51 protein-coding genes and 1 other annotated feature (1 of these 52 running past the window's edge) are annotated in these 57671 nt (G+C 38.5%); of the genes, 32 read left to right on the top strand and 19 right to left on the bottom strand.

Annotated features, from left to right (window positions below; translation table 11 throughout):
* From bshB1 to D1Z92_RS04165, 4 genes are all read left to right on the top strand, one after another.
* Positions 1 to 412: the 3' portion of a bacillithiol biosynthesis deacetylase BshB1 gene (gene bshB1 / locus D1Z92_RS04180; protein WP_128894413.1), read on the top strand. The gene continues 305 nt to the left of window position 1, outside the view; the window shows 412 of its 717 coding nt (coding positions 306–717); the start codon falls outside the window, past its left edge; the stop codon is at positions 410 to 412.
* 112 nt (positions 413 to 524) lie between these two features.
* Complete coding sequence (gene bshA / locus D1Z92_RS04175; protein ID WP_128894412.1) at positions 525 to 1679, top strand: N-acetyl-alpha-D-glucosaminyl L-malate synthase BshA; 1155 nt, start codon at positions 525 to 527, stop codon at positions 1677 to 1679.
* Between the two features lie 12 nt (positions 1680 to 1691).
* Positions 1692 to 2999, top strand: coding sequence for a CCA tRNA nucleotidyltransferase (locus tag D1Z92_RS04170; protein ID WP_128894411.1), 1308 nt, complete (start codon positions 1692 to 1694; stop codon positions 2997 to 2999).
* Positions 3000 to 3114: 115 nt separating this feature from the next.
* A complete protein-coding gene (locus tag D1Z92_RS04165; protein WP_128894410.1) occupies positions 3115 to 4134 on the top strand; it encodes a biotin--[acetyl-CoA-carboxylase] ligase in 1020 nt (339 codons plus the stop codon).
* A 37-nt stretch (positions 4135 to 4171) separates the two neighbouring features.
* Here the strand turns inward: D1Z92_RS04165 and D1Z92_RS04160 are convergent, their stop codons facing one another.
* The 3 genes from D1Z92_RS04160 to D1Z92_RS04150 all read right to left on the bottom strand — a co-directional run bounded on the left by D1Z92_RS04160 (position 4172) and on the right by D1Z92_RS04150 (position 6696).
* Positions 4172 to 4801: a TetR/AcrR family transcriptional regulator gene (locus D1Z92_RS04160; RefSeq protein ID WP_128894409.1), complete on the bottom strand. Its 630-nt coding sequence runs from the start codon at positions 4799 to 4801 to the stop codon at positions 4172 to 4174.
* A complete protein-coding gene (locus D1Z92_RS04155; RefSeq protein ID WP_128894408.1) occupies positions 4755 to 6065 on the bottom strand; it encodes an MFS transporter in 1311 nt (436 codons plus the stop codon). The genes D1Z92_RS04160 and D1Z92_RS04155 overlap by 47 nt, the downstream gene beginning before the upstream one ends.
* Before the next feature lie 199 nt (positions 6066 to 6264).
* Positions 6265 to 6696, bottom strand: a complete 432-nt coding sequence (locus tag D1Z92_RS04150) for a hypothetical protein (protein ID WP_128894407.1) — start codon at positions 6694 to 6696, stop codon at positions 6265 to 6267.
* Between the two features lie 468 nt (positions 6697 to 7164).
* On the opposite strand from D1Z92_RS04150, the gene panB reads away from it, so the two are divergent.
* From panB to D1Z92_RS04085, 13 genes are all read left to right on the top strand, one after another.
* Entirely contained in the window at positions 7165 to 8040 is an 876-nt protein-coding gene (panB, locus tag D1Z92_RS04145; protein WP_128894406.1) for a 3-methyl-2-oxobutanoate hydroxymethyltransferase, read from the top strand.
* Positions 8041 to 8046: 6 nt separating this feature from the next.
* Positions 8047 to 8922 carry a pantoate--beta-alanine ligase gene (panC, locus tag D1Z92_RS04140; protein WP_128894405.1) on the top strand — a complete coding sequence of 292 codons (876 nt, stop codon included), beginning with the start codon at positions 8047 to 8049 and terminating at the stop codon, positions 8920 to 8922.
* The gene (panD, locus tag D1Z92_RS04135) at positions 8915 to 9298 is read left to right on the top strand and encodes an aspartate 1-decarboxylase (protein WP_128894404.1); all 384 of its coding nucleotides are present in this window, start codon (positions 8915 to 8917) and stop codon (positions 9296 to 9298) included. Before panC ends, panD begins: the two co-directional genes overlap by 8 nt.
* A 370-nt stretch (positions 9299 to 9668) precedes the next feature.
* Positions 9669 to 10280: a tetratricopeptide repeat protein gene (locus D1Z92_RS04130; protein ID WP_128894403.1), complete on the top strand. Its 612-nt coding sequence runs from the start codon at positions 9669 to 9671 to the stop codon at positions 10278 to 10280.
* An 80-nt stretch (positions 10281 to 10360) separates the two neighbouring features.
* On the top strand, positions 10361 to 13222 hold the full coding sequence (gene dinG, locus D1Z92_RS04125) for an ATP-dependent DNA helicase DinG (RefSeq protein ID WP_128894402.1): 2862 nt from the start codon (positions 10361 to 10363) through the stop codon (positions 13220 to 13222).
* Between the two features lie 28 nt (positions 13223 to 13250).
* Positions 13251 to 13880, top strand: coding sequence for a redox-sensing transcriptional repressor Rex (locus tag D1Z92_RS04120; RefSeq protein WP_128894401.1), 630 nt, complete (start codon positions 13251 to 13253; stop codon positions 13878 to 13880).
* Between the two features lie 94 nt (positions 13881 to 13974).
* Complete coding sequence (locus D1Z92_RS04115) at positions 13975 to 15270, top strand: amidohydrolase (protein WP_128894400.1); 1296 nt, start codon at positions 13975 to 13977, stop codon at positions 15268 to 15270.
* Positions 15263 to 15769: a cell wall elongation regulator TseB-like domain-containing protein gene (locus D1Z92_RS04110; RefSeq protein ID WP_128894399.1), complete on the top strand. Its 507-nt coding sequence runs from the start codon at positions 15263 to 15265 to the stop codon at positions 15767 to 15769. The genes D1Z92_RS04115 and D1Z92_RS04110 overlap by 8 nt, the downstream gene beginning before the upstream one ends.
* A gap of 408 nt (positions 15770 to 16177) precedes the next feature.
* Positions 16178 to 16711: a hypothetical protein gene (locus D1Z92_RS04105; protein WP_128894398.1), complete on the top strand. Its 534-nt coding sequence runs from the start codon at positions 16178 to 16180 to the stop codon at positions 16709 to 16711.
* On the top strand, positions 16704 to 18209 hold the full coding sequence (locus tag D1Z92_RS04100; protein WP_128894397.1) for an AAA family ATPase: 1506 nt from the start codon (positions 16704 to 16706) through the stop codon (positions 18207 to 18209). The genes D1Z92_RS04105 and D1Z92_RS04100 overlap by 8 nt, the downstream gene beginning before the upstream one ends.
* 291 nt (positions 18210 to 18500) lie before the next feature.
* Complete coding sequence (locus D1Z92_RS04095) at positions 18501 to 19367, top strand: 3-hydroxyacyl-CoA dehydrogenase family protein (RefSeq protein ID WP_128894396.1); 867 nt, start codon at positions 18501 to 18503, stop codon at positions 19365 to 19367.
* Positions 19367 to 20572 carry an acetate/propionate family kinase gene (locus D1Z92_RS04090; RefSeq protein WP_128894395.1) on the top strand — a complete coding sequence of 402 codons (1206 nt, stop codon included), beginning with the start codon at positions 19367 to 19369 and terminating at the stop codon, positions 20570 to 20572. The genes D1Z92_RS04095 and D1Z92_RS04090 overlap by 1 nt, the downstream gene beginning before the upstream one ends.
* Before the next feature lie 62 nt (positions 20573 to 20634).
* A complete protein-coding gene (locus D1Z92_RS04085) occupies positions 20635 to 21288 on the top strand; it encodes a DnaD domain protein (protein WP_128894394.1) in 654 nt (217 codons plus the stop codon).
* Between the two features lie 31 nt (positions 21289 to 21319).
* On the opposite strand, the gene D1Z92_RS04080 is transcribed toward D1Z92_RS04085, so the two are convergent.
* The 7 genes from D1Z92_RS04080 to proB all read right to left on the bottom strand — a co-directional run bounded on the left by D1Z92_RS04080 (position 21320) and on the right by proB (position 29247).
* Positions 21320 to 21739, bottom strand: a complete 420-nt coding sequence (locus D1Z92_RS04080; RefSeq protein ID WP_128894393.1) for a hypothetical protein — start codon at positions 21737 to 21739, stop codon at positions 21320 to 21322.
* Positions 21740 to 21878: 139 nt separating this feature from the next.
* A complete protein-coding gene (gene prpB, locus D1Z92_RS04075; protein ID WP_128894392.1) occupies positions 21879 to 22793 on the bottom strand; it encodes a methylisocitrate lyase in 915 nt (304 codons plus the stop codon).
* 15 nt (positions 22794 to 22808) lie between these two features.
* A complete protein-coding gene (locus D1Z92_RS04070) occupies positions 22809 to 24254 on the bottom strand; it encodes a bifunctional 2-methylcitrate dehydratase/aconitate hydratase (protein WP_128894391.1) in 1446 nt (481 codons plus the stop codon).
* 171 nt (positions 24255 to 24425) lie between these two features.
* Complete coding sequence (gene mmgD / locus D1Z92_RS04065) at positions 24426 to 25553, bottom strand: citrate synthase (RefSeq protein WP_128894390.1); 1128 nt, start codon at positions 25551 to 25553, stop codon at positions 24426 to 24428.
* Between the two features lie 270 nt (positions 25554 to 25823).
* A complete protein-coding gene (proC, locus tag D1Z92_RS04060) occupies positions 25824 to 26681 on the bottom strand; it encodes a pyrroline-5-carboxylate reductase (RefSeq protein ID WP_128894389.1) in 858 nt (285 codons plus the stop codon).
* A gap of 87 nt (positions 26682 to 26768) precedes the next feature.
* A complete protein-coding gene (locus D1Z92_RS04055) occupies positions 26769 to 28013 on the bottom strand; it encodes a glutamate-5-semialdehyde dehydrogenase (RefSeq protein ID WP_128894388.1) in 1245 nt (414 codons plus the stop codon).
* 121 nt (positions 28014 to 28134) lie between these two features.
* Positions 28135 to 29247, bottom strand: a complete 1113-nt coding sequence (gene proB, locus D1Z92_RS04050) for a glutamate 5-kinase (RefSeq protein ID WP_128894387.1) — start codon at positions 29245 to 29247, stop codon at positions 28135 to 28137.
* 72 nt (positions 29248 to 29319) lie between these two features.
* Positions 29320 to 29538 (bottom strand) — a binding site (T-box leader).
* 237 nt (positions 29539 to 29775) lie between these two features.
* On the opposite strand from proB, the gene fabV reads away from it, so the two are divergent.
* Positions 29776 to 30954: an enoyl-ACP reductase FabV gene (gene fabV, locus D1Z92_RS04045; protein ID WP_128894386.1), complete on the top strand. Its 1179-nt coding sequence runs from the start codon at positions 29776 to 29778 to the stop codon at positions 30952 to 30954.
* A gap of 275 nt (positions 30955 to 31229) precedes the next feature.
* Complete coding sequence (locus D1Z92_RS04040) at positions 31230 to 31976, top strand: SIS domain-containing protein (RefSeq protein ID WP_128894385.1); 747 nt, start codon at positions 31230 to 31232, stop codon at positions 31974 to 31976.
* Between the two features lie 108 nt (positions 31977 to 32084).
* Here the strand turns inward: D1Z92_RS04040 and D1Z92_RS04035 are convergent, their stop codons facing one another.
* Both D1Z92_RS04035 and nagE read right to left on the bottom strand, forming a co-directional pair.
* Positions 32085 to 32810 (bottom strand): GntR family transcriptional regulator, encoded by a 726-nt coding sequence (locus D1Z92_RS04035; protein ID WP_128894384.1) that lies wholly within the window; start codon positions 32808 to 32810, stop codon positions 32085 to 32087.
* A gap of 122 nt (positions 32811 to 32932) precedes the next feature.
* Positions 32933 to 34330, bottom strand: a complete 1398-nt coding sequence (gene nagE / locus D1Z92_RS04030; RefSeq protein ID WP_128894383.1) for an N-acetylglucosamine-specific PTS transporter subunit IIBC — start codon at positions 34328 to 34330, stop codon at positions 32933 to 32935.
* Positions 34331 to 34548: 218 nt separating this feature from the next.
* Here nagE and nagA point away from each other — a divergent pair, with 218 nt between their 5' ends.
* From nagA to D1Z92_RS04010, 4 genes are all read left to right on the top strand, one after another.
* A complete protein-coding gene (nagA, locus tag D1Z92_RS04025; RefSeq protein ID WP_128894560.1) occupies positions 34549 to 35757 on the top strand; it encodes an N-acetylglucosamine-6-phosphate deacetylase in 1209 nt (402 codons plus the stop codon).
* On the top strand, positions 35744 to 36487 hold the full coding sequence (nagB, locus tag D1Z92_RS04020; RefSeq protein WP_128894382.1) for a glucosamine-6-phosphate deaminase: 744 nt from the start codon (positions 35744 to 35746) through the stop codon (positions 36485 to 36487). The genes nagA and nagB overlap by 14 nt, the downstream gene beginning before the upstream one ends.
* A gap of 108 nt (positions 36488 to 36595) precedes the next feature.
* A complete protein-coding gene (locus D1Z92_RS04015; protein WP_128894381.1) occupies positions 36596 to 37372 on the top strand; it encodes a YheC/YheD family protein in 777 nt (258 codons plus the stop codon).
* Positions 37373 to 37698: 326 nt separating this feature from the next.
* Positions 37699 to 39480, top strand: coding sequence for a S8 family serine peptidase (locus tag D1Z92_RS04010; RefSeq protein ID WP_128894380.1), 1782 nt, complete (start codon positions 37699 to 37701; stop codon positions 39478 to 39480).
* Positions 39481 to 39585: 105 nt separating this feature from the next.
* On the opposite strand, the gene D1Z92_RS04005 is transcribed toward D1Z92_RS04010, so the two are convergent.
* The 3 genes from D1Z92_RS04005 to D1Z92_RS03995 form a co-directional block, all read right to left on the bottom strand.
* Positions 39586 to 40230: a pentapeptide repeat-containing protein gene (locus D1Z92_RS04005; RefSeq protein ID WP_128894379.1), complete on the bottom strand. Its 645-nt coding sequence runs from the start codon at positions 40228 to 40230 to the stop codon at positions 39586 to 39588.
* An 84-nt stretch (positions 40231 to 40314) separates the two neighbouring features.
* On the bottom strand, positions 40315 to 41340 hold the full coding sequence (locus tag D1Z92_RS04000; protein WP_128894378.1) for a FecCD family ABC transporter permease: 1026 nt from the start codon (positions 41338 to 41340) through the stop codon (positions 40315 to 40317).
* Positions 41337 to 42347, bottom strand: a complete 1011-nt coding sequence (locus D1Z92_RS03995) for a FecCD family ABC transporter permease (protein WP_128894377.1) — start codon at positions 42345 to 42347, stop codon at positions 41337 to 41339. Before D1Z92_RS03995 ends, D1Z92_RS04000 begins: the two co-directional genes overlap by 4 nt.
* Positions 42348 to 42560: 213 nt before the next feature.
* On the opposite strand from D1Z92_RS03995, the gene D1Z92_RS03990 reads away from it, so the two are divergent.
* The 6 genes from D1Z92_RS03990 to D1Z92_RS03965 all read left to right on the top strand — a co-directional run bounded on the left by D1Z92_RS03990 (position 42561) and on the right by D1Z92_RS03965 (position 50954).
* A complete protein-coding gene (locus D1Z92_RS03990; RefSeq protein WP_370741218.1) occupies positions 42561 to 43601 on the top strand; it encodes an ABC transporter substrate-binding protein in 1041 nt (346 codons plus the stop codon).
* Positions 43602 to 43844: 243 nt separating this feature from the next.
* Complete coding sequence (glcT, locus tag D1Z92_RS03985; protein WP_240666566.1) at positions 43845 to 44702, top strand: glucose PTS transporter transcription antiterminator GlcT; 858 nt, start codon at positions 43845 to 43847, stop codon at positions 44700 to 44702.
* A gap of 172 nt (positions 44703 to 44874) precedes the next feature.
* Positions 44875 to 46953: a glucose-specific PTS transporter subunit IIBC gene (gene ptsG, locus D1Z92_RS03980; protein ID WP_128894375.1), complete on the top strand. Its 2079-nt coding sequence runs from the start codon at positions 44875 to 44877 to the stop codon at positions 46951 to 46953.
* A 242-nt stretch (positions 46954 to 47195) separates the two neighbouring features.
* Entirely contained in the window at positions 47196 to 47462 is a 267-nt protein-coding gene (locus D1Z92_RS03975; RefSeq protein ID WP_128894558.1) for a phosphocarrier protein HPr, read from the top strand.
* The gene (gene ptsP, locus D1Z92_RS03970; RefSeq protein WP_128894374.1) at positions 47459 to 49177 is read left to right on the top strand and encodes a phosphoenolpyruvate--protein phosphotransferase; all 1719 of its coding nucleotides are present in this window, start codon (positions 47459 to 47461) and stop codon (positions 49175 to 49177) included. Before D1Z92_RS03975 ends, ptsP begins: the two co-directional genes overlap by 4 nt.
* A 622-nt stretch (positions 49178 to 49799) precedes the next feature.
* On the top strand, positions 49800 to 50954 hold the full coding sequence (locus D1Z92_RS03965; RefSeq protein ID WP_128894373.1) for a bis-aminopropyl spermidine synthase family protein: 1155 nt from the start codon (positions 49800 to 49802) through the stop codon (positions 50952 to 50954).
* A gap of 153 nt (positions 50955 to 51107) precedes the next feature.
* On the opposite strand, the gene D1Z92_RS03960 is transcribed toward D1Z92_RS03965, so the two are convergent.
* Complete coding sequence (locus D1Z92_RS03960) at positions 51108 to 52220, bottom strand: ABC transporter permease (RefSeq protein ID WP_128894372.1); 1113 nt, start codon at positions 52218 to 52220, stop codon at positions 51108 to 51110.
* A complete protein-coding gene (locus tag D1Z92_RS03955; protein WP_240666565.1) occupies positions 52217 to 53185 on the bottom strand; it encodes an ABC transporter ATP-binding protein in 969 nt (322 codons plus the stop codon). Before D1Z92_RS03955 ends, D1Z92_RS03960 begins: the two co-directional genes overlap by 4 nt.
* Before the next feature lie 391 nt (positions 53186 to 53576).
* On the opposite strand from D1Z92_RS03955, the gene D1Z92_RS03950 reads away from it, so the two are divergent.
* The 3 genes from D1Z92_RS03950 (at position 53577) to D1Z92_RS03940 (ending at position 55953) form a co-directional block, all read left to right on the top strand.
* Positions 53577 to 54434, top strand: coding sequence for a YitT family protein (locus D1Z92_RS03950; RefSeq protein WP_128894556.1), 858 nt, complete (start codon positions 53577 to 53579; stop codon positions 54432 to 54434).
* Positions 54435 to 54554: 120 nt separating this feature from the next.
* Complete coding sequence (locus tag D1Z92_RS03945; protein ID WP_128894371.1) at positions 54555 to 55097, top strand: GNAT family N-acetyltransferase; 543 nt, start codon at positions 54555 to 54557, stop codon at positions 55095 to 55097.
* Positions 55098 to 55158: 61 nt separating this feature from the next.
* Positions 55159 to 55953 (top strand): carbon-nitrogen family hydrolase, encoded by a 795-nt coding sequence (locus tag D1Z92_RS03940; RefSeq protein ID WP_128894370.1) that lies wholly within the window; start codon positions 55159 to 55161, stop codon positions 55951 to 55953.
* Between the two features lie 390 nt (positions 55954 to 56343).
* Here D1Z92_RS03940 and D1Z92_RS03935 read toward each other — a convergent pair whose 3' ends face one another.
* Together D1Z92_RS03935 and D1Z92_RS03930 are read right to left on the bottom strand one after the other, a co-directional pair.
* Positions 56344 to 56793: a hypothetical protein gene (locus D1Z92_RS03935; protein WP_128894369.1), complete on the bottom strand. Its 450-nt coding sequence runs from the start codon at positions 56791 to 56793 to the stop codon at positions 56344 to 56346.
* A 139-nt stretch (positions 56794 to 56932) separates the two neighbouring features.
* Entirely contained in the window at positions 56933 to 57469 is a 537-nt protein-coding gene (locus D1Z92_RS03930) for a hypothetical protein (RefSeq protein WP_128894368.1), read from the bottom strand.
* Positions 57470 to 57671: the final 202 nt, after the last annotated feature.

The following is a 57671-nucleotide window of genomic DNA, read 5'->3' as shown; positions in this document are numbered from 1 at the left end:
TTTCATTCCGTATTGGCAGGATCGTCATCCCGATCACGTTAAGTGCAGCCAAATCGTCGATGATGCTTTATTTACAGCTAAATTACGTCGCTATGAGTCAGATTACGAAGCTTGGACAGTGAATCAAGTGTACTACTACTTTATTAATGATACGGTCCACCCCAACTTTGTCGTGGATGTTACCGATGACTATGATGTAAAGATACAAGCATTACAAGCATATCAATCACAATTTATGTTTATAGAAGGGCAATCCGTAGCAACGCCACTAACGAATCAATACATAGAGCGGGTTCAAGCTAGAGACTTACTAACAGGGCAATCTTGTCAAGTGAAGTATGCAGAAGGGTTTATAAGTCGAAAACCTTTATTAGTGAATATTAATGTATCTCCGATCATCACTACAATGTAAGGTGAATAAGTATATCGTTTATGGAAACTCGTCTATAATACATGACAAAAAGGTTATCGCATACAATCTAAAACAGAAATAAAAAAGTAATAAAAGTAGAGGATGTGAGAAGTTGAAACAATTGAAAATAGGGATTACTTGTTATCCTCGTTTAGGAGGATCTGGCGTCGTAGCAACGGAGTTAGGAAAGTTGTTAGCCGAACAAGGTCATCAAGTACATTTTATTACTTACAGTTTACCGTTTCGTTTAGGTAAATTTCATAAAAACATTTTTTATCATGAAGTGGAAGTGAGAGACTATCACGTGTTCAAACATCCTCCATATGACCTTTCTCTCGCTAATAAATTAGCACAAGTTGCAACGATGCAAAAGCTAGATCTATTGCACGTGCATTATGCACTTCCTCACGCCATTAGCGCTTTTTTAGCAAAGGAAATGGTAGGAGACCAATTGAAAGTGATTACGACGCTACACGGGACAGATATTACGATTTTGGGACAGGAAGAATCATTTAAAGACTTGATTCAACTCGCCATTAACAAAAGTGATGTCGTCACAGCCGTATCACAAGATTTAATTAATGAGACGAAGAGCGTGCTCTCTATTGAGAAAGAAATTGAACTCATCTATAACTTTGTGGATAAGAGAATATATAATCCTCGTCAATGTGAACATCTACGATCGGAATTTGCACAACCAGATGAAAAAATCTTAATGCACATTTCCAACTTTAGGCCTGTGAAGCGGACATTAGATGTCGTTGACATATTTGCAAAAGTAAACAAAAAAATAAAAAGTAAACTTATGCTAGTAGGAGAAGGGCCAGATTTACCAAAAGTACAATGCAAAGTGCAAGAACTAGGCTTATCAGATGACGTGTATTTCATGGGAAAACAAGATGATGTTGCGCAAGTCATTTCCATAGCGGACGTCATGCTGCTTCCATCTGAAAAAGAAAGCTTTGGCTTAGTCGGACTAGAAGCGATGGCGTGTGGTGTGCCTACGATCGGGTCCAATGCTGGGGGCATCCCTGAATTAATTAAGCACGGGGAGACGGGGTACGTAGCACCCATTGGAGAAACGGGACTGATGGCAGAATATTGCTTAGAATTGCTGCAAAATAAAGCACGTTACGATGCATTTCGTCAAGCATGTATTCATCGAGCAACACATGAATTTTGTAACAATAAAATTACGCAGCAATATGAAAATATATATTATAAAGTACTGGAAATGGAACCCAAAATTGAGGTGTATAATAGGTAGGTGAATGGTGAAATGACAGTAACACATATGGAGGCTGAAGGAAAACAAGTGCTTCAACAGTTGCTGGATGCTGGCTATGAAGGGTACTTTGTCGGTGGTTATGTCAGAGATATTGTAGCGGGCAAAGAAGTGAAAGATATTGATATTGCCACATCTGCTACACCAGAACAAGTGATGTCTATTTTCGAACGAACGGTGCCGACAGGTTTACAACATGGCACCGTTACTGTTTTATGTGATACTTTTCAGTTTGAAGTGACGACGTTTCGAACGGAATCTTCCTACATCCATCATCGCAGACCGGAAAAAGTGGAGTTCGTTACCAACTTACACGAAGATTTGAAGCGACGGGACTTTACGATGAATGCGATGGCGATGGATATTGAGGGGAAGATTATCGATCCTTTTCACGGTCATGATGATTTGCAGTGTGGGATCATTCGATGTGTTGGCAATGCCATAGAGCGTCTGGAAGAAGATGCGCTAAGGATGGTAAGGTGTGTTCGTTTTGCTGCTAACTTTGGACTTCATATTGAAGAAGAGACATGGAACGCCATATTGGAAAAGAAATCTTTGTTACAGCATATCGCGATGGAACGTATTCAAATAGAGCTGCAAAAAATGATGACGGGTAGAGATCCTTTTCAGGGGATATGGTTGTTAAAAGAAAGTGGACTGCTCCACTATACCAAACGTCCTATTACCTTATTTGCAGATGCGTTAGAACACATCACAATGGAACATCAACATCATGTAAATGCATTGCCATTACACAATAGTATTTCCAGGTGGTGTAATCTGTTTACTCTTTTAGGAATGAATGCCGAAGAAGCCAGTACGTGTTTACGACATCTTTGCTTTTCTAATCAACATGTGTACGATACGAAGCAAAGTATACAGTGTGTGCATTTTTTGAGTGAATTGAATGACCATTGGAGTGAAGAAGAGGCGTTGTATCAGTGGAGGGAAGCCGTGTTGCTTTATGGAAAAGATGTAGTGCAGCGCGTGTTGGATCTTTTTTCACTGGACAAGCACATAAGGGAAGAAATAGATACGGTGCCTTCGATTTATCCTCTTTCTTCTGATGTGATATATTTTTTTGCGTCACATGGACAACGATGCATGGATGACATGAAAGTGTATACAGTGAAGGATTTACAACTTTCAGGAACAGATTTGCTGCCGTTGCATCCGGAACGTGGCAGCTGGATACGTGAAGTGCTTCATCAATTAATGAAGGAAGTTTCCCACGGTCAATTGGCTAATGAGAGAGACGTATTAATGTCTCGTGCAAAATCGATAATACCTGAACTTACTTAGTTTTTTTAGTAGAGTATGTATTCAAAGTGATTGATTCATGTTTTTTAGAGGAAGCGGCCACATGGAGCTGTATAGCGTAATGACAAAGTAGAATACACATACTAGGAGTATAACGATGAACTTACAACAGCAGTTAATTCAAATATTGCAAGATCATGAGTCTGATTATGTATCGGGTGAACAACTCAGTCAACATTTGCAGTGTAGCCGTACAGCGATATGGAAGCACATACAAAAGTTAAAACAAGGTGGATATGAAATTGAAGCCGTACATCGTTTAGGCTATCGTCTGCTGTCTTCCCCAGCAACATTAGACGAAGATTGGATTGCAAACAACATAAAAACAACATGGATGGGAAAGCGTCTTCTTTATTATAAGGAAGTGGAATCCACGCAAGACATCGCCAAAAACGTATTACAGCAATCAGAAAAGCAGTCATCAGCAGAAAATGGAACGGTAATTATCGCGGAAACACAAACGAAAGGCCGTGGTAGGATGGGGCGCCACTGGCATTCTCCGCTAGGAAAAGGTTTGTGGTTTAGCATCATATTAAAACCGGACCTGCCGCTGCAACAAGTGCCTCAATTAACATTGCTCGTTTCGGTTGCCCTATGTAGAACGTTGAGGAAATTCGGATTAGATGCAGGAATCAAGTGGCCGAACGATATCCACATTGCTGGCAAAAAAGTGAGTGGGATTTTGCTTGAATCTAGTGCAGATGATCAGCGGGTACATTATACGATAGCGGGAATAGGCATCGCCGTTAATTTGGAAAAAGACGACTACCCAACATCCTTACATCCTATTGCTGTATCGATGAAGATGGCAGCTGAGCAAACTTTTGAGCGTGAAGAAGTGTTATGTACGTTTTTGTGTGAGTTAGAAGCGATTTATAGTATTTACATGGAGCAAGGCTTTGCCCCTATTAAAACACTATGGGAGACGCTCACCATTTCTCTACACAAACCGATTACCATTAACACTCCACAAGAAGTGATTCATGGAACGGCAATCGGAATTGATGATTACGGTGCGATGAAAGTAGAGGTAGAGGATGGAGAGGGCAAGAGGAGCATTCGAACGATTTTCTCTGGTGATGTTAATTTTCAGGCAGATGGAAGTGAATGCAGGTGAGTTAGCCAATCTGCTACTTTCCTCTTTCCTGCAAGCATTACGTTTGCTTCACGCCCAATGCAAAAGCTAAATAATGGGTAAAATATTTTATTTGTTCATTCATCTTTACATCTTCGTTTCCTACTATTGTATAATCTAAGAAAACGCCATCTGTGAAAGCGACAATAGAACGAGCGATCATATCGCTTTGTGCTTCCTGTGAAAATTCACCGCTTTCTTTTCCTTTTTCAATGATGTCGATATACATTTGTATAGCAAGCGTATATCTTTTTTTACCGTAGCTTCTTCTTTCCTCATCGTTTCTACCTGTAATAAAAAATTCTAATATAGTAGAAGAAGCGGGACCTATAGCCATGTTTTCATGCTTTTCGTTTCCGTATAAAGTAGTCAATAATGTATGCCAATAAGACGTATTGTTGGTTTCACTCTGCAAGTGTTTCCTCATTTTTTCCTGATAAGATAATATATCTTCTTCTAACAAAGTTTCGAATACATCTTCCTTACTAGAAAAGTATAAGTACAATCCACCTCGACTAACGTTTGCTTCATCCATAATGTGCTTCATCGTCGTTTTTTCATAGCCATGTTCAGCAAAAACTTTTTCAGCAGCTTGTAAAATATCAGCTCGGCGCTGCTCCTTGTGTGCTTCGCTCACTTTTGGAGACATCGATTTTCCTCCGTTCTATGTTGCCTTTCAGTACGAACCCAATGGTAGATATTGCGATCAGCAATATTGACGTTATTGTAAAAGCAGGGATAATGCCGACGATGACTACCAGCATCCCACCTGCAAGTGGTCCGAGAATGGTAGCAGTGTTCATTATACTAGTAAGGACACCAAATACTCTCCCAGTCATGTGAACGGGAGTTTCCATTTGTACACTTGCTTGAAATGGAATGAATACTAGGGCAGAAGCGAATCCCGCAAGTAAACCGATACTAGGCCCCCAAATGATAGCCGATGCAGTATCCAAATAGGTAAGTAGTGTCAGTATAGCAAATGCGACTCCCATTCCGCAAACTCCCACCATCATGAGAAATATGGTGTTATACGTTGTCTTTTTAGAGAGGATGAACCCTGTGATGAACATACCTACGCCTACAGCAGAGACGATATACCCGAATAATTCAGGTGAAGGATTAGACAGTTCCCTAATGAGTACGATAATCTGAGAATCTATTAATTGCAAAATGAACAGGGAAATGCCTAAATACAGCATGCCAAAAAGTAAGTATGTATTGCGCTTCAAAAAAGACAGTCCTTCGAGAAAGTCTTTCTTAAATGAAATTTTATGTTGTGGATTAAGTTGTTGGTTCTCATTATTGTGGGTGTGTTCTTTTTTCAACATGGAGTAGGTTTTTGGAACAAAGCCGATGAATATTGCGGAAACAATAAACGTCATAGAATCTAATAAAAATACAGTAGTGGCACCGAATGTACTGACCAATAATCCACTTAATAGAGGTCCTAGTATTTTCGTGCTGGAATCAATCATCGAAGTGATAGCCATGGCACTTTTCATCTGTTGGTGGGGTACAAGTTCCTTAAGCTTTCCGTTTTTAGCTGGTATAAATACAGCAGAAAGTGTCCCTATTAAGAAAAGACAAACATAAACGATAGCCATGGAGTCCGCAATAATGAGCAATAAAATAAGACCTGCTCTCCCTACGTCAGATGCTATCATGAGCACTTTTCGGTTTAGCCGATCAGCAAAAGTTCCCGCTAAAGGGCCGAAAGATACCATTGGGAATGCTAAACATAAATAAATGAAGGCAATCTCCATTGGTGCTGCATTCCATTTCAATCCTACCATCGAGATAATCGCAATAAGGCTTAGCCAGTCTCCAATGCTCGATATGAGCTGTGCGGTCATCAAAATAATAAATGGTTTGTTCTTCTGTAAACTGACTTGCGCATCATTGGTGTTCATTTTTACATCTCCTTTTTTATATTTTCAAAAAAGTCATCATTGTCTTTTTTATTATATTGCTCATTATAACGACACTAGTGTCTTTTTTCAACTGTAATTTCAAATGAATTTCAAAACAACATAAAAAAAGCCGAAAAACATGAAGAGATTTACCTCACGTTTATCAACTTTACGTTATATCTTGTTTAAAATGCGTGTATTAGTGCATTTTTTTTGCGTTTACTGCTTTGCCTTTTTTATTAAACAATACTTTTAAATTGTGTACCCTTGATGGCTTTCCTCCTATAGATTGAACATATGCCACCCTTCTGTTGCTATTTCTTATATTGCGAAACCTTTGTGTCGTGATGATAAATCTATGATTTCTAGTTTTTCTCACCGTAGTGTATTGGACATTTCTGCTTGGCGTTAAAACAACTGCTCCATTTCTAACAGTGACATTGGCATTTGTAATTTGACTAATATCATTATCGCAAAAAAGTCCATAACAAACGCAAGAGCTACAACCACTTGTGCCAAAGCAAGGCATTAGTCCAAAACATTGACAATCATTTAAACAATCTACTAATGGTTCTGGGTCATTGAGTGTGACTACTCTTCTAGTGACTTTGCCTTTTCCCTTTCTGATCATCTGAGTTCCTCCTTTTTCATGGTATAATGCTATTTTATGTAAGTAGAACAAGCCATGACTGTACGAAACACAAAGAGCAACTTCATCATTTTGAAAATTAAATGGTAAATAAGACTTTTTTATTAACATTTATCGGTGTATCTTGACATTTGACACGGTGTTGATCTTTTCTCTTTTCTAAATCAAATATGTTTGCTATAATAAATTTTGCAAGGCAGTATCTGTAATAGAACTTCACTTGCAGCTTGATGTTATTACATAGCTTATGTAATGATAGATCAAGCTTCTGCTCTGAGCCGAAGGGACCGAGACAGAAGAGATCGGATCATGATCTTAACGTTTAGGGTGCTTTTACGTCTCAGATTGGACGGAGGGCATTTTTTTATGTCTTCTTATTCGCTTTTTGTTGCACACTATGGTGTAGTGATGTAAGAAACTGCGGTCTAATCCATTTGGAGGTGTATAGGTATGACGTATCGAAAAGTTATTAGTATTGTAGATTTAAAAAAAATGAAGGAAGATAAGAAGCCAATTACGATGGTGACGGCATATGATTATCCATCTGCGTTATGTTGTGAAGAAGCTGGCGTAGACATCGTATTCGTAGGGGATACGGTAGGGATGGTTGTACTAGGGTATGATTCGACGATTCCTGTTACATTGGATGAGATATTGCATCATACGAAAGCGGTTACACGCGGGGCGAAAAACAGTTTTGTCCTTGCAGACATGCCGTTTTTGACTTATCATGGCAGTATCGATGTAACGTTGCAAAACGCAGGGCGTTTAATGCAAGAAGGCGGTGCCAAAGCCGTCAAGATGGAAGGCGGTACAGAAATATGTCATTCCGTCAAAGCTTGTGTGCAAGCAGGAATACCTGTAATGGGGCACATCGGTCTTACGCCGCAAGCTGTTAATCAAATTGGTGGATTTAAAATACAAGGTAGAAGTTTAGAGCAAGCACAGAAATTAATTGATGATGCCAAAGCGCTAGAACAGGCAGGAGCATTTGCAATCGTATTGGAAATGGTACCAGAGGAATTAGCGCAGTTAATATCGGAGCAAGTGACAATTCCTACTATCGGCATCGGAGCAGGAAGAGGCTGCGATGGGCAAGTCCTTGTGTACCATGATTTATTGCAGTATGCTTCTCCACTGAAAGCGAAATTTTTGAAAACTTATGCGAATATCGGGGACACTATTGTTGAAGCGATATCCACGTTCAAAAACGAAGTGCAAAACAGGCAGTTTCCTGCAGAAGACAATGTTTTTCATATGAATGAGGAAGTCATAGAACGGCTCACAGTGTCTGATGAACATGTTGATGATGAATGGAAGGAATGAAAGAACATCGATATTATCCGCAGCATTGCTGATTTTAAATATAAATGGAAACAATGGAAGCAAAACGATGTGACGGTTGGCTTTGTTCCTACAATGGGTTACTTGCATCAAGGTCATACCAGCTTGATGGAAAGAGCAAGACAGGAATGCGATATCGTGGTCATTAGCATTTTTGTTAACCCACTGCAATTTGGACCTAACGAAGATTTTGAACAATACCCTCGTGATGAACAAAGAGATGTGACCATCGCTAGAGAAGCTGGTGTAGATGTCGTATTTATTCCAGATGTGAAAGAAATGTATGGGAGTGGAATGAAGACGAACATCGCTGTCTCTGACATTACTTCAGTGATGTGTGGAGCCAATCGCCCAGGCCATTTTGATGGTGTAGCTACGGTGGTGAATAAATTATTCCATATTGTGAGACCAGATAAAGCTTATTTCGGAATGAAAGACGCACAGCAAGTTGCCGTTGTCACCCAAATGGTGCTTGATTTGAGTATGGACGTGGAGATTGTTCCTTGTGACATCATACGAGAAGAAGATGGACTCGCAATGAGCTCCAGGAACAAATATTTAAAGCCAGAAGAGCGCAAACAAGCGCTTATACTCAGTGATTCTTTAATGAAAGTACACAAATGGATAGAAGAAGGGGTAACGGTAGCGCAGCTGAAGCAGCTGATTACAGCGCACGTAGATGTCGTACCATTGTCTGAAATACAATACGTAGCATTGTACACGTACCCTGGTTTAAAGGAATTACCTGCTAAACAAAAAGTAATGGATATCCAAGAAACCATCATCGTCGCATTAGCCGTTATGTTTGGCACGACGAGGTTAATTGATAATGTAGTCATATATGGAGGTGAACATCGTGTTTAGAACGATGATGAAATCAAAAATTCATAGGGCAACCGTTACAGAAGCAAATTTAAACTATGTAGGCAGTATTACGATTGATGAGAACATTATGGAAGAAGCAAATATTTTAGCAAATGAGAAAGTTCAAGTCGTTAACAATAACAACGGTGCAAGATTAGAAACATATGTCATCACAGGTGAGAGAGGTTCTGGTACCATTTGTTTAAATGGTGCAGCTGCAAGATTAGTACAACCCGGGGACAAAGTCATTATTATTACTTATGCCATGATGGAAGAAACACAAGCACAATCGCATGAACCGACCGTTATTGTGTTGGATGAACATAATCATATCGAGCAAAAGTTGTATAAAGAATTGCAATCCACAACGTTGTAAAACATGATACGCATTGTAGTGAACAGGAAGTAAATTTTAGTAAAATAAAGAAAATTTCAGTAAAATATTAGTAAAATATAAGTGGAGGCAATGATAAAATAATAATGATTTTGTCTTTGCTTATATTTTCCAGTTAAGTCGTCGGTATCGTTATCGACGGTTTTCTTATGTCCTTTTTTGTTTGCCAATTTACGTCATGCCATCGATGCCAAAGCTGGAAAGTAGTTTAAGGATGAATAACTGTCATACGCGTATGAAAAGGGTGTCATCAACAAAAAATGAGTACCATATATCATAATCTAATGAATAAGGTAGGGAACTCATCATGATATCACATCTTTTTTCCGTAATGCATGGGTATTTAGATGATATGTCAGTTAATTATGATCAAGCATCACAAGCAGAGAAAGACTGGATCAAACGACAATATGATTGTATTGCTTCATTAGGCGACTCCATTCATACGCAGTGGCAAGATTTGAATCATAAATTATTGTATATGAAGCAGATGTTAGAATCTAATTCGGCCCAAAATGAAACAAGTGAAGTATTGCAGCCTGAACAGAACCAAACACCACCATCTGATTTACTTTATCAACTAGACAGAGGACAAGGTTATTTTAAGTTGAAAATGTTTCATGAAGCCATCCAGCAACTAGAACCTTACGTCAAGGAACATGGACACTTCATTCCTGCTAAGCTAATGCTCGCCATCAGTTATTTTCAGTCTAAAAAATTAGATGAAGCGTACGAGCAATTTAAGCAAATTACAAAACTAAGTGATGATAAACAAATTACGTCATTTTCATACAATGCGATGGGCTGCGTAGAGGCACATAAGCAAAATTTAGATCAAGCATGTGATTTTTTCAAAACAGCACATCACTTGAATCCAGATATGGAAGAACCGCTTATCAACATTGGTGTTTGCATGAACAATGAGGGAGATACAACAGACATTCAACCGAAGATGAATCCATAAATTAAGACCTCCCTTTTTCGTCCAATGTCTGGTATGCTTATTAATGTGAAACTATGAACAGATTGGATGAAAACAGAGCTATGAATTATGTAGTACTGGACTTTGAAACCACAGGAAATCAACACGGCGATGAAATTATAGAAGTTGGTATGGTGATGGTGGATGGCAACGAAATCACCGGACAATATCATGCTTTAGTAAAACCTACCGTACCTATTCCTGAAATGATTACACAACTTACGGGTATTAAGGATGAAGATGTGGAGGATGCTCCACCTATAGACGAAGTGCTAACAGAGATGCTTCCGCTTTTAGAGGGACGTATTTTTGTTGCACATCATGCCGCTTTTGACTTGCAATTTTTACAAAAATCGCTGGAACAAGAAGGGTATGCGCCTTATGATGGGCTCGTTTTAGATACGATTGATTTATTGAAAATGTTTTACCCTAATTTAGCTTCCTATCAGTTATCGATGGTTTGTGAAGCGTTTGATATAGAACATCATCGTGCACACCGTGCGGATAGTGATGCGATGGTGACGGCTGAAATTTTTATCAAGATGTTGCACAAAATAGATAGTATGCCTTTACTCGTGTTAGAAAGGTGTGCCCAAATTGTACATGAACCACAGCAACAATTGATGGACTTACATCATTATTTACTTGAACATATAAAAGTGAAGCAAAATCATCCACATGAGGAAGGCCATTTTCATTATTATCGACAATTTGCCCTTGCAGTGGATGACTGGTTAGATAAAAATGACGAAGATGAGCTGGATAAGCAAGAAGGGTTAATAGATGAAGACTTCAAGCCGTATTATGAACGTATTGAGTCCAATCTTCAGAACCTTTTCCCTTCATATGAACGTAGAGAAGCACAAGAAACGATGATGGAAAAAGTAAAGGAAAGCTTTGAAGAGGAGCGTCATTTATTAATTGAAGCCGGAACAGGTACAGGAAAATCGCTGGGATATCTTATTCCTGCACTGCACCATGCACTGCAACATGAGGAGAAAGTGATCGTCAGCACCCACACGATCAACTTGCAAGAACAATTGTGGAAAAGGGATGTTCCGCTTTTGCAGCATATTTTTCCTGATCCATTTGAAGCGGCTGTGTTGAAAGGGAGAAGTCATTATTTATGCTTACGTAAATTTGAACATAAAATCAATGCAAGCGATTATGAAAAACGCAAAGACGATGTACTTCATGCAGCTGGTATGGTCGTATGGTTAAGCGAAACGATGAGCGGAGATGAGGAAGAGCTCAATAATAGCAAGCAAAGTGTCTCATTTTGGAGAAGTGTAGCTAGTGATGCTCCCTCTTGTATGAATCGAGCATGCCCGTGGTTTTCCAAATGTTTTTACCATCGTGCACGGGATGCAGCGAATAAATCGGACGTTGTCATTACCAATCATTCTTTATTACTAACAGATAGAAAAACAGATCACCGTCTATTGCCGTCTCATGAGCATATTATTATAGATGAAGCACACCAATTTGAGGAAGTAGCATGCAAACAGCTTGGTATTGAAGTGTCTTACTATCGTTTGTTCAATAACCTTACTTCACTCTATATGGATAGTAGTAAAGGGAAGTTGCCAAAGCTAAGGTCTACGCTTCATGATCATGCAGATGAAAATGTGGCGGAATTAGCACATAAACTAGAGCCTTTGTTTCATAAAATTTTAGAAATCAAAGAACATTGGGAACAACTAACTGAAATGCTTTATGGTACAATAGTAAGCAAAGAAAGCGTAATCAATGACAACAATAGTGTTGTGTTACGCCTTCAACCAAAACACCTTCCTTCCTGTTGGGAGGAGGCGTTAATTGCAGAAGACAATATAAAATTAACGGTGACGACATTAGTAAAAGAACTGGATACCATCATCCAAAACATTAAAGAAAATGATGCAGCTGACGATTTACACGGTATAGTGACCGACTTAAATGGCACGGTGAAAGAACTTACGCAATGCCAACAAGACTTACATTCCTTCTTCCAAATGAAAGACAGTAAGGTCGTCTACTGGATAGAATGTAATGGACATCTCAGGCATAAATCCATACAGCTGATGTGTATCCCCATTGATGTAAGCGATAAGTTAAAACAATATTTCTTTGATGTTAAAAAGAGTGTAGTGATGACTTCGGCAACATTGTCTGTTCATCAAAAGTTCGATTATTTTATAGAACAACTTGGTTTAGAAACGGCACAAGCGGAAGGCCGCCTGACATCTGTTAAGTTAGAGTCTCCTTTTGATTATAGAAACAATGCACTGGTTGTCATTCCACGTGATATTCCAAAACTTAAAGGAGCTCAGGGGAGTGAAGAATTTGTAGAGAGGCTCGTTGCTTCATTAAGCGAAGTAGCAGCAACAACAAAAGGTAAAATGCTTGTTCTGTTTACATCTTATCATATGTTGAAACAAGTTCATCCACTTCTGAAAGCACAACTCAAAGACAAAGGTATACAAGTGTTGGGACAAGGAGTAGATAGTTCGAATAGAAGTAAATTGACACATCAATTTACACAAAATGCAAATGCTGTTTTGTTAGGTACAAGTAGCTTTTGGGAAGGTGTGGATATCCCAGGCGATGCATTAACGTGCTTAGTTATCGTACGATTGCCTTTCCAACCGCCCAATCATCCTGTTGTGGAAGCGAAATCAGAATACTTGAAACAACAGAAGAAAAATCCATTTATGGAATACTCGGTACCACAAGCAGTCATTCGCTTTAAACAAGGATTTGGCAGATTAATCCGTACGGTACATGATCGTGGTGTCGTTATTATTTACGATACGAGAGTGATCGATACGTATTATGGAAAGCAATTCCTTTATTCTCTACCTGGTCCAAAAATAGAGACGATGGCGACATCGTACATGAGTGAGCGCATTAAACAATGGATGGAGGAGCCACCCAAAGATTGATGCATGAGGTAAGGGGGAAAGAAAGGATATGAAAGCTTTGCACATTTCAGAAGCGGTTGTGCGAAGAATGCCAATATATTTGAGATATTTAAATGAAATGAAACAAGCTCAAATTGCAACGGTTTCTTCGCAGGAATTAGGGAAAAGATTAAATTTAAATCCTGCTCAAATTAGAAAAGATCTCGCCTATTTTGGCGAGTTCGGTAAAAAAGGAATCGGATACGATATTTCGTATTTGATCCAAAAAATAAGACAAATATTAAAATTGGATCAAATTATACACGTCGCACTCATTGGAGCGGGTAATCTAGGTCAAGCATTAAGCAATTATAACAAGTACTTAAAAGATAATATGCAAATCACGGCTATTTTTGATAATGCTCCTCAAAAGGTAAACACGAAAATACATCATTTAAGTGTGGAGCCTTTGAACGTATTAAAGCAAAGAGTAAAAGAACTGGACATTCGTGTTGGCATTATTACAGTACCACAGCACGAAGCACAGTCTGTGGCTGATTTACTAGTGGAAGCAGGCATTGAAGCGATATTAAATTTTGCTCCAGCGATTATTCATGTTCCAGATCACGTCCGTATTCATCATGCGGATTTTACTGCTGAGCTATACTCCTTGGCCTATTATTTAGAAGATGAAGAGTAAGGAAATGTGATTATATTTTGTCATTATATTTGAGAGAATATTTTTTAAGAAAAGAAATGAAACAGAATTGAACAGAATTACTGAGGTGAACAATTTGCAAAAGTTTGTCATTAAAAATGGTACATTTGTAACGTGTGATGAGAACATGACCGTCATACATGGTTCTATGCTTGTAGAAGGGGATAGAATACTGGAAATTAGTGATAAGGACATCGAAGTAGATCCACATACGACGGTGGTCAATGGGAAAGGAAAATGCTATCTTCCAGGTCTCGTCAACACACATACGCATGCAGCGATGTCTTTATTAAGAGGATTTGCAGATGATGATCCACTTCAAGTGTGGTTAGAGCAAAAAATGTGGCCCAACGAAGCGAAATTTACTGCACACGATGTGAAATATGGTTCATTATTATCGATAGTAGAAATGTTGAAAAGTGGTACGACCGCTTTTGTAGATATGTATGACCACATGGACGAAGTCGCACAAGCAGTAGAGCAAGCTGGTATGAGAGGCTGTTTGGCAAGAGGCATCATTGCTTTTGGTCCAGACGAAGTAGGAGAAGCAAAATTGCAGGAAGCGGCCCAGTTTGTGAAAAACTGGCATAACAAAGCGGACGGCAGAATTACAACGATGATGTCCCCACACAGCCCGTATACTTGTCCACCTGCATTCATTGAAAAAGTGGTAGCAAAATCACTGGAGTTAAATGTTCCAATACATACGCATATGTCTGAAACATTAAAAGAAGTGCTTCAGAATGAGGAACAGTACGGCAAAAGACCTGTTGCTCACTTACAATCGTTAGGTATGTTTGAGAGACCATGTCTTGTCGCACACGCCGTTCATGTGAATGAAGAAGAGATGGATATATTAGCCCAATATGATGTGAGAGTTTCTCACAATCCAATAAGTAATTTAAAGCTTGCAAGTGGTGTGGCTCCTGTCCCTGCCATGTTATCTAAAGATGTAAAAGTGTCTCTGGGAACCGATAGTTCAGCAAGTAATAATAACCTGAATTTATTTGAAGAAATTCGCCAAGTCGCACTATTACATAAAGGTGTAAGCGGAGATCCAACTGTCATTCCTGCTGAGAAGGCATTAAAATTAGGTACGGTAGATGGAGCTAAATCGATATGGCTCAAAGACGTGGGTGCATTGCAAGCTGGCATGAAGGCAGACTTCATCGCAGTAGATATCGATCAACCTCATTTTTATCCGCGGACGGATATTGTTTCGCATCTTGTATACGCTGCTACGGGTCAAGATGTTCGTGATGTGTGGGTAGATGGTAAGCAAATTGTGAAAAACAGAGAGATGTTAACGTTGGATGAGGAAAAAATAATGTATGAAGTGCAACAATGTTATGAGAGATTGATGAATGATTAAATTAAAAAGAAAAGGGATTGTTTATAGCATCGTTTTAGCGATTGCTATTGTTTTTATCCTTTTATATATGTGGTACAGAAGTATCATGACGGATAGATGGAGCTTGGAAGAGCAGGCTGAAAGATTAGTATTACAAGAAACTGATGTCGTGGAAATTTCAGAAGTGACGATGTTCACAGGTGAGCAAGTCATTGCTGCTGTTTTCGGGAATAATGATCAAGCACAAGAAACGGTCGTGTGGGTAAGTAAAGATGCAGGTATTATACATCAAGCACTGCTAAAAGACAGTATAAATGAACAACAAATGAGAGAACAAGTACTCCAAGCAGATAGTGACAAACAAATCATTCGCGTCGTACCAGGGACATTACGAGAACAATATGTGTGGGAAGTGTATTATAGCAAAGAAGAAGAAGGCAATGAACGTTATTATTATGACTTTTACCTTTTTTCTGATGGAACTTGGCTAGAAACATACAGATTGACCACTGATTTTTAATTAGATGAAGATAAGGCATGTTAGACACTGTTTAATATGGATGAGCAATGAATAAACATCGTATCGATGTATGATGGAGCATGTACTTTTGCTAGATCAAAAGTACATGTTTTTTTTGCGTTGTGTATTTCCACACATTACATGCAAGTAATGGCTCTTTTCTATGATATACTTTTTCATGTTGATATATTTTATGATATATAAATAGATATACTTTGATATATACTCTCATGCTTGATATTGAATCTATGTTGTAATAACGTGAGTAAAAAAACTATGCTACATCATAAATGTAATTTGGATATGTAAATTACAAATATAAATTTCATGATGACTAGATGACTAAATGATATATACATTTAATAGTGGTGTCTAAATAATTTCGTTTTGAAAGGGGTTTTGTTAGCGATGAAATTGAAACCAATTCCTATGTTATGTTCTTTACTTATTGTTGCTGTTGCTTTATTTGGTGGATGGTATATATATAACACACAAATCGTTGAAAAATCACTTCTTCAAAACGTTGCCGCCATCCAGGGTGTGGAAGAAGCAGATGTAAACAGTAATAATCAACATGTTGTCATCTCCATCACACTAGCGGATGACGCTAATTACAGAGAAGTAACAAATGAATTAGAGAAAGCTACAGCGCAATTTGAGGATAACAAAGAAGTTCATATTGAAATAGAAAACACGTCCAATGATCAACTCGATGACTGGTGGACATCTATATTGTTTGACATTGCACAAGCAATGGATAACAAGCAGTTGGCTCAAATTCCAGAAATACTAGAAGTGAACGCAGCTCCAATGGAAACATTAGAATATTGGACAGAATTGGACGAAGAGAACGTTTATATTCGTTTGAATCTAGAAGATGGCGAGAAATTTATCATGCTGCCTAGAGAACCAGAAATGTTAAGGGCGTGGTCTGATGCGTAAAAACAAAATGGAAGTCATCATCGGTTCTGTGATTGCTATACTCTTATTTCTTTTATTTTTAGGGATATCCATCGTACCTGTGCTGATTGTACTAAGTTTAGCTGGGTTCGTACTTTTGCTGGTTATGCAGCGACGTGGCGGAGCTGTATTTCCTATGGCACAAGGGGAGCAGAACAGTCATCATAGTGCTATCCCTAAACTAACTTTTGAAGATATCGGTGGACAAGAACATGCTAAACGTGAGTTGATGGAAGCAATGGATTTCATTAAACATGCCGATGATATTGCACGGTTAGGGATTCGTCCATTGAAAGGTATTCTTTTAACAGGACCTCCTGGTACAGGTAAAACATTAATGGCAAAAGCAGCGGCGCATTACACAGATTCCGTATTTGTTACTGCTTCGGGCAGTGAGTTTGTGGAAATGTATGTCGGAGTTGGTTCCAGTCGTATTCGTGATCTATTTAAAAAAGCGAAGCAGCAAGCGAAGAAACAACAAAAACAAAGTGCCGTTATTTTTATAGATGAGATTGATGTCATTGGTGGGAAACGTGAAGGTGGCCAGCAAAAAGAATACGACCAAACATTAAATCAATTGCTGACAGAAATGGACGGTATTCATGGTAATGAACATCCTCGTATTCTCATTATGGCTGCGACAAATCGTAAATCGATGCTAGATCCTGCATTGTTACGACCTGGGCGATTTGACCGACACATTCAAGTCGACTTGCCAGATAAAAAAGGCCGTATGCACATCTTAAAACTGCATGCAAAAAACAAACCTTTAGCTTCTTCTGTACAGTTGGAAAGTATAGCCGAAGATACGTTTCAATTTTCCGGTGCACAATTAGAAAGTGTATTAAACGAAGCTGCTATTTATGCGTTGCGGGAAAAAGTAAATCAAATTGAACAGGCTCATATTTCACGTGCCATAGATAAAGTGTTAATGGGAGAACAAACCGATCGAGAAGTGACGAGTGGAGAAAAAGAGCGAGTAGGTATTCACGAAATGGGACATGCCATTACAGCCGAATGTGTGCAACCCGGTGCAGTGTCACAAATTGTTCTCAGTCCCAGAGGACAAGCGCTAGGATTTGTACGTCATCGTCCACAAAAAGAAAAGTTTTTGTACACTAAAAGTTATGTAAGCAAACAAATTATGATCGCACTAGGCGGAGCAGCTGCCGAAGAAATCTATTATGGTGAGCGAAGTACAGGCTCTAGCAACGATTTTGAGCAAGCGTTGAACATGGTACAAAATATGATTGCATCAGGTTTGACATCGCTAGGTATCGTTTCGATGGAAACGGTGGCAAAAGAAGTTCTCCATGAGCAGCACAAAGTCATATTAGATGAATTATTCGCTGAAACGAAAGCGCTGTTGGAAAAGCAACGACATGTTTTCGAACGTTGTTTGCCTACTTTAATGAAAGAAGAAGTTATATCTGGTGAAAATTTCAGAAACATGTTAGATCATAGCATGTCTATTGCTTGATTTTCTTGAAAAAATAAAAATGATATATTTGCTTAAAAAATGTCAATGAAAGTTAAAACAATTCACGCATATTCCAGTTGCAATCTGGTGGAATATGCGTATTTGTATGAAACTATGTATACTTTGTTTTTTTTTGAAGGTTAGCATTGAATTGTTTTGCTAAGGGAATTATACTTTATGTTGGGTAAGATGGTGAAAAACAAAACATTGTATCACCTTTTGTTCACATTTGACCATACTGTTACTTCATTTGTGAACAAATTGAAAAATAGAGGAACTGGAGTGTAACGGATGAAAAAGATAGGAGTTATAGGTGGAGGAACGATGGGGCAAGGCGTCGCTGAAATGCTTTCCGTCAAAGGACTGGATGTATTTTTGGTTGAGCGCACCCCAGAACAATTAGATTTATCCTATGAGCAAATTGAGATTAACCTCGATAAACAATTAGAAAAGTGGGCAATCACAGTTGCAGAGAAAAAACTGATATTATCAAGGATACATAAAACATTGGAATATAATCAACTATCCCAGTGTGATATGATTATTGAAACGATAACGGAAGATTTAGAGCTGAAAAAAGAAGTGTTCAATAAATTGGACGACTATTGTCCAAAACACATCATTTTAGCTAGTAACACTTCTACATTGAGTTTGACGGAGTTAGCCAACGAGACAAACCATCCTGAAAGGGTAATTGGTATGCACTTTTTGCACCCAGTATCCAAAGTGGACTTGGTTGAAATTATTCGCGGTCTAAAAACGTCAGAGGAAACGTTCGAGCATACAAAGCATTTTGTTGAAGATATGATTACAAAAAAAGGAATCATGGTATATGAGTCACCTGGATTTGTAACGACTCGTCTTATTTGTGTGTTAATCAATGAAGCGTTGCATACGTTGCAAGAAGGCGTAGCTTCAGCAGAAGAAATTGACGTTGCGATGCGTAATGGATATGACTTTAAGCATGGTCCACTTGAAATGTGTGATCGTTTTGGACTAGATGCTGTTTTAGCAGCAATGGAACGTATGTTTAGAGAATTTGGTGACATTAAGTATAGACCTTCCTTTCTACTGAAAAAGATGGTTAGAGCGGGACATCTTGGTGTGAAGAGCGGAGAAGGATTCTTTAGGTATGACAAGGATGGTGACAGACTATAATGAAGATTTTAGTTATTAATGCAGGTAGTTCTTCTTTAAAATATCAATTGTATGAAATGAATGATGAGTCCGTATTAGCAACAGGAAGAGTGGAGAGAATTGGTTTTGAATCTTCCATTTTATCTCATCAATCAACGGGAAAACAAGAAGTGAAAGAAGTTAGTGAGATTTTAGATCATACCGTTGCGATACGTAAAGTGCTAGATATACTCACACACCCCGAGCATGGCATATTGACATCGATTGAAGAAATTGACGCTGTGGGACATCGCGCTGTACATGGTGGAGAAACGTTTGCAGAGTCTGCACTCGTTACAACAGAAGTGTTAAAAGAGATTAGGGAATTAATTGATTTAGCACCTCTTCACAATCCAGCTTCCTTAATGGGGATTCAAGCGGTATCATCTAATATACCTAACGTACCACAATCGGTTGTATTTGATACAGCATTCCATCAAAGCATGCCGGAAAAAGCGTATTTATATCCGATTCCAAAAATCTTATATCGTAGACACAAAATTCGTCGATACGGTTTCCATGGTACATCGCATTTTTACGTTTCTCATAAGGCAGCGGAATACTTAGAGCAACCTATCGAGGAGCTTAAAATTGTCACTTGCCATATCGGAAATGGAGCTAGTTGTACGGCGATACAAGGCGGGAAATCCATAGATACGAGTATGGGTATGACGCCATTAGAAGGCATGATGATGGGAACGAGAAGCGGAGATATGGACCCTGCTATCGTACCATTTACGATGGCAAAAGAAGATTTGACGATTAATGAAGTGACTTCCATGTTGAATAAACATAGTGGTTTACTTGCAATATCTGGTATTAGCAGTGACATGCGTGAGATTGAAGAGGCAATGGAAGATGGGGATGCTAATGCGAAGTTAGCATTTGATATGTACGAATATCGTATTCGTAAGTATATCGGTTCCTACACTGCTGCAATGAACGGTATTGATGTGCTTATTTTTACTGCAGGAGTAGGAGAAAATGCATCTGGATTGCGTAAAAAGATTTGTGAACAACTTTCCTATTTGGGTATTGAATTAAACGAAGAGGTAAACAATATTCGTTCTTCAGAAATCAGAGAAATTTCTGCGAAAAATTCTAAAGTGAAAGTACTAGTTGTGCCGACAAATGAAGAACTAGTTATCGCTAGAGATACGCATAAGTTGATATTGGCCAATAACTAATTAGCCATATCATTCAACTTATATAGTTAATTTATGGAATAGATTAGGCAAGGGTTGATGTCATGAATAAAAAAACAAGACAAAGTTATGTAAATGGTATGGTACAAGGGTTAACGGATGGAACAGTGTCCGTGCCCTATACTTTGCTGAAAACATATCATGCACTGCAATTAAGCGAAATAGATGTCATGCTCATTATTCATCTGATGGCATATCGTGACAATGAACAGCGTGACTTTCCAAGTTTGGAAGAGCTGCAAGCTAGGATGAGTGTGAAAAGCGATAAGATTACAGACTCCTTGCAAAAGCTAATGGAGCGTAAATTGCTACAAATTGAAACAGAAGTGGATCACCGCAGTGGTATTCAATATGAACGTTATGATTTGAGCTTATTGTATGGTCAAATAGCAGCGTTGTTGGCTTCCCAAGCAGAGTCGGATAGTGTGAACAACACACAAGAAACAAGAAATGATATTTTTACGATGATAGAAAATGAATTTGCCAGACCATTGAGTCCAATGGAACTAGAAACGATTTCTTCTTGGCTCGATGAGGACCGCTATTCGGAAGAATTGATTAGAACGGCTTTGAAAGAGGCGGTGTTTGCTGGCAAATTACATTTCCGTTATATTGATCGTATATTACTAGAGTGGAGTCGCAACCGAGTATACAATGCAGAACAAGCAAAATTGTATACGCAGAAATTCAGAGGATAGTGACACTAGCTGAACGGCATTAGAGTAGACATTACTTTAAGCCTTTTACCTTACCGTTTGTATCGAATAGTATCGTTCTGTTTTCTAGCCGCCTTCTTTTCCCACGTCCACTAACTACTTGAGCAAAAGCTCTTCTTTTATTGGTGTTTTTTATAGCATATATAAAAGTTGTAATTTTAAATATGCCTTTTTTGTTAGCAGAAATGACGGAATATTGAACATGTTTACTCGGCTTATAATTCAGACGTTGCTGCCCATTCTTTTTAGTCGTAACGGTTATATCCGCATTAGATACAGATACAGCTTGAGCACATAAATCAAGTATGGGAAACCAACAAAAACAGCTCCCTGTACAACCACTGGAAGTGCAAGCGCATGGACAACCAAGTGGGGATGAAGTGCCGGGGTTTGACCTGAATACTACCCTTCTTACACGATGATGTCTTATCAAGTCAGTCAACTCCTTTCATTTGGTATGCTTTATGATATGAAAGGGAGTTGTCATTGGTTTGTACACATTGTTCGGAATGTTAAAATAGAAAAAACTATCCTACTTATTTATAGAAGGATAGTTTTTTTGTGATGCTCTATTATTTGTCACCGATTTTAGGTAGAATAGTTTTCGCGATTTGTGAATCGAGAGATTCATAATCGTAATAGTCTATCGTTTCATACAATGCTTGACGTGTTTGCATCTGTTCTAGTGATGCTTTTTGCGTTCCTTTTTCGAAAATCTGTGTAAACACTTGCTCGTATGCTTTTGCAGCCACGCGTAAAGATGTTACAGGGTAAATCACCATCGCGTATCCCATTTGCTCAAATTGTTCTGCTGTATAGTAAGGTGTTTTACCGAATTCGGTCATATTCGCTAGTAACGGTGCGTGTATTTCTTGGCTAGCAATTTCAAATTCTGTTTCCGTACTTAATGCTTCTGGGAATATCGCTTCTGCACCAGCGGCAACGTATTCGTTACTTCGTTCTACCATTTCTTCCATGCCTTCTACGGATTTGGCATCTGTACGTGCAACGACGACAAGGGAAGGGGCAACGGCTTTAATCATTTTTATTTTCTGCACCATTTCTTCTGTAGGAACTAATTTCTTTCCGTTTAAATGACCACATTTTTTAGGAAGTTGTTGATCTTCTAACTGTACTGCAGCAACACCTGCTTCTACCATTTCTTTTGCTGTACGTGCTACATTCAGCACTTCTCCATATCCGGTATCGATATCTACAAGCATGGGAAGATCGGTAGCACGAATGATTTCGCGTGCACGCTCCGCAATTTCGGATGAGGTTACGATGCCAAGATCAGGTAGACCACGACTTGCGGTATAGGCAGCACCGGATAAATATAAGCTGGAAAAGCCTACTTTTTTAGCTACGAGTCCAGCCATCGCATCATGAGCACCGGGAATTTTTAATATGCCATCTTGTTGAATTAATTTTAAAAATTGATTGGAAAGTTCTGCTTGACTGCTTTGTTTGTTTGTTAACCAAGTCATTTGTTCACGCTCCAATTAGTTGACGAATAAGTCCATAAAGTCATTTACGTTTAATTGTTCTAGTGTGTGTTGTTGTGCGCAAGCTGCTTCAATTTGTTCTGTTCTTGCAGCTGACATTTGCGTAGCAAGATTCGCACTGAACTTTTGTTTTAATTTCGGAATACCTTCTTCTCTGCGTAGGCGGTGACCGATAGGGTAATGTTGCTCCACTTTATCGGTACTGCTGCCATCTTTAAATGTAATTTGAATAGCGTTTGCTATGGAACGTTTGTCTGGGTCGAGATAATCTACACTGTATTGTTTATCCTCAACTACGTCCATTTTATTTCGCAATGCATCAATGAGCGGATGTTTCGCCGCTGCATCTTCATAGTGATCTGCGGTCAAATTGCCATGGGCAAGACCAATCGCAACGATGTATTGTAAGCAATGGTCGCGATCAGCAGGGTTATGAAGCGGTCCTGTTTTATCGATAATACGAATCGCTGATTCATGCGTCGTCAATGTAATTTTATCAATGTCATCTAATTTATCTTTTACCTCTTCGTGTAATGCAATCGCACATTCTAAAGCGGTTTGTGCATGGAATTCGGCAGGGTAAGAGATTTTGAATAGTACATTTTCCATGACATAACTATCTAGTTCTCTAGCTAACGTTAATGCTTTTCCTCCAAACAATACGTCTTGGAATCCCCATTTTGGCGCAGAGAGTGCTGTAGCATATCCCATTTCACCGTTTACCGCGATAAGTGCTAATCGTACAGCGCGACTTGTAGCATCTCCAGCAGCCCATGATTTACGAGAACCAGTGTTTGGCGCATGGCGATACGTACGTAAGCTAGAGTTATCAATCCAAGCATTAGAAAGTGCGTTGATGATTTGCTGTTTCGTTCCGCCTAACATCGCTGTAACAACAGCAGTAGAAGCTACTTTTACGAACAGTACATGGTCTAATCCTTCTCGATTTAAGCTATTTTCTAACGCAAGTACACCTTGAATTTCGTGTGCTTTAATCGTAGCTTCTAGCACTTCTTTCATCGTTAACGGTGCTTTTCCTTCTGCTATGTTTTTACGACTAATGTAATCTGCAACTGCAAGTATAGCCCCGAGGTTGTCGGAAGGATGTCCCCACTCCGCAGCGAGCCAAGTATCATTGTAATCTAACCAACGAATAATGCATCCGATATTAAATGCAGCGTGGACTGGATCTAGTACGTATGGGGTACCTGGTACTTTAGCGCCGTTCGGTACGATCGTTCCTGGCACGATCGGCCCTAAATGTTTTGTACATTCAGGATAAGAAAGTGCTAATAATCCACAGCCTAGCGAATCCATTAGTACATAACGAGCGGTTTCAAACGCTATTTCACTATCTATTTTTTTATTTAAAGCATATTCTGCAATATCTATTAGCAACTGATCTGTAGGTTGTTGGTTATTTTGATTTATATATTGACTCATTGTTTAGATGTCATCCTTTCTTTTTACAAGAGATGTTCTATGATTTATTGACGCAAACTACTACTCATTTACTCTCTTACTCACGTTAGTTACTAGTCTACACATTGGAGTAAATAATAGTTGGTTCATTTCATATTGTTTTGTCGTAGTATCTTTTTGTCATGTATGTGGTTATGATAATGTGGTAGGGTGTAGCCCTCTTTTACCTAAGTAGTTTACCCTTGGTCTAAAGATGCGATTGTTGCTATGTTGTTCTAATATATGCGCACTCAGTCCAGCAGCGCGAGATGAGAAGAAAACAGGGGTATAAAGCTCTATTGGTACTCCGAGCAAATAGTAGACAGGAGCTGCATAGTAATCAAGGTTTGGATATAACCCTTTCTCATTGCGCATCATGTCTTCTCCTAGTTCACACATCGTTAATAATTGTTCATTGCCCTTTACTTCTACTAAACGCTTTAACGCTTCTTTCATAAGTAGTGCACGAGGGTCCATTTTTTTCATATATACACGGTGCCCAAAACCCATTATTTTTTCTTTATTCGCTAATTTCGCTCTAATCAGTTTTTCGAAATTTTCAGGCGTTTTTGCTTCTAGCAACATGTACATGACAGCTTCATTCGCTCCGCCATGCAATGTTCCTTTGAGTGAAGCTACAGCGCCTGTCAACGCACCGTAAATATCAGATAATGTAGAAGATATGACGCGTGCAGTGAAAGTAGAGTTAGGCATTTCATGCTCTATGTACGCGGTTAACAACTGATCGAAAATTTCTTCTTCCAAATCAGTAGGAACGTTGCCAGTCATCATATATAAAAAGTTGGCGCTATAAGATAATGATGCATCAGGTTTAATCGGTTCATTTCCATTTACAATATGGTAGCTATCCGCAATAATGGTAGGAATTTTAGCGAGTAAATCATATGCTTTTTGCTTGATTGCTGTTTCACTATGATCTTCTAGCGTTTCATCTTCATGCGCCAAAACAGAGATTCCCGTTCGCAATGCATCCATCATATTGGTTTGTTTTGGTAATGAATTGAAAATATGTGAAACGTAAGATGGGAGGTGATATTTCCCTTGCAGTTCTTTTTGAAGCGCTTTCTTTTCTTCGTTAGAAGGAAGATCTCCATGGATAAGTAAATATGCAACGTCTAAATATTGTTTCTTGTTAGCTAGTTCAATTAAATCATAGCCGCGAATGACTATTTCTTCTGCTTCAACATCTAAAAAAGATACGTTCGTTTCTGCTGCAATGACGCCTTCTAGTCCAGGTGCAAACGTTTTTTGAGTTGTCATTATTTTTTCCCCTCTCAAAATAGAATGGCAAACCAGTAATGAAGCACAAAGGAAGACTGAAACATGAAACCATGACCAATCAGCAGAGAATAGAGTCCACCCGATGGAAACCCCACTTGGTCAAAGTGGGGGCATATGATCATCCTTTAAAAGATGAAATTCAATTTCTCTGATAATTCTATAGTATTATAATAGTAGGATTATAGTCAATAGGGGGGAGAAGGGTTCAAATTTAGGATTTTTATGAAACACTGAATAATGTCCCACTTGTTATGGTGTGGAATTTATTTTATTTACCATGTCTTCCACCTCTTCAGACCGTTCGACGCAACGATCAATCGTAGACACGATAGTATAATCAAACTCTCCCTCATCTAGTTTTTCTATTGCAGCCGCTGTAATTCCTTTTGGTGAAGTCACGTTTTTTCGTAGTGTTGCTGGATCTTCTTTTGTTATATTTACCATTTGTCCTGCACCTATGACAGTTTGAACAATCATGTCCAGTGCATCTTGCCTGTCTAAACCATGATCTAGTGCGCCTTTTAACATGGCTTCCATAAAATAATAAACATACGCTGGTGCACTACCAGCAATGGCAGTCAATATATGCATTTGCTCTTCTTCGATTTCTTTGACGATGCCAATGCCTTCAAACATGGCTTTTACTAATTGACGTTGTTCCGTTGTCACTTCGTCAGACCATGCAATACCTGTGACCCCGAGACCAATCGTACTAGATGTGTTGGGCATCGTTCTAATGAAAGGTATACGATCATGTAAGAGCTGTTGAAAGGAAGCGATACTTAGTCCAGCTACAATAGAGATGATAAGTTGTTTTTGTGATAAGTATGGTTCGATTTCTTCTACAACCTCTTTTACGTTATGCGGTTTCATACCCAATATCACGATATCTGCTTTCGATATACTTTGTTTTTTTTCTTCTTTGGTAGTAGCGATATTTACGTTCAATGTATGTTGTAGCTCTTCTAATCGAGTGGTGTTTTGTCTATTTGTAACGGTGATATGGTCATGCATATCATGATGTTGCAGTATACCCCTGATGATAGCTTCTACTATCGGTCCTGCACCGATAAAGCATATGTTCTGAGAAGATAGTACGTGTTGCATGTGATTTCATCCACCTTTATTTTTATTTAATTTTGGCTGTTGTTCTCTTTGTTTGGAAAGTGGACGTACGTTATGACTCCACTTTACTCACTTCGTTTGTCCCGTTCCATATATGGTATATTTCGAAGAGGTTAGCGCATGTAATCCCATCGGACCTCTTGCATGTAATTTTTGTGTACTAATACCTATTTCCGCACCAAACCCAAATTCAAAACCATCTGTAAATCTCGTAGATGCGTTATGATACACCGCTGCGGCATCGACTTGTTGTAAAAATGTTGCTGCGTGCGCTTGGTTATCGGTCACGATACATTCTGAGTGCATCGTCCCATGCTGATGAATATGGGTGATGGCTTCATCCATATGATTGACAATTTTAATGGAAAGAATATAGTCATTGTATTCTGTGTCCCAATCTGTATCGGTTGCTTCTTTTACTGATGGAAGTAATGTTTTCGTACGGTTGCAACCTCTTAATTCTACGCCTGCTTGCCGATAAGCTTCTAATATGGACAATAAATGCTCTTGTGCAAAATCCTCATGAACAAGCAGTGTTTCCATCGCATTGCATACGGATGGGCGTTGTACTTTAGCGTTCATGACGATGTTTGTCGCCATCTCCACATTCGCTTCTCTATCGATGTAAGTGTGGCAAATGCCTGCACCCGTTTCGATGACGGGAACCGTAGCATGTTGTACGACATGGTTAATGAGTCCTGCGCCACCACGTGGAATGATGACATCGATCAGACCATTTAACTTCAACATGTCTTGCACAGATTGACGATCACTATCGGCAACAAGTTGCACACAAGATGCTGGGACATTGGTTTGTTCTAGAGCGTATTTGACGGTATTTACGAGCTGCTCGTTACTGTAAAGGGCAGCTGATCCACCTCTTAGTATGACGGCATTTCCAGTTTTGATGCCTAACGCAATCGCATCGATGGTGACATTGGGTCTTGCTTCATAAATCATGCCAATGACACCGATGGGAACGCGAACTTTTTTGATGTTTAAGCCATTCTCTGGTTGTAATGTTTCGATTTCGTCCCCGATGGGATCTGGTAGGGAAATAATTTGCTCGATTCCTTCTTGCATTCCTGCTACCCGATTCTCATTTAGTGCTAATCGATCGAGTAGAGAATCACTTAGTCCATTTTCTTTCCCGTGCTGTAAATCTTTTTGATTGGCAGCAAATATTTGTGCTGACTGCTCTCCTAATGCATTTGCAATACATTGAAGTGCTTCGTTTTTTTGTTCTGTCGTTAACCTAATTAGCTTTTGTTTCGCAGAAGCAGCTAATTCCGCTTTACGTTTTACATCTGACATCGTATCCACTCCCCTGTCTAATATAGATAAGTTGAATGAACTTGTTCAATCATCTTATTTAGTTTTAATATGAAGCTTTTTCCACCTTGGAAATGTAAAACTTTATGTTGTACGTTAAGCATTAAGCCTCGATATGATCCGTTAATGTCATCCATTCATCACGATGAATCACTTCGATACGGTGTACTTCTAGTCGTTGTTTTACATCACCAGTAGAAAGTCCCGCAGCGGCTTTGAGTTGCCTACTGGAATAATTGCTGACCCCTTTACCCACAATGTGCTCTGTGGCGTTCATGACTTCAACGACATCACCGGGATGAAATTCGCCTTCAATTGATTGAACTCCAGCTGGTAATAAGCTTTTACCTCGGTGAAGAAGGGCTTCTTCAGCTCCTTGATCAATGTAAATGCGGCCACATACTTTAGAGTGAAAACCAATCCATTGCTTTTTCATTGGTAAGTTATGTGATGCTGCGTCAAAGGCAGTGCCAGCAATCTCCCCGTTTACTGCTTTTAGTAAGGCATTTTCCTGTGTTATTTTACCGATAAATACGGGCACTCCCCCACGCGTAGCGATGCGTGCAGCTTCAATTTTAGAGCGCATACCGCCAGTGCCGACTTTACTGGAGCTATCCCCTGCTAATTGCATGAGTTGTGCGTCAATGCTTTTTACGACTTCAATTCGTTCTGCTTTTTCATCTTTGAAAGGATCGGCAGTGTACAACCCATCTGTGTCCGTAAAAATAAGTAGTTTGTCGGCTTTAATCATATTGGCAACGAGTGCGGATAACGTATCGTTATCTCCAAATTTAATTTCATCTACAGCAACGGTGTCATTTTCATTAATAATAGGAATATAGTTACGCCTGATTAATTCTTCGATCGTAGATAGTGCATTACGAATGTGATGACGCTCAGAAAAGTCCGATCTAGTGAGTAAGATTTGTGCCGCCCCTATGCCATAAGGTGCTAATTGTTGCTGATAGGCTTGCATGAGCAATGCTTGGCCTACGGCTGCAGCCGCTTGTTTTTCGTGTAATAATGATGGTTTTTGACTGTAACCAATCGCTTTAAAGCCAGCGGCAATGGCTCCAGATGTAACAAAGATGACTTGTATTCCCTCTTTGACCAGAGAAGCTAGTTCTTTTGCGTAGTACTTAATTTTGACATGATCTAGACCGCCTTCTCTTGAAGTGAGTGAACTACTGCCTATTTTTACGACGACTTTTTTCATGTGATGATGTCCTTTCTTGTTTTTCACCTGAGAAATTGGAATACTGCAGACAAAAAGACATTTCCATCCTATGTTAAGGACGAAAATGTCTTCCGCGGTACCACCTTAGTTGTTGACTCTATGTGAAGTGAAGTCAACCAACTTTTCCTTGATAACAGCAAGGGGACTGTTCAATTTATCATTGACCATTCGGGGATAGGTTTCAAAAGCGCTATAGTGTGGACTCTTTCAGCCAGGAAATCCACTCTCTTGATCTACGCTACTTTCTACTGGTCCCTTCATTACGTTTGTATATTTAAATGTTCATATGGATGTTGATGTGCAGTTGACGTGCCATATATGTGCAACACATCAAAACGTTTTAATAAGGATATCAAATGCTTTCATTTTTGTAAAGCGGTAAAGGGATTACATATAAAGAAAATTCTGAATGGGTTGGCTTTCTTTCCATTTATAACTATGCTAAAATAGAATTAATATTTAGTACCTAGTACTAATACATTATCTTAATTATGGAGAGGGTTTCTTATGATCGTAAAACCAAAAGTGAGAGGGTTTATTTGTACAACTGCACATCCAGAAGGTTGTGAGGCACATGTGCAGGAGCAAATCGCACATGCTAAAAAACATAAAGTGGAAAACGGAGCTAAAAATGTACTCATTATTGGTTCTTCAACGGGATTCGGACTTGCATCTCGTATCGCTGCTACTTTTTCTTGTGGAGCGAATACGATTGGTGTTTTTTATGAAAAACCATCGCAAAACGGACGGACAGCTTCTGCAGGGTGGTACAATACCGTTGCATTTGATAGATTTGCAAGAGAAGCAGGCGTTGTGAGTAAAAGTATCAATGGAGATGCTTTTTCAGATGAGATAAAAGAAGAAACGATTCAAGCGATTAAAGATAGTGTAGGAAAAGTAGATCTCGTGATTTATAGTGTAGCATCCCCAAGACGTACGCATCCAAAAACGGGAGAAACATTTACATCTGTGTTGAAGCCAATAGGAGGTACGTATAGCAGTAAGACGGTTAATACGAAAAGTGATGAAGTGTCGAATGTTTCTATTGAACCAGCTACAGAGCAAGAAGTGCAAGATACCGTTGCAGTAATGGGCGGAGAAGACTGGCAAATGTGGATGGATGCATTGCAAGCGGCAGATGTACTGGAGCAAGGTGTAAAAACGTTATCTTTCTCCTATATTGGACCTGAATTGACGTATCCGATTTATACCAATGGTGCAATTGGAAAAGCGAAGGAAGACTTAGACCGTACTGCCAAAGTATTGAACGAATCCTTATCTCCTGTGGGTGGAAAAGCGTATGTCTCTGTCAATAAAGCATTAGTGACACAGTCTAGTTCCGCTATTCCTGTAGTCCCATTATATATATCAATTTTGTTTAAAGTAATGAAGGAAAAAGGAATTCACGAAGGATGCGGAGAGCAAATGGTTCGTATGTTTGCGGATCGCTTGTATGGTGGAGAATCCGTACAGTGTGCTGAAGATGGACGCATTCGCATGGATGATTGGGAAATGAGAGAAGATGTCCAAGCAGAAGTAGCCCAAATTTGGGAGAAGGTGAATAGTGATAATCTATATGAACTTTCTGACATCGAAGGGTACAAAAAAGATTTTATGAAGTTATTTGGATTTGAATTTGACAAAATTGATTACGAAAAAGACGTCGACGTTGAGTTGTCTTTATAAATAAAGGAGATTTTTAAACTTCTGCTGAAAACAGGGGATAATAGGACGGTAATCTTATATAATAAATAAGTTGAATGAACTTGTTCAACTTATTACCGCTAAGCATAAGATGAAGAAATGACAATATGAACCTTTACGCCTGGCAACTGAGGCGTAAACTTGGTTTTCATTATTTCTTCATCTTTATATAAGTTGAATGAACTTGTTCAACTTATTACCGCTAAGCAAGATGAAGAAATGACAATATGACAACCTACAGCAGAAGGAGAAAATCCATGTTACAGCGTTACATTCAAGAAATAGAAAAACGATTTCACTTTCTTTTAGAACATGAAGCTGACAAATTGAAAAGCATATCCAGTAAAGTTTCTCATGCTATTCAACGTGGAGGCATTATTCAATTATTTGGTTGTGGTCATTCCCACATGATTGGAGAAGAAGTGTTTTATAGAGCGGGTGGTCTCGTTCCGATTAAACCTATATTTGAAGAGTCCCTTATGCTCCATCAAGGGGCTATTCGTTCTTCACAATTAGAAAGGCAACATGATTATGCGCAAACATTTCTTGAAAATCAAGACATTCGAGAAGAAGATGTGGTATTTGTCGTTTCTACTTCAGGGAAAAATCCTGTACCAATAGATGTGGCTTTATACGCAAAGGAAAAAGGAGCGTACGTGGTTGCTATATGTTCTTTTGACTATCCTAAAACTGAACAAGCTAAACATACTAGTGGCTTGTTTCTTCAACAAGTGGTAGATGAGGCGATACATAATTACTCTGTTATTGGTGATGCTGTTTTGACACATCCCAAAGTGAAGGTTCCATTCGCCCCTACTTCGACTGTAATAGGAACGACCATTATTAATGGGATTATAGCAGAGGCTATTGAAATGATGGCGGAAGATGGTTTTACGCCACCTATATTTTTAAGTGGAAATGTACAAGGTGCGGATGAACATAACCGATCACTAATAGATAATTATAGCTCACGCATCCCTTTATTACTTCAGGGAATAGAGTAATAGGTGCAAAAGAAACAGATGAATATACACAAAAAAGAGGACTCCATTATCATATGGAGTCCTTTCATATAGCGCTTTCAAGCTATCTGTACATGTTCTGCTAAGCTGTTATAAACGATCTAAATTGATTTTGAATTTGTATTTATCCGCTCGGTATGTAGAATGAACGTATTCAAAAGGTGTTCCATCTTCTAAAAACGTTTTGCGATAAATAAGCAGCACAGGATCATGCTTTTTTATTTTCAATTGCTCATATTCATCCTTGGATACGATGGCAGCTTCCACTGTTTGATGAGCGTAACCTAAAGTGTAGTTCAATTGTTCTTCTACGTATCGATATAGTGATTTTTGCAGTATTTCTTGGCTTAAATTAGGAATCAATTTGACAGGAATGTAGCCTGTTTCCAGTGCTAACGGTTCATCATCTGCTAATCGAATGCGTTTGACGGTGTAAACTAATTCTCCCTCTTCCAGTGCCAATGGCTCCTTCAAATCATCTGCCACAGGTGAAATCTGAAAATGCAATAGCTTATTTCCTGGCTTAAGTCCTCTGCTTTTCATGTCCTCGCTAAAACTAGTAAGAGATTGAAGGTTTTGCTCAAATTTCCGATGTGACACAAAAGTCCCTCTGCCTTTTTCTCGGTACAAATAATTGTTGTTCACTAAATTACCAATGGCTTGTCTAACGGTCATCCTACTCGTTTGAAACCGTTCCGCGAGTTCTCTTTCAGAGGGAAGGGTATCACCAGCTTTTAACTCTTCCGATAGAATTAACGTTTTAATATGTTCTTCGATCTGATAGTACAGAGGGAGAGGGGAGTTTTTATTGACCATATACAACTCCACCTTTCTTCAAGTTTCCTAGAAAATGATACCGCTAATTTACAAATAAAACAATAGATAAGTTGGTTATACCAACTTATTACCTCAAACAAAGATGAAGTTGAATGAACGACTTACTTTAATTTGCGTAATTCATCTGCTATGAATTCTACATCCGTACCGACAATAACTTGTACACTAGTTTTATTTAATTTTAACACACCTTTGGCACCATGCTCTTTCAGTGCTTTTTCATTAACATTGGATGAATCTTTTACTTCTAATCTTAAGCGAGTAGCACAGTTATCAACCTCTGTTAGGTTGTCTATTCCGCCTAGATCCTGCATGAAGTTTGCAGCCATTCTTTCATATTTGCTTTGGCCACTTCCAGTATCGTTAGTTGCTGTCGTTGTGGAATCCGTCTCCGTTTCTTCGTCTTCACGTCCAGGTGTCTTAATGTCGAACTTTTTGATAACAAACGTAAATACTAAGAAGTAAATCACCGCATATACTAAGCCGACTAATAGAAGCAATAGCGGTTTTTGTCCAATAGAGAAATTTAACAAATAGTCAAATGCTCCTGCCGAGAATCCAAATCCATGGTGTATGTCTAATACGTAAGTTACCATTAATGCACTTGCTGTTAATAAAGCATGAATAACATATAAAATTGGAGCAATGAACATGAAAGTAAATTCAATTGGTTCTGTAATACCTGTTAAAAACGAAGTTAAAGCTAAACCCACTAACATGCCCGTTACTTTTGCTCTTAAATGTTTTTTCGCCGTTACAATCATTGCGAAACATGCTGCTGGTAATCCAAACATCATGATAGGGAAAAAGCCTGTTTGGAATATTCCCGCATCAGGATCACCCGCAAAAAATCTTGGAATATCACCTTTTAACACTTCTCCTGCTGCATTTGTAAACTCACCAAATTCAAACCACATAAATGTGTTCAAGACGTGGTGAAGACCAACAGGAATGAGTAGACGATTTAGCAATCCAAAAAGACCTACCCCTGCAGCACCTGCTCCAATAATCCAATCTCCAATTGCATTAATACCGTCTTGAATTGGTGGCCATACATAACCGAAGATTCCAGCTAATATAACCATGGTTGCAGCTGTTACGATAGGTACAAATCTTCTTCCTGCAAAAAAGCCTAACCAGTCAGGTAATTTAATATCATGGAAGCGGTTGTATAACAAACCAGCAACGATACCAGAGATGATTCCTCCTAATACTGCCATATTAATATTGGGATCAATTGCTGTTAGTCCTCCATCGAGCACTAAATAACCGATAGCACCCGCTAGTGCAGCGGTACCGTTGTTGTCTTTTGAAAATCCGATGGCTACCCCAATAGCGAAAATTAAAGGTAATTTATCAAATATTGCTCCACCTGCTTGTGCCATAAAAGCAATACCTAATAAATCATCTTGTCCTAAACGAAGCAACAAAGCTGCTGCTGGAAGAACCGCAATCGGTAACATTAAAGATTTACCGATCTTTTGTAAGAAACTTAACATATTGCATCTCTCCTTTGTTAATAATACTGAAAGCGTTTGCGATAGATCTATACTAACATCAAAATTGAATAGATGTCTATACCAATTTTATGAACAATTACTTTCAATTCAATAATAAAATTAATAAAAGATGAACTGTATACAAGTGGTATAGACAACTAGAATGAATAATGATAGTCTAAATGATATAAACAACCTCAGGGAAAGGAAGACCGATGATGAGTCCCAACGCAAAGAAGCTGTTAATCTCAAATATTAAAATATTTGCACAGTCTGGTGTCATTGCTGACGGTTATATAAAAATAGAAAACAAATATATCAAAGAAGTTGGCAGCATGGAATCTTTATCTTCTACAGATGAATATGAAGTCATTCCTGTTCCACAGAATAGCATGGTTATACCAGGCATGATTGACGTTCACATCCATGGAGTCAATGGAGCAGATGTCATGGACGCCACGTACGAGTCGTTAGACATCATGGTGAACACATTGCCTAAAGAAGGAACAACAAGTTTTTTAGCTACGACGATGACGGAAAGCAAGCCTGCGATAGAAAAGGCGCTGCAAGTTACTGCTGATTATATGGCTAACCAACAGTCAGCTAGCCAAGCTGAAATTTTAGGCATCCATTTAGAAGGGCCTTTTATTAATGAGAACAAAGCAGGCGCACAGCCGTCCGATCATATATTGACTCCAAATAAGCATACGTTTCTTCAATTTCATGAGCTTTCTAAGCAGAATATCAAATTAGTCACCTTGGCACCTGAATTGGATCAAGATTTTGAACTACTTCAGTGTTTAAACGAAAACGACATTGTTGCTTCCATTGGACATAGTGATGCGACGTACGATGAAGCATGTCAAGCTATAGCATATGGTGCGCGTCATGTTACACATTTATTCAATCAAATGACAGGGTTGCATCATCGAAATCCAGGTGTGGTAGGTGCTGCTTTTCATAAGGAAGAGTTGATGGTGGAACTCATTGCAGACGGTATACATGTTGCTCCAGAAGTCGTTGACATTGCTTATCGTCAGTTGACAGAAGATAGAATGATACTCATCACAGACTCCATGAGAGCAAAATGTTTGAAAAATGGGCAGTATGATTTAGGTGGACAGATGATTACCGTGAAAGATGGGAAGGCTTTATTAGACGAGAATACACTCGCAGGAAGTGTACTGAAAATGAACGACGCATTTAAAAATATACAACTATTTACTGATGCCAAAATAGAACAAGCGATGAAGATGACAGCAGAAAACCCAGCAAAGCAGTTGAATGTGTTTGATCGCAAAGGTAGCATTGCTCCTGACAAGGATGCTGATCTGGTGTTGTTGGATGCAGAAATGAACGTATGCATGACCATTTGTCGTGGTCACATTGCTTTTAAAAGAGAGGATGAACAACATGAAAATCATTAAAGTGAAAGATTATCAAACATTAAGTGAACATGCTGCACAATATGTCATCAATAAAGTGAAGGCAGTTCCGAATATTACACTTGGACTAGCAACAGGAGGAACTCCTAAAGGGATGTATGATGTTTTAATCCGAGATCATGCGAAGAACGGTACGTCATACAAAGATGTCACTTCATTCAATTTAGATGAATATATTGGTATTGGGAAAGAAGATCCGCAAAGTTATTACCATTACATGTACGACTCATTATTTGACCATATCGATATGAAAGACGAACATATTCATATTCCTTCCGGTACGGAAAAAGATACACAACTTGAATGTGAAACGTATGAAAACAAGATGGAGGCAGCGGGTGGTATTGACTTGCAAATTTTAGGTATCGGGAATAACGGTCATATTGGTTTTAACGAACCTGGTACTTCATTTGACATCAAAACGCACGTCGTTGAATTGGACGTATCTACGAGAGAGGCCAATGCTCGATATTTCGATTCTATAGACAAAGTACCTACCCATGCCATAACGATGGGCATTTCCTCCATTATGAAGAGTAAAGAGATCTTATTGCTTATCTCTGGTAAAGAAAAGAGTGATGCTTGGAAAGGATTGCTTAAGGGGGATATTTCCACTGCTTTCCCTGCATCGATTTTAAATACACACGACAACGTCACGGTTATCGTAGATGAAGATGCGATGGTAAATGTGGAACTTGAACCAGCTAAATAAATATTGCTGATACTCCTGCATTATTTTTACATCGAGCTGGACATACGAACTGTCAAAGTATGACGCCATAACATACAGTATATTATCTCAATAAAAGAGGTGTATACAATGAGACCTAGTAAAGTGATACAAGCTAGGAGATTAACAATGAATCCCAAATTTGCATCCTATATACCTGGTACAAGGGTAATGAGTCGAAGAAATTTGAAACAATATCTTCGTAAATATCGTATGGTCTATGTCAAGCCAGATGTTGGGGTTGCGGGTAAAGGCGTAATGAAAGTATGGAAACAGAAAAAAGGGTCCAAAAAATTTCGCTACAAAGTAGGATATCGATCTAGAAAATTTTCTTCCTTCCCCAGAATGTATCGCTCTATTTTATATAATAGAAGAAGGACAAAAAGGACAAGAAAATACATTGTACAACGAGGAATAAGATTATTAAAATATAGAAAAAGATGGACAGACATCCGAGTGTGGGTCCAAAAAAACAAAAAAAATGATTGGGTCGTAACAGGCATGGTCGTTCGTGTGTCCAAACGCGGAAAAATTATTACCAACAATCATGGTGGAGGTAGTGTCACATCCGTCAGCAAATTGTTGCGTCACTTACCGAAAAGTAGAAGAAAAAGGGTCATTAGAGAAATAACGAGGTTAAGTAGAGCAATTGCAGAGGACATGGATGGACGATTTACTTTAAAACGGGGTGTCGGAGTAGATATCGGGTTGGATCGAAAATATCGTCCGTGGATAATAGAGGTTAATACCCATTCTCCTGGCTTGGATGTCTTTCGAAAATTGGGCAACAGAGCGGCAATAAAAAGAATACGTAGTTTATTAAAATATCGTGGCGGTTATCTAGGGTGGAAAGATCGGATGCGCTAAAATCATGTATCTATAACGAACAAGCTTTCACTGCAAATCGCCATGATTTGCTTTTATTTTTAATGAGTATAAAATAAATATTTGAAAATTTAACTTTTCGAGATAATGATATGGATTACTATAGTATAGTAATCTAGCTAATGGATACAGATTTATCTTTTACATATAATAATCTAAAAAAATTAATATTTTAATATTTTTACATATTTATTTACAATTAACTAATAATTATGTAAAATAAACATAAGGGATTGAATCATCAGCTCATGATTACTTTGCAGGTTACGATGAAACTTTATCTATTAAAATTTAGGAGGGATAGGTTTATGTTTAAACGTTGCTTGTCGATAATTTCCGCTTTAGCTCTTATTTTTTCATTGCAAGGTATGCCTGCTCAAGCTGATGATTTGATGGATTTTGAAGGATCTTCGATTCTATCAGAAAATCAAATTATAGTAAAATTTAAGGAGAGTACATCACAACTCCTCAAGATGGAAGCATTGGATGAAATTAAGTCACAAGTCATTATGACGAACGAGCAACTAGGTATTGACGTCATTGAATTAGAGGATCAAACGTTGCAAGAAGGATTAGCTTCGTTTCAGAACATGGAAAATGTAGAGTATGCAGAGCCTATCGTAGAGTATAAGGCACTGTTTACACCAAATGATCCGTTGTACAGCAGCAATCAATATGGCCCTCAAATGATGAACGCAGAACAAGCATGGGATATTACGCAAAGTGATAGTTCAGTGCTCGTTGCAGTCATTGATACAGGGGTGCAAGACGATCATCCAGATTTAATAGGAAAAGTAGTACCTGGCTACGATTTTATTGACAACGATAATGATCCATACGATGAGCAAGGTCATGGAACGCATGTTTCAGGTACCGTTGCTGCATTAACGAATAATGGCATTGGGGTAGCAGGTACGGCTCCAAATGCTAAAATTTTATCCGTTCGCGTGTTGAATAGCAGCGGTAGTGGAAGTAACTTAGGTGTTTCTCAAGGTATCGTATATGCTGCCGATAATGGAGCAGATATTATTAACCTAAGTCTTGGTGGTTCCTCTCCTTCCAGTGCAGTGGAAGATGCTGTGAACTATGCTTGGAATAAAGGCGTTGTCGTCGTTGCTGCTGCAGGTAATACGCCAAGCACTCGTCCTTCTTATCCTGCTTACTATGAAAAGTCCATTGCGGTTGCTGCAACAGATGCAAATGATCAGATTGCCTATTTCTCTACCTATGGTGACTGGGTAGATGTAGCAGCTCCTGGTGTCAATGTCATTTCTACACAACTAGGTGGAGGATATGTTTCCTATAGTGGTACTTCCATGGCTACTCCACACACTGCAGGTGTTGCTGCTCTATTAGCTGGACAAGGATTAACGCATGAGGAAATACGTGCAAAATTAGAAGGGACAGCAGATAAAATTGCTGGAACTGGTCAGTATTGGACACATGGAAGAATTAACGCATATGAAGCAGTAAAAGATGATGATGGGGGCGGAGGCCCAGGTCCTGATCCAACAATTGTATTTGAAGATGACTTCGAATCCGAAAATGGTTGGGGTATGGATGCAGATGGAACAGATACAGCCACTACAGGTATGTTTGAAAGAGCTATTCCAAGTGCAAATGATTACTTTGGTCCAAAGCAATTAGGTGTAACAACGAGTGGTAGCTATGATCTTGTTACAGGAGCAACAAGGGGGAGTTCCGCAGGTGTAAATGACATTGATAGTGGAGTTACTTCTGCTAAGTCTCCTGCGATTACTTTACCTAGTGATGGATCATTGAGCGTATCTTTCAACTACTATTTTGGACATTATTCTAATAGTGGATCAGATGACTTCTTCCGCTTTAGCTTAGTGCAATCTGATGGTACGAAAGTAAAATTGTTTGAAGAGCTTGGTGCAGGATCTGATCAGGATGCTGCGTGGAGTACGCAAACGATAGACCTTTCCAGTTATAAAGGGGAAACTATTTATTTGCTATTTGAAGCGGCGGATAATGGTACACCAAGTTTAGTAGAAGCTGGTGTAGACGATGTGAAAATTGAGAAGGTAGATAGCTCATCTATTACGACAGAGGAAGTGATTGACTAATACAGAGTGTTAACATTGTAAAGTAATATTGATATTCAATCCCTTATGTTAACTAGAAGCAAATCACTTATAAGCGGTTATATGTTATCGCTTATAAGTGATTTTTTATGTATCCTCATGGATGACAAGTCCTAACGTTTTGGCAAAAGCGATAGCTTGTGTAGGAGAAATGATGCATCCTTGCAGTTTCTCCAATGAAACAGTGATATGTTCGAAGGAACAAGTACTTAAATCTATCGCATCCAACGTGACTTTAGCTAGGTTAGTATGATGGATGTTGCAGGTGTCGAACTGTACTTGCTTGAACTTCGCTTCATAGAAATCCGAATGAGTAAGTGAACATTGGTGGAAACTATTTTGTTTCATCCGAGACATGCCGAATGCAGCGTAGTCAGCTAAACAATGAGCAAACGTAGTATTTGCTATCGTCGACATTGCTAAATTTAATCCGACTAACTTACAATGATTCCACTGTACTCTATGCAACATACTATGGCTAAGATCGATGTTAGATAGATCACAATGATCAAAGATGACATCGGTAAATTCTACGTTGGACAAACGAACTTCTTCAAATGTGACATTTCTAAATATACATTGTTCAAACACCATGTTTTCCAATTCCAGATGTGAAATAGTCTCTTCTTCGATGATACTACATTCTACGTAAGCTTCATGTTGCAGCGTATCATCTTGCAAAGAACAGGGTGTCAGCGTGGATGGGATTTTAGGTGGCTGCAACTTCTTCATTTTATTCGTTTTCGTCTTAGTGTTATGTATACTCTCTCACTCCTCTTTGTATTGCATATTACTGTGTAATCACAAAATTGGATGTTAAGATTTGTTTTTTAACAATAAGTAAATAAAAAAAGGTGCGCCAATTGCTGCTGTAAACACGCCTACAGGAATGCTTAGTGGTTGAAAGGCAGTTCTTCCGATAAGATCTGCTATCATGACGATGATAGCTCCCAATAAAGCAGAGATAGGAAACACACCACCAAACGAAGGTCCTACTAATTTTCTAGCAATATGCGGGGCCATCAGACCGACGAACGTAATTGCACCACCGATGGCTACGGCGGAACCTGCTAATGCAACGGCAATTATTAAAAAGATAACACGTTGTTTTGCTAACGGACTACCTACCCCAATGGCGATATCATCGTTGATTTGTGCTACATTTAAGCTGCGTAATAAAATAAAGCTGGCTGGTAAAAAAATAACAATCCAAGGGAGGTACACCGTAATTTGTGCCCAGCTTGCCCCGTATATACTTCCTGTCAACCAGATCATGGCTTTATTTGCAACATAGGTCGGTCCTAGCACAATCATCATAGATGTGAGTGCGGTGGTAAAGGCGGCCATGCCGATACCGATGATCACTAAGCGAAGGGGAGACATACCATTTTTCCATGCTAACAAATAAATGATAGTAGCGTTGAGCATCGCCCCCGCAAAGGCTGCGAAAGGCAAGTATTGAATGCTTAATGCAGGAAACACCGTAATCCAAGTAATGGCTGCTGCGGAAGCTCCACCTGTAATGCCGACGACATTAGGAGAAGCAAGTGGATTTTTAATCATGCCTTGTAAAATCGCACCAGAAACAGCGAGTGCAGCGCCAATCATGACGGCAATAATGACACGGGGCATACGATATTGCACAATTAAAAGGTACTCTGTCTTGCTGCCTTGTCCAAAAATAACACGTAATACTGCCCATGGATCAAACGTTTTCCCTAACGATAGACTGAGAAAAAATACAACCATGCCTAGTATCGTTAAAAACATCGTTAAACATATCGTCCGCTTTTCAAATTGAAATGACATGTTGGTAGTTCGTACTGTAATATTTTTTTTCATGAAGTATATTTTCCTTTACGTGCAATATAGACAAACACAGGGACACCGATTAAAGCGGTGGTGGCACCAATAGGCAGTTCTCTTGGCATTGCAATGAGACGGGAGAACAAGTCGGAAATAAGTAATAGACAACCTCCTAGTACACCGCTGTAGAGGATAATCCAGCGCGAATGTAATCCTACCATGTATTTAGCGATATGTGGAATGACTAAACCTACAAATGCAACAGGTCCTGCGATAGCCACAGCACTTCCTGCTAGTAAAATCACGAGTACTCCCATTGTAGCTTTGACCCAAATCGTATTTTGACCAAGACTTTTCGCTATATTCTCCCCTAACATTAAAGCATCCATCTTCGTTGCAATCAAAATAGAACCAACCCATCCAATGACCATATAAGGTAAAATATTCAGCAGCATGTCCATCTCTCTACCTGCAATCGAACCAGACACCCATAGTAGCACTTCCTGCAAACCACTTTCATCAATGACAAGAAAAGCATTCGTTAACGACATCGTAAATGCAGCAATAGCTGCACCTGCTAAAGTGAGTCGAATAGGGGAATGTTCCGACTTTGTCGTTTGACCAAGCACATAAACGATACTGCCAAACACAGCGGCACCAAGAAATGCGATCCATGTATATTGTGTTAAAGAGCTTACAGAAAATAATGTTGTAGCCATCACGACGAACAGGGAAGCCCCGCCGTTAATGCCCAGTATACCCGTATCCGCAAGGGGATTGCGAGTCAGTACTTGCAGTAGCGCACCTGCTATTCCTAAACTTGCTCCTACAGCAATGGCGATCAAAGAACGTGGAAATCGTACATCGCGAATAATAATATGTTCATTCGAGTTGTTGAACTGTGTAAACGTGGAAATGATGTTTTTCCACGTTGTGTGATGTACACCGAGCTTCATGCTCATGATAAATAGTAAACTTAAAAATACCAATAACATAACCAAACCAAAACTTCTTTTTGTTGCGGTATTGAACAGAACTTTCATAGATGAATGTAATTCCTTCCTCAGATATACCATAGTAATGTATTGAAAAAATAACACTATTCATTAAAAAAGGTGTAATATAAACATTTTTACATAAAACGATAGAAAAATGCTTGACAATCTTGAGACATTCACATTATGATGGTTATCGTGAATGATAATCATTTTCAATTAATTATACTACATAAAAAGGGGTTTGAGAATATGAATTTATTGAAGCGTAATAAGGCAGTATTGCTTTTTACATTGCTTATGAGTGTCATGCTTGTTCTTTCTGCTTGCGGACAAGGGGAAGATAATAAAGAAGAGGACAAAGCAGCAGCTACAGAAAGTGAAGAAGCGGCATCTACAGAAAATGAAGAAACAGCAGTGGAAGAGGAAACTGAAATGACAGAATCCGAAGCCGAATCTTATAGTATCACGCATGCGATGGGTACAACAGATATCCAAGGGCAACCACAGCGTATTGTCATATTAACAAACGAAGGAACAGAAGCGTTGCTAGCGATGGGAATAAAACCTGTTGGTGCAGTTCGATCTTGGTTAGGAGATCCTTGGTATGCACATATTGAAGAGGAAATGGACGGGGTTGTTAACGTTGGTTTAGAATCAGAACCTTCTATAGAAGATATTATTGCATTACAGCCTGATCTTATTATCGGAAATAAACAAAGACAAGAAAAAATTTACGATCAATTAAGTGAGATTGCACCGACTGTTTTTTCTGAAAAGCTAAAAGGAGATTGGCAAGATAACTTAGCACTTTATGCTGAAGCAGTAGGTCAAAAAGAAATGGGAGAAGAAGTCATTGCAGCTTATTTTGAGCGTATAGAGGACTTCAAGAGTAAAGCGGGAGACCAATTAGACAAAGAAGTGTCTATTGTTCGATTTTTACCTGGCACAGCTCGTATGTATCAAAAACAATCTTTTTCTGGTGTGATATTAGAACAAATCGGTTTTGCGCGTCCAGCTTCACAAGATGTCGATGACTTTATGGTAGAAGTATCGAAAGAAAGTATCCCAAATATGGATGCTGAAATGTTGTTTTACTTTACGTATGATGCTGGAGACGGAACAGGAAATCAGACAGAAGCAGAGTGGCTTGCAGATCCTTTATGGAACAACTTAGAAGTAGTAAAAGCAGGCAATGCTTATAAAGTGAGTGATGCGATTTGGAACACTGCTGGTGGCGTTCTTGCTGCGAATGAAATGTTAGATGAATTGTATACATTTTACGACATTGAACTAAATTAATGATCTATAATGTGAATATTTAAGGAAACATAGCAATCATATGAGAGTTTGTAATCAGGTGAGGCACTGTCTTCATCTGATTTTTTGCATGTTTATAGATGACGCTTTACTGACAAAATATAGCTGAGTATTGAGACATTGTATAGAATGGTTTCATTCATGAAAACTTTTCCATTTACCTAAGTAATAAATACGTGTATGCTTGTGATGAACATTTTTTGTTTATAAAGGAGCTCGGACCTTGTGACAACTCATAAACAAGTGAAAGTGAAAAAAATACTCAACAATAACGTAATCATTGCAGAACACGAAAAATTTTCTGAAGTTGTCCTTATAGGCAACGGTATTGGCTTTGCAAAGAAAAAAGGAGACCCAATACCCCAGTCTACAGTGGAAAAAATGTTTGCGTTAACGAATGCTAAGCAACAAGAGCAATACAAAAAACTTTTGCCTTTTATCGATGAAAAAATGATAGAAGTGATGAATGACATCATAGATCTTATTTCTAGTAAGATGTCGGTGTCATTAAGTGAACATATTCATATATCACTAACCGATCACATTTCATTTGCTATAAAGCGGTTACAACAAGGGATGGGCATTAAAAATCCATTTTTACAAGAAACGAAATTATTATATCCAAAAGAATACGAAGTAGCATCCGATGTGATCACTTTATTGAACAATACATTAGAAATTACATTTCCTGAAGGGGAGATCGGCTTTATTGCTTTACATATTCACAGTGCTGTAACGAATAAGCCGTTATCAGAAATTAATCAGCACTCCGAACTCATCTCTAGGTTGATTCAAATTGTGGAGAAAGAATTTAAATTTAAAGTGGATCGCAACAGCATTCACTATGTTCGACTCATTCGCCATTTGTACTATACTGTGGATCGTGCTAAAAATGCGGAACAAGTAAATGAACCAGACAAGTTAAAGATCTTGTTGAAAAATGAGTATCCGCTATGTTATAATACTGCTTGGAAGATGGTTAAAGTAATGGAACAGTTTTTGAAAAAACCTGTTTTTGAAGCAGAAGTGGTATATTTAACAATGCATTTATTGCGATTATCCAATAAAACATCATCACTATAACTACGTGTTACTGATACGATCAGGCATGAGTAGATAAGGGTGCGAAAGCACACTTATTTTGCTCGTGCCTTTTTTGTTTCATGTAAGCGTTACCCATTATTTTAACTATGGACTGATCTTTTTTTGGGTTTTTGGGAAAAGTAAAACAAAATGAATCAAGGAGGAAATGATTATGTTAAAACAGTCATTCGGTGTTTTGCAAAAAGTGGGTCGTTCTCTGATGTTACCCGTAGCAATTCTACCAGCAGCAGGTATTTTGCTCGCATTAGGTAATGCGTTACAAAATCCACAGTTGACAGACAATCTTACTTTTTTAACTAGCGATGTATTTGTACTTATTGCAAGTGTCATGGAACAAGCTGGAGGCATCGTGTTTGGTAACTTACCACTACTCTTTGCAGTAGGGGTTGCCATTGGCTTAGCAAAAGGGGATGGGGTAGCAGGTTTAGCGGCTATCGTTGGATATTTAATTATGAATGTCACGATGAGCCAAATTTTAATTTCATTAGATAAAATTCCTGCAGACTCGGTAGAACGGGCACAATTCTTTGCCGAAGGGCATCCGGAATTTGCGAATATACTAGGAATACCCACCTTGCAGACAGGGGTTTTCGGTGGTATTATCGTCGGGATTATAGCTGCATACTTGTTCAATAAATTTTACAATATTGAGCTTCCGCAGTACTTAGGATTTTTTGCGGGAAAAAGGTTTGTACCTATTGTTACCGCAGGTTCTGCTGTGCTATTAGGTGTGTTGATGTACTTCATTTGGCCACCAATCCAATCTGGGTTAAACGCTTTCTCAGAGGGACTATTACAACAAAACTTGACGCTATCAGCATTTATTTTTGGTGTTATTGAACGTGCGTTGATTCCTTTTGGGTTGCATCATATTTTCTATAACCCATTCTGGTTTGAGTTTGGTTCCTATACGAATGCAGCAGGAGAAATCGTACGTGGTGACCAAGCTATCTTCTTTGCACAAATGAAAGATGGAGTAGAATTCACAGCTGGTACGTTCATGACAGGTAAATTCCCGTTCATGATGTTCGGTCTTCCTGCGGCGGCATTAGCGATTTATCATGAGGCGAAACCGCAGCATAAAAAGATAGTTGCAGGTATTATGGGATCAGCAGCATTAACGTCCTTTTTAACAGGGATTACAGAACCAATTGAATTCAGCTTTTTATTCGTAGCTCCTATATTATTTGTTATCCATACTATTTTTGCAGGTTTATCCTTTATGGTGATGCACATACTTAATGTAAAAATTGGTATGACATTCTCTGGAGGAATTATTGACTACATTTTCTTCGGGGTTATGCCTAACCGTACGGATTGGTGGCTCGTTATTCCAGTTGGTTTAGTGTTCGCTGTCATTTACTACTTTGGTTTCCGTTTTGCGATTCGCAAATTCAATCTTAAAACGCCAGGTAGGGAAGATAAAGAAGCGGAGAACAATGCTAACGTTACAGCGACTTCAGCAGATGAACTTCCTGCAAATATTTTAAAAGCACTTGGAGATAAAGAAAACATCGACAACCTTGATGCATGTATTACTCGTTTACGTGTAAACGTAAAAGATGCAAAACTTGTAGATAAAGCATACCTAAAACAACTTGGTGCGTCTGGTGTGTTAGAAGTTGGAGAAAGCATCCAAGCTATTTTCGGTCCACGTTCTGAAAACTTGAAAACACAAATGCAAGAAATTATGGCAGGAAGAGCAGTTTCTAAACCGAAAAAAGAAAATGCAGCAAAAGAGCAAGCTGTACCAAAAGCAAATGAAAAAACAAGTAACAAGTCATTGACTATTTTCGCACCTATCAACGGGGAAGTACTTCCGATCAGTGAAGTACCTGATGAAGTATTTGCACAAAAAATGATGGGTGATGGATTTGCGATCATGCCTCATGAAGGTCATGTAGCAGCACCAACGGATGCAGAAATCGTAAATGTATTCCCTACGAAACATGCGATTGGTCTTCGCTCAACTTGCGGTAAAGAAATGATCATCCACTTTGGTATTAATACGGTTAACCTCAAAGGGGAAGGTTTTGAAACGTTAGTATCAGAAGGTGACAAAGTAAAACAAGGACAAACCTTGATGAAAGTCAACCTAGAACAAATCAAAGATAAAGTACCTTCTATCATTACACCTGTTGTGTTCACAAATTTGAGTGATGAAGAAAAAGTACAAATTGAAGCAAGTGGTAAGGTAAAAATTGGAGATAAAATAGGAACAATTCGTTAAGGCATATATTGTCAAAGCCAATGTGCTTTACTTCATAGGGCTTAACATTTTATGATATGTAGATGAAGTCAGGGGAGATGTGTTTTGTTTTCTTTTTCGTGATAGGAGGGAAAAGACCATCTCCACTAAACTTCATTTTAAGATCTCTTTATATAGGGGAATAGCGAATGAATTCTACCTATATAGCAAAAGATAACAAAAATACAAAACAACATCGTATAGGAGAGAAAGGGGAAATACCCATGCTACAAAAAACAATCAACATTACAAGTGAATCTGGAATCCATGCACGTCCTGCTACGTTGCTCGTCAACAAGGCGTCTTCTTTTACATCCAACATTGACTTAGAATTTAACGGTAAAAAAGTAAACTTAAAATCCATTATGGGTGTGATGTCTTTAGGCATTGGCCAAGGTGCAAGTGTTACGTTTCATGTTGATGGAGATGACGAACAAGAAGCGTTAGATGCTATCGTGGAATTAATGAGCAAAGAAGGACTCGGAGCATGATTGAGCTTAATGGAATTGGAGCTTCCGATGGTATTGCTATAGCTAAAGCATATAGCCTAAAGGAACCAGAATTTATCATTGAGAATAAAACCGTGTCTGACAAGCAACAAGAATTAAAAAAATTGGACGATGCTTTAAACCAAGCAAAAAGTGAATTAGAGCAAATTAGGGATACAGCGAGAGTTCGTTTAGGTGAAGAAAAAGCAGCTATTTTTTCAGCACATTTACTCGTACTTCAAGACCCTGAATTCATTGAGCCGGTGAAAGCAGACATCGAAAACAATAGCATTTGCGCAGAATATGCGTTGAAAGAAAAAGCAGATATGTTTATCGCCATGTTTGAAGCGATGGATAATGAATACATGAAAGAAAGAGCAGCGGATATTAAAGATGTATCCAAACGTGTCATTTCACATTTATTATCTGTACCGTTACCAAACTTAAGCTTAATTTCTGAGGAAGTTATTGTCGTTGCTGAGGATTTAACACCTTCGGATACTGCCCAATTAAACGGGCAGTATGTGAAAGGTTTTACTACGAATATTGGTGGTAGAACTTCTCACTCTGCGATTATGGCGCGCTCCATGGAAATACCAGCGGTGGTAGGAACGAAGCAAGCAACGAGTGAAATACAAAATGGCATGATACTCATCGTAGATGGTTTCACTGGAAAGCTAATCATTGATCCTACAGAAAAGCAGCTAATTGAATACAAGCAAAAACATGAGCAATACGTGTTACAACGTGAAGAATGGAGTAAGCTTGTAAATGAAGCGACGGTAACCGAAGATGGTCACCATGTGGAATTAGCTGCAAACATTGGTAAACCGGAAGATGTGGAAAAAGTGTTGGAAAACGGTGCAGAAGGTATCGGACTGTATCGTACTGAGTTTCTATACATGGAAAGAGATAAGCTTCCAACAGAAGAAGAGCAATTTGACGCTTACAAGACGGTATTAGAGAAAATGGAAGGGAAACCAGTCGTTGTTCGTACGCTAGACATTGGTGGAGATAAAGAACTTCCTTACTTAAAATTACCGCATGAATTAAATCCATTTTTAGGATTTAGAGCCATTCGACTTTGCTTGGAACAACAAGATATTTTCCGCACGCAATTAAGAGCATTATTACGTGCAAGTACGTTTGGAAACTTAAAAATTATGTTCCCGATGATTGCAACGGTAGATGAGTTTAATGAAGCAAAAAGTATATTAATGGAAGAAAAACAAAAGTTAATCCAAGAAAACATCGAAGTAGCGGAAGATATCGAAATAGGAATGATGGTAGAAATTCCTTCCGCTGCGGTACTAGCAGACCAATTTGCAAAAGTAGTAGACTTCTTTAGTATTGGTACGAACGATCTTATCCAATACACGATGGCAGCAGATCGCATGAACGAACGTGTTTCATACTTATATCAGCCTTATAATCCTGCAATTTTACGTCTCGTTTCTATGGTCATTGATGCTGCACATCAACAAGGAAGATGGGTTGGCATGTGTGGTGAGATGGCAGGCGACAAAGTTGCGATCCCACTACTACTTGGACTAGGATTAGACGAGTTCTCCATGAGCGCTTCTTCTATTCTACCTGCTCGTACGCAATTGAAGCATTTATCCAAAGCGCATGCAGCTTCTCACAAAGCGGAATTGCTAGCAATGGATACAGCGGAAAAAGTAATTGACTTCGCAAAAGAAACGTATGCAGTGAACTAATACTGCATGAAAGATGAAGCTGTTCTATGCCTACTGTGGCTTATAAGCCTACAGTGGCTGGAACAGCTTCTTTTTATTTCAGATGATACATGCGTACGTATACGTTGACTTTATTTGCGATGCTTGCTACACTATACTTAACTCTATTAATAAGGAGAGATTTTGATGTTTGAGGTCGTTCTTAACTAACCCAATTTTATATTTGAAGCTTTCACGCTAGATGGTTTGTAGACGTTTTGTTTTGACAGTATCTATTCATTAGAATGCGTCTATTATCGTGAACAATGGCCTTTTTACCATTGTTTATTTTAGTGTGCCGTTTCGTAAGCTTCAGATTTAGTTAAGAACAACGGATATCATCAAAACTTTACGGGATTCTAATATTTTTGTACCTATATCCGTGCTGTAAGTTCAGCGCGGTTTTTTTTATGTACTGGGTATTTAGGATGATCTATAAAGGGCAGGGATGACACGTTCATTCCTGTCTTTTTTTGTTTTTTTAATTTTATTAAGGATGTGATGGTGATGATTGGGATGATTGAATGTCATACATTAAATGTTGCTTGTAAAAAAGGAAAAGAATGCATATTTCAGGATAAATATAATAATGGGGGTTTTAGGATTGAAATCTTATGTTGAACAAGCAAGAAAAAATATTGAGTTAGAAGAAGGAAAAGGTGTCATTGAGCAGTTACTTCTTGAATGTTATTTAAGTCCAGGTATTTCGACGAAAGCATTAGCAAGGAGGACGCTTTTGCCAACGCCAATTACTGCGGCAATGAAAAGGGAATTAATTAAAGTGGGAGCACTGGTACAAGATAGGGGAGTTCGTTGCACACAAGATGGTGCAGCTTGGATTGAACAAGAGTGGGGATATGAAGGTATGAATCGTTCTTTGTTTAAGCAATTACTGCATGAGACAGCTTGGAAGGAAGCAACGAAACATGTTTTAGCTACGTTGGAATCGCTGTTTTCACAACGTCCCGAGGTAAATGTTCAAATCGATCAATCCAAGTGTACGGCAGAAACAAGCTTGCGCCGCGCTATACTTTGTTTGAAACACCACGCATTGATTGGAAAAAAGATAGTATGTGTGGGGGATGATGATTTAGTAAGTGTTTCCATTGGTCTTTTATTACAGCAGTTATTCCCGAAAGGTCATCACACTACAAAAGTGCATGTTATGGATATAGATGAACGTTTTTTACAATTCATCGAGCAAGTAGCAGCGCAACGTGGATTACCTATCCAGTGTCATTCACTAGATTTGAGAAATTCGCTTCCTCATTCATTACATCGGCAGTTTGATACAGTGTTTACCGATCCTCCATATACATTGGATGGAATGAGCTTGTTTCTGTCACGAGGTATTCAAGCTTTACAGAAGGAAAAGGGGATACCTATTTTTCTATCCTTTGCGCATAAATCACCTGAATTTATGTTGGCAATGCAGCACAAATTTGTACGTATGGGCCTTACTGTTAGTGCCAATTATCCACGTTTCAATGCGTATGAAGGGGCAGAAATGATTGCAAACCGAAGTCAAATGTTTATTCTTCGGACAACAGATCAAACGGAGGCGGAGTATACGGGGTTATTTACGGATGCCATATACACGGGCGAGGTGAAACAATCGCTGCGTACGTATCGGTGTAAACAATGCGCCAGTGAAGTGCATGTAGGTGTGCAAGGGGATATAGCAACTATAGAGCAATTAAAACATAAAGGCTGTGCACATTGCGGACAGCATACATTTGAGATGATTGCTAAACGGTGAAGGATAACCAATACGGTTTTTAAGTGGAATACAGTTGTTGATCTGGAATAGAAACCAATGAAGTAACAGTCAAAACAACAGTGAGTAAGGAAGGTAGGAAAGGGGCTTTTAAAGCCCCTTTTTGCTTAATTTTTTGGTATGCACTTCGATTTTCTATTTGACCCCATCATCCCATTTGAAAGTAAGACTAGCGACAATAAAGGAAGCAAGGAGCCATAACACTAAATAAAGGGCAGGAAGCCAAAGGTCAGATAAACCAGCTCCTACATTCATGACTTGTCTCATGGCGGTAGACAATGGTGCAATCGGTACCGTTTCTAGAATGGGTTGTAAAAATTCAGGCATATTGTCTAATGGGAAAAACACTCCACCTAAAAAGAGCATAGGGAACGCGATGAAACCAGAAATCGGTCCAGCACTTTCAGGGTTTTTAGCCAATCCTGCAATGATAAATCCAATAGACATAAACGTTAACGTTCCTAGTAAAATAAACGTAAGTAGCAGCAGCCAAGAGCCGTTCACTTGTACACCGAATAACAGATTTCCAATTAAAATAACAATGAGAACTTGAAACGCGTTTAAAACTAATCTTGCTGTAATTTGTGCTGAAATAAAGCTGGAGGCATGAAGCGTGGTGGATTGCATACGACGAAGAATGCCCCGTTCTCTCCAAGAAGAAATTTGTCCAGCGGAACCATTCAAGTTGTTGGTCATAATCATCATCGCAACGATCCCAGGGACGAGAAAGTCAAAATATTGTAAGTCTAGTGCTTGAACGCCTTGAGCTTCAAACTGAATGACGGGCTCATAGGAAGCAATTTCTTGGCTCATCTGATCGACAAAGTTATTTTCGATAATCGGGATGGCGATGTTACTAATCATTTGGTTCGTTTGATCGTAATATAAAACGGTTTTCGGTTTATTCTCTGTATCTTGCTGCTCTATTAACGATTCAAATTGTTCTGGAATAACGAAGACAAAGGAGATATCCCCGTTTTCTAAATCTGTGAGTGCCTGCTCTTTATCTTCGGATAATGCAAAGTTGGTGACTTCTTCTTCTAGAAAAAGTGAGCTCAGCTGATTGGATAAAGCAGATTGATCTTCATCAATGATGATCCCTTTAAATGTAATACTTTCTTCTCCATTAAAGGCAAAACCAATTACCGTCATCAAAAAGATAGGAAACATTAACGACCAAAAAAGCATCTGTTTATTGCGCAAAAACAAGCGAAACTGAGCTAAAACTAGCTGTCCGTAGCCTCTCATTCATCTAGCCCCTTTCCTGTCATCTGTATAAATACATCTTCTAGTGTCGCCGTTCTCGTCTTCAAATCGTGAACTTCCCACTTTTGTGTTTCTACATATTGTATAAAGGACGTTAACGTTACTTGTAAGTGATCGGTGAATAAAACGATCTTATCTTTGTGGTGCTCTACATTTTCTACAGATGGAATAGATTTTAATTCATTTTCTACTGTTTTAACTTGTTGCTCATCCAGCGTATGTAAATGTGGAAGATTAAATTCTATTGCATTTTGCGATTGTAAATTTTTAATGAGAGCGTCTGGAGTATCTAAAGCAATAATGTTGCCTTGATCCATGAGGCAAATTCGGTCACACAAAATGTGTGCTTCGTCCATATAGTGGGTAGATAAGACAATCGTTTTACCTTGGTCTTTCAATCTCAATATAATGTCCCACAGTGATCTTCTCGCTTGCGGGTCTAAGCCCGTTGTCGGTTCATCTAAGAAGACAACAAGTGGGTCATTCACTAATGCAAGTGCAATCGCCAATCTTTGTTTTTGTCCACCAGATAAATTTTTCACGTGTGTGGACATCTTTTCTTTTAAATTCACACTTTCTAGTAATGGGTCCACTGGCACAGAGTGAGCGTAGAAACTAGCATACATGACGACAATTTCTTTGACGGTCAATAGTTCAAATAAAGATGTGGATTGTAATTGTACACCTATGACCTCTTTTACTTTGTTCAATTGTTTCTGTGTGTCATACCCGCCAACAACAGCATGGCCTCCATCAGGTTTGCGTAAGCCTTCTATCATTTCGATGGTTGTTGTTTTTCCTGCTCCATTCGGTCCTAATAAACCAAATACTTCCCCGTGATGCACGTCGAATTGAATTTCATTTACCGCCGTAAATGTATCGTATCGTTTTAATAGTTTATGTACTTTGATTACAGGCTCATTTGTATCTTTCATTTCACTACGCATACAGACTTCCCCTCCTTGCTTTTCATGTTTACATTATACCTCTTTACTGTAATCTGTGAATAAAAAAAATACATTTTTCTTTTATTGGAATGATATCTCTGAAACTAAAAAATATAAATAAAAAGTTTATTTTTCATAGCAGCTCATAATGTGCTTTACGATGTAGGCTTTGCTGACATATAATAAAAACACATGTTAAGTTGCGTATTTTTGCAATATGTTGTAATTTCTTATACATTTTAAAGATGGGGACAGAAATTACAGAAAGATCGGACAATATAGGGAAAAATAGGAGGGGGATATAGGATTGACAGAACATAATGAACAGCAAGAACCTACACAGTCTGAAAATCATGAATTGTTAAAAAACGTACAGCAACAGCATCAAAAAATGTCTATAGGTCAACGCGTGAATCGATTATTACTTATTTTACTGGGTTCCATACTTGTTTCTATTTCGCTAGAAACATTTTTCGTTCCAAACGATATCATCGATGGTGGAATCGTAGGGGTATCGCTTATTACTTCTTATTTAGCAGATTTACCGTTAGGCTTGTTTTTGTTTATTTTTAACTTGCCATTTTTGTTTTTGGGGTATAAGCAAATTGGTAAGACGTTTGCTATTTTTACCCTCATCGGCGTTAGTACGATGTCACTCGGTACTTTTTTTCTTCATTCCATTCATTTTGCAGATGAAGGACTGACAAAAGACCCTTTGCTAGCAGCAGTGTTTGGTGGTGTTGTACTTGGTATCGGTGTTGGACTTGTCATTCGTTCAGGTGGTTCGTTAGATGGCACGGAGATCGTTGCTATTTTATTCAGTAAAAAACTTCCTTTTTCTGTTGGCGAAGTCGTGATGTTTTTTAACTTATTTATTTTAGGGACGGCTGGTTTTGTATTCGGTTGGAATGAAGCGATGTATTCGTTGATTGCTTATTTTATCGCTTTTAAAATGATTGATATCACCATTGAAGGTTTCGATGAGTCGAAGTCTGTTTGGATCATTAGTGACAATTATACTGAAATCGGGGATGCACTATTACAGCGTTTAGGTAGGGGCGTAACGTATTTGAACGGTGAAGGTGGCTTTTCACACGATCAGAAAAAAGTGATTTTTACGGTGATTACTCGTTTGGAAGAAGCCAAGTTAAAATCTATCGTAGAAGAATTAGATCCTGCTGCCTTTTTAGCTGTTGGCAGTATCCATGATGTCAAAGGTGGAAGATTCAAGAAAAGAGATATACATTAAACACACAATGTATGTGGAAATGTACGAAGCAAGTGAGGATATGAATGTATATGTGTATGATGTGGTAACATGAGTCAAAGTAATCGTGACAGGTAGAAGAAATTATTGGAGGAGAAAAAAATGATACATATTCCTACTCTAGAGTCAGACCGATTAATATTAAGACCATGCGAAATAGAAGATGCAGATATGGTACAACAATTAGCTTGTGAAAAAGAGATTGCAGAAATGACGTTAAATGTACCACATCCTTATCCTCAAGGAGCAGCATTGCAATGGATACAATTACACCAGTCGTTAGCGGAGAAGGGAATATATGAGTTTGCTATTGTTGACAAAAATACGAATACATTCATTGGAGCTACTCATCTTAATGCAAGTACAAATTATAGTAGAGGGGAACTAGCTTACTGGATTGGCAAACCTTATTGGAGGAATGGCTTTGGGACAGAAGCGGCAAAAAGATTAGTGCAGTTTGGGTTGGAAGATCTGAAGTTGAACAAAGTTTATGGCACGGCATATGTGCATAATGAAGCTTCACAAAAAGTACTGCAAAACGCTGGTCTAAAGTATGAAGGGACATTGAAAAAGCACGTAAGTAGAGATGGACAATTTTATGATTTAGCCTATTACGGAATATTGGCGGAAGACTACACTACATGATGTTATGCTAAAAGTGGATGCTGGAAGTGGCACATCACCATCGATTCACAAGGAGGAAGACATGAACGTTGCGATGATTCAATTGGCTATCAATAGCGATGATCCAATATCTAACTATGAGGTGATGGCTCAACGTCTTGAAGAGGCGATGAAGCAGCAAGTAAAACCAGATGTCATTATTACAAATGAACTGTGGAATACAGGGTATTTGCCACCAAAACAGTTATATTACGTTGCGGACGATCACGGGCAACAAACGGAACGTATTGTTTCCTCTCTATGTCAACGTTATGGTGTTCACGTCATTGCAGGAACGGTTGCTGCAAAAAGAGGGGGAGATGTGTTTAATACGTCCCTCATCTTTAATCGTGAAGGCGATAGGATAGGAGAGTATGTAAAAACGCATTTGTTTAGTTACTCTGGTGAACAGCATCTGTTTAAAGCAGGTCATCAATTATGGAATGGATGTATCGATGATGTGATGTGTGGGATCAACATTTGCTATGAATTACGTTTTCCTGAAATGGCTAGAACATTGGCTTTACGTGGAGTGAAAGTATTGTTTGTTCCTGCTTATTGGCCTAAGTCGAGATTATATCACTGGCGTTCGCTTATCATTGCACGTGCTATTGAAAATCAAATGTACGTGGTGGCGTGTAACGCTGGCAGTGATCCTCAATCTGATACAGCATTCGGACATTCTATGGTTGTTGATCCATGGGGGGAAGTGGTGACAGAAGCGGGTGAAGAGGAAGCTATTTTACAGACTACATTGGATTTGAGCAAGGTAGATGAAGTGCGTAAAAAAATGAGTGTGTTTGATGATCGGGTTCCTTCGTTGTATGAGCATGCGTGAGCTTGGGCAGGAACAAGCTTGCCGCAGAAGTGTGGGAAGATCGCTCCTGATCTTGCCTTGGGAACAGGCAAAAACATAGCGGTTTCAAGCAGTAACGTTGTGCTGCCTGTTTGAACCCCAAGTCAATGTCATCCGCTAGGTAGCGCTTGTTGAGAAACCCGGCGCACACGCATTTGCTCTGTGGCGATTTGGGGGTGGCATGCGTGAGCTACTGTAGGAACAAGCTTGCCGCAGAAGTGTGTGAAGATCGCTCCTGATCTTGCCTTGGGAACAGGCAAAAACATAGCAGTTTCAAGCAGTAACGTTGTGCTGCCTGTTTGAACCCCAAGTCAATGTCATCCGCTAGGTAGCGCTTGTTGAAAAACCCTGCGCACACGCATTAACCCTTCTTTATGTTTGCTTTCTCAAAATAAACTCTTCCAATCCTTCAATAACTCTATTATTTATTTTATAATAAAATCGTTGTCCATTATAGTAGACTTCTACAATATTTGAATTCTTATCAAAATATAATTCTGTTTGTATAGTATCAATATCATACTCCATTATAATAAACGGTGCTAATATCGATAAAGATGAATTGGTTTGATGAAATTTTTCCCACTCACTTATTTCAAACATATTTATTAGTTTATCAATTTCATGAACAATAACACTATTCCCTCCAACGATTTTTAATGTTATTTTTTCTTTAGAATTTAGTTCATGAACAACATTATTCAATTCATGGTATGATGATTTTTTATCATCGTATGTATTTTGAAAATAAAAGACTAGAGATCCTATAATTAATACTGCCCCAATTACAATTGAAATACCGTATTTATAATGATTGATCATTTCTTTATGTACCACCCTATAATAATTTGTTTGCATGGTATATTGTTATTTTGCAAATGACATAAATAGTATAATTTATTGTATTATATCACTAGCATCTCATAAATAAATTGAATTTTCTAATTAAATTAACTGCGATTTAATCTCTATTTACTATTTTCCAATTCCATTGCTCTTCTTCTAATAGATGATGTAAGTAAAAATAACTACCTCTTATGTCCATTGAAGTTCCCTCTTGAAACAATACCACTATTTCTATAGCATGATCATTTATTTTTCTGTATTGTCCGAGTTTAAGCAGCGTATACTGTGTTTCATTTTGTGAAAAATCTTCTTTAGAAAACCCCGAAAATAAATGAAAGTAGCTTTCATCTTTAAGATCATTACTAAAAGTTGCTTCCATTAATTCAACATTATTTGTATTTATTGCTTCTACATAATTTTTAAATATTTCAATAACCTCATTCGGTATTCTTTGATCGATAACGATTTCATGTTCATTTGCTGGTGTTATATCTTGCAAATATAGTATTTGTTGCTGGTGTAGCTCTATTTGACTTTGTAATTCTTTCTGTTTTTCGTTTGAAGTTTTCAACTTGCTCTGCAACTCTTCCATACGTTCACTAGATAATTTTAATTTATTCTGAAATTGAACAATTTTTTCATTCAGTTTCATGTTCTGATGATCTATAATGTTTGCTGGATGATCAAAACTTGTTAAAAAGATTGGATCGGCTACACTTAGCTAGACAGAAAAATTAAGGTCAAGTAGACTAGAATTAATAATAAAGAGGAGAGAATTCTACTATGACCAAAAGAACAAGAAGAACATTTACACCTGAATTTAAACAACAGATGGTAAAACTTTATGAGAGTGG

The organism is Longirhabdus pacifica, assembly GCF_004115085.1.
GTDB classification, from domain to species: Bacteria; Bacillota; Bacilli; order Paenibacillales; family DSM-105158; genus Longirhabdus; species Longirhabdus pacifica.
The sequence above is the reverse complement of the archived record's forward strand: the minus strand, read 5'-3'. Positions and strand labels throughout refer to the sequence as shown.

Coding starts and splice junctions, on each gene's coding strand:
- D1Z92_RS04015 (WP_128894381.1), top strand. CDS start 36,596: ATGAGACCTAGTAAAGTGATACAAGCTAGGAGATTAACAATGAATCCC.
- D1Z92_RS04055 (WP_128894388.1), bottom strand. CDS start 28,013: ATGTCAGATGTAAAACGTAAAGCGGAATTAGCTGCTTCTGCGAAACAA.
- D1Z92_RS03940 (WP_128894370.1), top strand. CDS start 55,159: ATGAACGTTGCGATGATTCAATTGGCTATCAATAGCGATGATCCAATA.
- fabV (WP_128894386.1), top strand. CDS start 29,776: ATGATCGTAAAACCAAAAGTGAGAGGGTTTATTTGTACAACTGCACAT.
- D1Z92_RS04040 (WP_128894385.1), top strand. CDS start 31,230: ATGTTACAGCGTTACATTCAAGAAATAGAAAAACGATTTCACTTTCTT.
- D1Z92_RS04095 (WP_128894396.1), top strand. CDS start 18,501: ATGAAAAAGATAGGAGTTATAGGTGGAGGAACGATGGGGCAAGGCGTC.
- D1Z92_RS04165 (WP_128894410.1), top strand. CDS start 3,115: ATGAACTTACAACAGCAGTTAATTCAAATATTGCAAGATCATGAGTCT.
- D1Z92_RS04110 (WP_128894399.1), top strand. CDS start 15,263: ATGATTAAATTAAAAAGAAAAGGGATTGTTTATAGCATCGTTTTAGCG.
- D1Z92_RS03995 (WP_128894377.1), bottom strand. CDS start 42,347: ATGAAAGTTCTGTTCAATACCGCAACAAAAAGAAGTTTTGGTTTGGTT.
- dinG (WP_128894402.1), top strand. CDS start 10,361: ATGAATTATGTAGTACTGGACTTTGAAACCACAGGAAATCAACACGGC.
- D1Z92_RS04160 (WP_128894409.1), bottom strand. CDS start 4,801: ATGTCTCCAAAAGTGAGCGAAGCACACAAGGAGCAGCGCCGAGCTGAT.
- D1Z92_RS03955 (WP_240666565.1), bottom strand. CDS start 53,185: ATGCGTAGTGAAATGAAAGATACAAATGAGCCTGTAATCAAAGTACAT.
- D1Z92_RS04005 (WP_128894379.1), bottom strand. CDS start 40,230: ATGAAGAAGTTGCAGCCACCTAAAATCCCATCCACGCTGACACCCTGT.
- D1Z92_RS04100 (WP_128894397.1), top strand. CDS start 16,704: ATGCGTAAAAACAAAATGGAAGTCATCATCGGTTCTGTGATTGCTATA.
- nagA (WP_128894560.1), top strand. CDS start 34,549: ATGAGTCCCAACGCAAAGAAGCTGTTAATCTCAAATATTAAAATATTT.
- panB (WP_128894406.1), top strand. CDS start 7,165: ATGACGTATCGAAAAGTTATTAGTATTGTAGATTTAAAAAAAATGAAG.
- D1Z92_RS04085 (WP_128894394.1), top strand. CDS start 20,635: ATGAATAAAAAAACAAGACAAAGTTATGTAAATGGTATGGTACAAGGG.
- D1Z92_RS04120 (WP_128894401.1), top strand. CDS start 13,251: ATGAAAGCTTTGCACATTTCAGAAGCGGTTGTGCGAAGAATGCCAATA.
- D1Z92_RS04010 (WP_128894380.1), top strand. CDS start 37,699: ATGTTTAAACGTTGCTTGTCGATAATTTCCGCTTTAGCTCTTATTTTT.
- D1Z92_RS03945 (WP_128894371.1), top strand. CDS start 54,555: ATGATACATATTCCTACTCTAGAGTCAGACCGATTAATATTAAGACCA.
- nagB (WP_128894382.1), top strand. CDS start 35,744: ATGAAAATCATTAAAGTGAAAGATTATCAAACATTAAGTGAACATGCT.
- D1Z92_RS04000 (WP_128894378.1), bottom strand. CDS start 41,340: ATGAAAAAAAATATTACAGTACGAACTACCAACATGTCATTTCAATTT.
- D1Z92_RS03960 (WP_128894372.1), bottom strand. CDS start 52,220: ATGAGAGGCTACGGACAGCTAGTTTTAGCTCAGTTTCGCTTGTTTTTG.
- ptsP (WP_128894374.1), top strand. CDS start 47,459: ATGATTGAGCTTAATGGAATTGGAGCTTCCGATGGTATTGCTATAGCT.
- nagE (WP_128894383.1), bottom strand. CDS start 34,330: ATGTTAAGTTTCTTACAAAAGATCGGTAAATCTTTAATGTTACCGATT.
- D1Z92_RS04150 (WP_128894407.1), bottom strand. CDS start 6,696: ATGATCAGAAAGGGAAAAGGCAAAGTCACTAGAAGAGTAGTCACACTC.
- D1Z92_RS04130 (WP_128894403.1), top strand. CDS start 9,669: ATGTCAGTTAATTATGATCAAGCATCACAAGCAGAGAAAGACTGGATC.
- proB (WP_128894387.1), bottom strand. CDS start 29,247: ATGAAAAAAGTCGTCGTAAAAATAGGCAGTAGTTCACTCACTTCAAGA.
- D1Z92_RS03930 (WP_128894368.1), bottom strand. CDS start 57,469: ATGAAACTGAATGAAAAAATTGTTCAATTTCAGAATAAATTAAAATTA.
- proC (WP_128894389.1), bottom strand. CDS start 26,681: ATGCAACACGTACTATCTTCTCAGAACATATGCTTTATCGGTGCAGGA.
- mmgD (WP_128894390.1), bottom strand. CDS start 25,553: ATGACAACTCAAAAAACGTTTGCACCTGGACTAGAAGGCGTCATTGCA.
- D1Z92_RS04090 (WP_128894395.1), top strand. CDS start 19,367: ATGAAGATTTTAGTTATTAATGCAGGTAGTTCTTCTTTAAAATATCAA.
- D1Z92_RS04035 (WP_128894384.1), bottom strand. CDS start 32,810: ATGGTCAATAAAAACTCCCCTCTCCCTCTGTACTATCAGATCGAAGAA.
- D1Z92_RS03950 (WP_128894556.1), top strand. CDS start 53,577: ATGTCTATAGGTCAACGCGTGAATCGATTATTACTTATTTTACTGGGT.
- D1Z92_RS03935 (WP_128894369.1), bottom strand. CDS start 56,793: ATGATCAATCATTATAAATACGGTATTTCAATTGTAATTGGGGCAGTA.
- D1Z92_RS04070 (WP_128894391.1), bottom strand. CDS start 24,254: ATGAGTCAATATATAAATCAAAATAACCAACAACCTACAGATCAGTTG.
- D1Z92_RS04170 (WP_128894411.1), top strand. CDS start 1,692: ATGACAGTAACACATATGGAGGCTGAAGGAAAACAAGTGCTTCAACAG.
- ptsG (WP_128894375.1), top strand. CDS start 44,875: ATGTTAAAACAGTCATTCGGTGTTTTGCAAAAAGTGGGTCGTTCTCTG.
- D1Z92_RS03975 (WP_128894558.1), top strand. CDS start 47,196: ATGCTACAAAAAACAATCAACATTACAAGTGAATCTGGAATCCATGCA.
- prpB (WP_128894392.1), bottom strand. CDS start 22,793: ATGACTTGGTTAACAAACAAACAAAGCAGTCAAGCAGAACTTTCCAAT.
- D1Z92_RS04105 (WP_128894398.1), top strand. CDS start 16,178: ATGAAATTGAAACCAATTCCTATGTTATGTTCTTTACTTATTGTTGCT.
- D1Z92_RS04155 (WP_128894408.1), bottom strand. CDS start 6,065: ATGAACACCAATGATGCGCAAGTCAGTTTACAGAAGAACAAACCATTT.